Genomic DNA, 53,276 nt, shown 5'->3' with positions numbered 1-53,276 from the left:
GGTGGTGTCGGTCGACACCTTCGTGTCGGCCGGCGCTGCAGGCGCGGTCTTGTCCACCGTATCGACGTACTCATGCCGGACCTCAGGGCTCTTGTTGCCCGAGGCATCCGTGGCCTGAACCTTGATCACCCCCGCAGGTAGATCACGCTCCGAGATCACCGTATAGCCGCCCGCCGCATCGGCGCTGACGGTCTGGCTCGTGCCATCCGGGAAACTCACCCTCACCTCGGCTCCGGGCTCGGCCGTGCCGCTCACCGTCACCCGACCCGAGGCGGAGTCGGTCGTCACCTCGGAGGCCACCGGCGCGACCGGCGGGGTCTTGTCCACCGTGTCGGTGTACTCACGCCGGACCTCGGGGCTCTTGTTGCCCGAGGCATCCGTGGCCTGCACCTTGATCGCACCTGAGGGTACATCGCGCGCCGACGTAACCGTGTAGCCACCTTCCGCATCAGCCTTGACGGTCTGGCTCGTGCCATCCGGGAAACTCACTCTCACCTCGGCCCCGGGCTCGGCCGTGCCGCTCACCGTCACCCGACCCGAGGCGGAGTCGGTCGTCACCGCGGCAGCCACCGGTGCGGCCGGCGCGGTCTTGTCTACCGTATCGACGTAATCATGCCGGACCTCAGGGCTCTTGTTACCCGAGGCATCCGTGACCTGCGTATTGATCGCGCCGGAAGGCATATCGGCATCCGAAGTCACCGTGTAGCGCCCGTCCGCGCCGGCCTGCACCCGCTTGCTCGAACCATCCGGAAAGGTCACCGTCACATGGGCCGCCGGCTCCGTGCTGCCCGTCACGGTCACACGCCCCGAGGTGGTGTCGGTCGATACCTTCGTGTCGGCCGGCGCTTCGGGCGCGGTCTTGTCCACCGTGTCGACGTACTCAAGGCGCGCCTCGGGACCCGAGTTGCCCGCGGCATCCGTGACCCGCGTACTGATCGTGCCCGAAGGCATATCGGCATCCGAAGTCACCGTGTAGCGCCCGTGCGCGTCAGCCTGCACCCGCTTGTTCGAGCCATCCGGAAAGGTCACCGTCACATGGGCCGCCGGCTCGGCGCTGCCCGTCACGGTCACACGCCCCGAGGTGGTGTCGGTCGACACCTTCGTGTCGGCCGGCGCTGCAGGCGCGGTCTTGTCCACCGTGTCGACGTACTCATGCTGCACCTCGGGGCTCCTGTTGCCCGCGGTGTCCGTGGCCTGCACCGTGATCATCCCCGCAGGGACATCACGCTCCGAGGTCACCGTAAAGCTTCCCGTCGCGCCGACCCTGACGGTCCGGGACGAGCCGTCCGGAAAGCCCACCGTCACCTCGGTCCCCGGCTCCGCCGTCCCCGTCAACGTCACCCGGCCGGTATCGGGATGGGTCACGATCTCGTTCGTGGTCGGCGCGATGACCTCCGGCGGCTGATAGGACAAGGCCGCGCGCGCCTCCTTGAGCGTGCGCGGATCGACCGCCTGCACGGTCACCTGCCCTTGTGCCACTTGCCGTTTCGAGCGCGCCCGGAAGTGCCCCTTGCCATCGGCCGTCACGCCCACCGACTCGCCGTTGGGAAAAGACACCCGGACATCGGCCATGGGCTCGGTCACACCCTGCACTTCCAGTGCGCGGTCTGCCGGCTGAGGAAGCAGCGCCACCACCTCCACCTGCAAATCCCCCAGCGGCACATCGTCGAGATAGTGATAAGTCACCTCGCGGCTACTGTCTCCCTCGGCATTGCTGGCGCGCAGCACGATATTGCCCGATGGCTGATCCCTCCTGGACGTGTAGGCATAGCGCCCGCTGGCATCGGCCGTGGCGGAACCGGGCTCGCCATCCGGCATGCGTATCGTCACCGTCGCACGCGGCTGTGTCTGCCCGATCACGGTAAGCCGTCCATCGACCTGATGCGTCGAGACCTGCGTGATGGACAGCGGCAGGATGACATGCTTGCGCCGCGTATTGAGGACAATGCGATTCTCGCGCTCGACCAAGGCGGTGCGCGACGGACTGAAACCGGGAGCCGGCCTATCTCGCCGCCACTGCTTGGACAAGGGCTCCGACAGATTGATGGCCACTCCCAGCTGCACGCGGGTCTGGCGTGCGCCGCCCATCACCTTGTCCTGCTCCAGCCCCAGGCTCAGCAACGGCACGGGCCTGTATTGCACGCCGTACTTGAAACCGGTTGCCCGGTCTTGCGGGCGGCCATTGTCGAAATAGTCAACGCCGGCGCCATTCCAACGAAAATGGCTGGCCTTGAGTTCCAGCCCGGGCAAGAAGGCCGGCCTGAACTTCAGCCCCACATCCATGCCCGAGGCCGGACGCTCCTCGCGCCGCCCGTCGCGCTTGGCGCCTTTCCAGGCCGACAGAGGGAAATAGAGGTTGGCATGCAAAGAGAACTGCGGCGCGAGCGCCTCCCAGCCCAGCGAGCCCCGCCCGTGCTGCTTGCCGAACTCGTAATCGACAAAGGCATTGGCGCCCAGCAACAGGCCATCGAGGACCTCGCGCCGGTAGATCGCGCCCACATTGGCCGTGGGCCGCTCATTCTGGTTATGCGCGCCCAGTTGCAACAGACCCGAATGCGGTCCCTGGCGATATATCTCATCGATCGTCTGCAACTCCAGCGATGTGCGGCCGCGATCGAAGTCATACCGCAAGTCTCCCTGCAAATGACGCAGAAAGGGAAGGTCGCTGTCCCTGGCCGCCTGCACGCCTCCTTGCAGGAATTGGTTGAAATGCGCCTGTCCCTGGCGCCTGAGGTAATCGCCGTCCAAGCCCGGCCCCTTGTCCGCCTCGCGCCGCGCCAGCGCCTGGACCTCGCCGGCCACCTGCCTGAGCACAGAGGTACCGCCCGGTGTCTCGTCTACGCGTTGCCTGGCCAGAACGGGCGCGCCCTGACCCCATGCCGCCAAAGGCAGGCATGCCTGCGCGCCCACTGACAAGCACAGGAACGAGGACAGGACACGCCGGGCACGGCTGCGGCTGATGGCGTGCTCGCCGACGACAAGCCATGCATTACGTGCCTGAGGCCAGATGACATGGTCCATTCCTCGGTTCACGAAACCCCCTACGTTGTATGACATGAATCTGGGCACGGCGCCGCTCTTCATGGCCAGGCCGAACGCCGCCCTGGCCAAGGCGCGCGGCCTGGCCATCAGGAGGAGGAAGAGGGGGAAGATCAGCCGTGAAGGCGCGTATGCAGCGCCGGATATGACCGTCTAATCGCGGCGGACAACCTCAGCTGCCCACCAATTTGTACGAATTTATCGCTGCGAAAGTTTATCGCTACGCAGAAAAGACCCATGCCATCCAATACGCAACAGGAAGCAGGAAATCTCCTGTTCGAAAGCGCTATTCTCGACAACCGTATCGGTATGACGGCCGGCACCTCCAGTCCCAAGGCGGCACATGAATAGCAAAACCGCCGGCAAAGCCCGGCGGTCAAAAAAAAGCCTGGAGAATCGATCTCCAGGCTTTTCCTCAGGCATGGGTCATCCGCGGAGACCCCGAGGGCGCAATGGCTCAGCGGCGATCAGGCATAAGCCTCGATCGGCAGGCAGGCGCACACGAGGTTGCGGTCGCCATAGGCGTTGTCCACCCGCGCCACCGGCGGCCAATACTTGTTTTCGCGCAGCGACGCCACCGGATAGGCGGCCTGCTGGCGAGGATAGGCGTGGGTCCACTCGTCGGCCAGCAGCATCTGAGCCGTGTGCGGGGCATTCTTTAGCACGTTGTCCTCGCGGTCGCGCTCGCCACGTTCGATCTGGGCGATCTCGGCGCGGATGGCGATCATGGCGTCGATGAAACGCTCCAGCTCGGCCAGCCCTTCGGACTCGGTGGGCTCGACCATCAGCGTGCCGGCCACCGGGAAGCTCATGGTCGGGGCATGGAAGCCGTAGTCCATCAGACGCTTGGCGATGTCTTCGGCGCTGATGCCGGTGCTGTCCTTGAGCGGACGCACATCCAGAATGCACTCGTGCGCAACGCGGCCATTGCGTCCGGCATACAGCACGGGATAGTGATCGCGCAGGCGGGTAGCCACATAGTTGGCGCTGAGAATCGCCACCTCGGTGGCGCGGCGCAACCCTTCGGCGCCCATCAGGGTGATGTAGACGAAGGGAATGGCGAAGATGCCCGCCGACCCATAGGGTGCCGCCGACACGGGGCCGACCTTGGCCTGCGCATCCAGCCAGCCCTGTTCGCCCACCACGCCGGGCAGATAGGGAGCCAGGTGCGAACGCACCGCCACCGGGCCCACGCCCGGGCCGCCGCCGCCATGGGGAATGCAGAAAGTCTTGTGCAGGTTCAGGTGCGAGACGTCCGAGCCGAACTTGCCCGGCTTGGCCACGCCGACCATGGCGTTCATGTTGGCGCCGTCCAGGTAGACCTGGCCGCCGGCGGCGTGCACACGTTCGCAGATCTCCGTGACCGCCTCCTCGAACACCCCATGGGTGGAAGGGTAGGTGATCATCAGGGCGGCAAGGCGATCGCCGACCTGCTCGATCTTGGCGATCAGGTCGGGCAGGTCCACGTTGCCCTGGTCATCGGAAGCCACCACCACCACGTCCATGCCGGCCAGCTGGGCCGAGGCCGGGTTGGTGCCGTGCGCCGAGGACGGGATCAGGCAGACGTTGCGCTGATGTTCGCCGCGCGCCTGGTGATAGCCACGGATGGCCAGCAGACCCGCATACTCGCCTTGCGCGCCGGAGTTCGGTTGCAGGCTGATGTCGTCGTAGCCGGTGATCTCGCAAAGCGCTGCCGACAGACGTTCGATCAGCTCGCGGTAGCCGGACGTCTGCGCGGCCGGCGCGAACGGGTGGATCAGCGCAAACTCGGGCCAGGTGATGGGGATCATCTCGGCCGTGGCGTTCAGCTTCATGGTGCACGACCCCAGCGGAATCATGCTGCGGTCCAGCGCCAAGTCCTTGTCGGCCAGCTTGCGCAGATAGCGCAGCATGTCGGTCTCGGATTGCACGCTGGAGAAAATCGGGTGCGACAGGATGGGCGTGGTGCGCACCGTGCCCGCAGGCAGGGCCGCGCCCGGCTCGGCCCCCAGTGCCGCCGCGTCCAGCGTGACGGCAGGCTTGCCCAGGGCGGCGGCAAACACATTGATGAGCGCCGCCAGGTCTTCGGCCGTGACGGTTTCGTCCAGCGAGACGCCCAGTTGCGTGGCGTCGACGCGGCGCAGATTGATCTGTGCGCGCTCGGCGGCCGCGACGATGGCGCCGGTGGCGGCCCCGCCGTCGATCAGCAGCGTATCGAAGTAGCTGCTGTTCCTGACCGTCAGGCCGAGCGCCAGCAGTTGCTCGCGCAGCACGCCGGTGAAGGTGTGCACGCGCGTGGCGATGCGGCGGATCCCCTGCGGGCCGTGCCAGACGGCATACAGGCCGGCCATCACGGCCAGCAGCACCTGCGCGGTGCAGATATTGGAGGTGGCTTTCTCGCGGCGGATGTGCTGCTCGCGGGTCTGCAAGGCCAGACGCAGCGCCGGATTGCCCTGGGCATCCTTGGATACGCCGACCAGGCGGCCAGGCATATTGCGCTTGTAGGCATCGCGGCAAGCCATGAAGCCGGCATGCGGGCCGCCGAAGCCGAAGGGCACGCCAAAACGCTGGGCTGAACCCACCGCGATGTCCGCGCCCCACTCGCCCGGCGGCGTGAGCAGCGCCAGCGCCAGCAGATCGGTCGCGCAGGCCACTACGGCGCCCTGCGCATGAGCCGCCTCGGCCAGTTCGCGGTAATTCACCACGCCGCCCAGGCTGTGCGGGTATTGCACCAGCACGCCGAAGCACTCGGGCAGGCCCTCGGCCTCATCACCCACCACCACGTCGATGTCCAGGCCTTCGGCGCGCGTGCGCACGACCTCGATGGTCTGGGGATGGCAGTGCTGGGACACGAAGAACACCGGGCTCTTGGACTTGGCGCCGCGACGCGCCAGCGTCATGGCTTCGGCCGCCGCCGTGCCCTCGTCCAGCAGCGAGGCGTTGGAGATGTCCAGCCCAGTCAGGTCGGCCACCATGGTCTGGAAGTTCAGCAACGCCTCCAGACGGCCCTGGGAGATTTCGGGCTGGTAAGGCGTGTAGGCCGTATACCAGGCCGGGTTCTCGAGCACATTGCGCAGCACCACATTGGGGGTGTGCGTGCCGTAATAACCCTGGCCGATGTAGTTGCGGAACACCTGATTGCGCGCCGCCACCTGCTTGAGTTCTGCCAGCACGTCGGGCTCGCTGCGCGCGCCCGGCAAGGCCAGGGCGTTGCGGGTCAGAATGCTGGGCGGGACGACTTCCTCGATGAGGGCGTCCAGGCTGGGCGAGCCGATGGTCGCCAGCATCTTGGCCTGCTCGGCCGGCGAGGGCCCGATATGGCGGGGAATGAAATCGGAATGGGTCTCTAGGGCGCGCGACATGGTGTTCTCGTAGTTCGGGGATGGGCGCGGGCCCGCAGGCCCGCGCAGCCGGATCAGCCGTTGGCCACGGCCTCGTAGCCGGCGGCATCCAGCAGCGCGTCGGCGTCGGCGGCGTTGACCGGCTTGATCTTGAAGATCCAGGCGGTGAAGGCCGATTCGTTGATCAGGTTGGGATTGGCCTGCAGCTCTTCGTTGAAGGCCACGATTTCGCCGTCCACGGGCGCGTAGATGTCCGAGGCGGCCTTGACCGACTCGACCACGCCGGCGGTTTCGCCGGCCTTGAGGGTGGCGCCGACATTGACGTCGCCGACGAACACCAGATCGCCCAGCTGATCCTGGGCGTTATCGGTGATGCCGACGACGAACACGCCGTCTTCAGCCTTGACCCACTCGTGGGAGGAAGTGTATTTGCGATCGGTAGGCAGACTCATGCGAGCTCCTGATAGATAGTCTGGAAAGAAAACGAAGGGTGATGCGCGCCTTGCGCGCCGCGCGCGCAAGGCCTCAGTGTACGGGGCTCAAACGGCTTTGCCGTTGCGCACGAAGGGGGGTTTGCAGACCGTGGCCGGGACCCATTTGCCGCGGATCTCGACCTCGACGGCTGCACCCGGCTCGATGCCCAGCGGCAGACGCGCCAGGCCAATCGACACGCCCAGCGTGGGCGACATGGTGCCGCTGGTGAGCTCGCCCAGACCGAGCGGCGTGCGCACCGGCATGTGGGCGCGCATCACGCCACGCTCAGACAGTTTCAGGCCCAAAAAGGCGCAAGGCGTAGCGAACTGTTCCAAGGCCTCGCGGCCGATGAAGCGACGCTCCGCATCCTTGAGCGACACGGTCCAGCTCAGGCCCGCCTGATCGGGCTGGGTCAACTCATCCATGTCCTGGCCGTAGAGGTTCATGCCGGCCTCCAGGCGCAGCGTGTCGCGCGCGCCCAGGCCGCAGGGGCGCACGCCCTGCTCGGCCAGGGCATGCCACAGCAGCACCACGTCGCTGGCCGGCAGCACCACCTCGAAACCGTCCTCGCCGGTATAGCCGGTGCGCGCCACCAGGGTGTCGGCGTCCAGGCTGGCGGCCGAGAACGGCGTCAACGACTCGGTGGCGGCCTGCCAGGCCGGACGGGCGGCCCACAGCTTGGCGCGCGCATTGGGGCCCTGCACGGCCACCATCGCCAGATCGCGGCGCGGCGTGATCCCGACCTCGAAGCCGCCGGCTGCGGCCACGCGCTGCATCCAGGCGATGTCCTTGTCGGCGGTTCCGGCATTGACGACCACGCGCCAGCGCTCGGGGGTAAAGAAATAAATGATCAGATCATCGATCACCCCGCCCTCGGGATTGAGCATGCAGCTGTACAGCGCTTTGCCCGGGGTGCTCAGGCGGGCCACGTCGTTGGCCACCAGGCGGCGCAGGAACGCGGTGGCCTGGGTGCCGGTGATATCCACGTTGAGCATGTGCGAGACATCGAACATGCCGGCGTCCTGACGCACGGCGTGGTGTTCTTCGAGCTGCGAACCATAGGCCAGCGGCATGTCCCAGCCGCCGAAATCGACCATGCGGGCGCCGGCGGCCACATGGGTATCGGCCAGGGGGGTACGTTTCAACGGGACGGACATGACGGGGCGCTCCAGTGGCATAGAAAATGATGCCGGCCCCAAAAGTCGCGGAAAGCGCCCGGTTGCCGGTCGATTCCGCCCCTCTGTCCTTTTGCCTGAGAGTTGCCCCGCCATGTGGCAGCGGGTTTGCACCTTCGGCGCCTGGGCTGCCCGCAAGGCGGTGCCAGGTCTCTCCAGAGTGCTGTTACGGCCTGCCCCTCGGGGCGGCCGTGCGATGCGCGGTATGGGTTACCTGAGCGATTCCGGGCGAATTGCGCCTTCGGCGGCGGGGCAAGCCCCGCTCTCTCCCGCGACATGCGTGACAGCGAGCGAAGCATACAACGAAAATATGCCGGCGCGAAAGCGGCGCAGACGCCTCACAGGGCGCGCGCGCAAGCCACCGCCGAGGCCCACGCCCACTGGAAGTTGTAGCCCCCCAGCCAGCCGGTCACATCCACGGTTTCGCCAATGAAATACAGGCCGGGGACATTGCGTGCCTGCATGGATTTCTGGTCCAGGCCACGTGTGTCGACGCCGCCGCGCATCACTTCGGCTTTTTTGTAACCGGCCGTGCCGGTGGGCGTGAGCGGCCATGCGTGGATGCGCGCGGCGAGCTCGCGCAGCTTGCGATCGGGCACGTCGGCCAGGCGCGCCTGGGCCAGACCGCCACCCTCGCCCTGCGCCAGCCAGGCATCGGCCAGACGACGCGGCCACAGCCCGGCCAGCACCGTCTGCAATTGCTGGCGCGAGCCCGACTTGGCCGCCAGCAGTTCGGCCGCCAGATCGCGCCCGGGCGCCAGATCGATGGCGATGGCCTCGCCCGGCTTCCAGTAGCTGGAAATCTGCAGGATGGCCGGCCCCGACAGGCCACGATGCGTGAACAGCAGGTCTTCGAGAAATTGCCCGCGCGTCTTGCCCTGTCCGGTGGACAGATGCACCTCCAGCGCCACCCCCGACAGCTCGGCGAACGGCTGCCATTGCTGCGCATCGAAGGTCAGCGGCACCAGCGCCGGGCGCGGTTCGATGACCTTGAGGCCGAACTGGCGCGCCGTCTTCAAGCCGAAGTCGCTTGCCCCCAATTGCGGAATCGCCATGCCGCCGGTGGCCACCACCAGGCGCGCGGCGCGCACCGGCGCGCCATCCGTGGCGAGCAGCCAGTGCGCGCCGTCACGGCCGATGTCGCGCACCTGGCAGGGCATGCGCCAGGCCACGTGCGCGCGTTCGCACTCGCGGCGCAGCATGCCGATGATGTCTTCGCTGCTGTCATCGCAGAACAACTGGCCGCGATGCTTCTCGTGCCAGCCGATGCGATGCTCGCGCAACAGCGCGAGAAAATCCTGCGGCGTGTAGCCGGCCAGCGCCGAGCGGCAGAAATGCGGGTTCTCGGACAGGAAATTGGCCGGCCCGGTCCCCAGGTTGGTGAAATTGCAGCGCCCGCCGCCCGAGATGCGGATCTTCTCGGCCAGACGGCTGGCGTGATCGATCAGCACCACCGACAGGCCGCGCTGGCCGGCCACGGCCGCACACATCATGCCGGCCGCGCCCGCGCCGATAATTGCTACGTCAAACATGTTTTCCCGCCAAAAAGATGATGGGCCTTGCGGCCCATCATCACCCTGCCCGGCCGCCCTCAGGCGTCGTTTTCTTTCAGGCAGTCCACGTAATAGCGCTTGGCGCCGTCCGGCCCCACATCCTCGGCCAGGCCATGGATATAGGTTTCAAACCCCGGGAAGCGCTCGTTGAACTCGCGCGCGAACTGGAGATACTGCACGATGGTGCGGTTGAAGCGCTCGCCCGGAATCAGCAGGGGGATCCCCGGCGGATAGGGCGTGAGCAGCACACCGGTCACGCGGCCTTCGAGCTGATCGATCTCCACGCGCTCGACCTCGCGATGCGCCATACGCGCGAAAGCGTCCGACGGCTTGAGCGCCGGCACCATATCGCTCAGGTACATCTCGGTGGTCAGGCGCGCCACATCGCGCTCGCGATAGGCTTCATGGATCATCTGGCACAGGTCGCGCAGCCCCATGCGTTCGTAGATGCGATGCTGGCGGCAGAAGTCCGGCAGGATGCGCCACAGCGGCTGGTTGCGGTCGTAGTCGTCCTTGAACTGCTGCAGCGCAGTCAGCAGCGTGTTCCAGCGGCCCTTGGTGATGCCGATGGTGAACAGGATGAAGAAGGAGTACAGCCCGGTCTTCTCGACCACCACGCCATGCTCGGTCAGGTACTTGGACACCAGCGCAGCCGGAATGCCGGTCTCGCCGAAACTGCCCGACATGTCCAGCCCCGGCGTGACGATGGTCGCCTTGATCGGGTCGAGCATGTTGAAGTCTTCGGCCAGTTCGCCGAAGCCATGCCAGTGATCGTTGGCCTCCAGGATCCACTCGTCGCGGTTGCCGATGCCTTCGGCCACCAGGCGATTCGGGCCCCACACCTTGAACCACCAGTCATTCTTGCCGTACTCGGACTCCACCTTGCGCATGGCGCGGCGGAAGTCCAGGGCTTCGCGGATGCTTTCCTCGACCAGGGCGGTGCCGCCCGGCGGCTCCATCATGGCTGCCGCCACGTCGCAGGACGCGATGATCGCGTACTGCGGCGAGGTGGACGTATGCATCAGATAGGCTTCGTTGAAGATGTTGCGATCCAGTTTGCGCGCTTCCGACTCCTGCACGATGATCTGCGAGGCCTGCGAGATGCCGGCCAGCAGTTTGTGCGTGGAGTGGGTGGCGAACACCATGGCGTCCTTGCTGCGCGGACGGTCCTGGCCAATGGCGTGCATGTCCTGGTAGTACTCGTGGAAAGCCGCATGCGGCAGCCACGCCTCGTCAAAGTGCAGCGTATCGACGTAGTCGCCCAGCTTTTCCTTGATCATCTCGACGTTGTAGATCACGCCGTCGTAGGTGCTCTGGGTCAGCGTCAGGATGCGGGGCTTCTTGTTCACCGCCTCGCGGGCAAAGGGGTTGGCCTCGATCTTCTTGCGGATATTCTCGGGGTCGAACTCTTCCAGCGGGATCGGGCCGATGATGCCCAGGTGGTTGCGCGTCGGGCGCAGGAACACCGGGATCGCGCCCGTCATGGTGATGGCGTGCAGGATGGACTTGTGGCAGTTGCGATCCACCACCACCACGTCGCCGGCGGCCACGTTGGCATGCCAGACCACCTTGTTCGAGGTGGAGGTGCCATTGGTCACGAAGAAACAATGGTCGGCATGGAAGATGCGCGCCGCATTGAGTTCGGATTCGGCCACCGGGCCGGTGTGGTCAAGCAACTGGCCGAGTTCATCGACGGCGTTGCAGACGTCGGCGCGCAGCATGTTCTCGCCGAAGAACTGGTGGAACATCTGCCCCACCGGGCTCTTCAGAAACGCCACGCCGCCGGAATGACCCGGGCAATGCCAGGAATACGAGCCGTCCTGGGCGTACTTCACCAGCTCGCGGAAGAAGGGCGGCGCGAGCGTGTCGACGTAGCTGCGGGCCTCGCGGATGATGTGACGCGCCACGAACTCGGGCGTGTCCTCGAACATATGGATGAAGCCGTGCAGCTCGCGCAGGATGTCGTTCGGAATGTGCTCCGAGGTGCGCGTCTCGCCATACAGATAGATGGGGATGTCGGCGTTGCGAAAGCGCAGTTCGCCGATGAAGCTGCGCAGGTTCTTGATGGCGCTGGCCACGTCTTCGGGCGAATCGGCGTCGAACTCCTCATCGTCGATCGACAGGATGAAGGCGCTCGCGCGGCTTTGCTGCTGGGCAAAGGAGCTGAGATCCCCGTAACTGGTCACACCGATGACCTCGACCCCTTCGGCCTCGATGGCCGAAGCCAGGGCGCGAATCCCCAGACCCGAGGCGTTCTCGGAGCGGTAGTCTTCGTCAATGATGAAAATGGGGAAGCGGAATTTCATGCAGGCGCTCCTGGGGGGGTGAGGCGAAATGGACGCAATGCGGTGAGTCGTCCGATGGAAACGGATAGCTGGGCGCCCTGGCGGCGATTGGGGGAGGATTGTAGGACGCTTTTTCTACCAATCCGATGACAAAAAACCACAATCCGACCACGATTAACGCAAGATTTTCGGCAGCCCTGCCGCGATGGCCGAGTCGAACTCGGCATACAGCCGGGTGGGCATGGGGATCTTGCGCCCGTCGAGCAGGCGCTCGATGCGCCCGATGGCGCCCAGGCAGACTTCAACGCCCGGCTGGCCGCAGACCAGCACGACCGGATCGTCATTGTCGATCACGGCATACTGGCCCCCATGGCGACGCCGCGCCACTTCGTAAAGATAGGTGGCCATGCCGACCCGCTGCATCGGCGTGAGCGCGAGCTCGCCGCGGCGCACGCGTTCGGCCACGGCGTCCAGCCCGGCCAGGCTGGCCGGCGAGAAATCCATCTGGGCGGCGAGTTCCGCCGGCAAGGCGGCCACGAAATCCGCCGCGGCGGCGGTCACACGTTCGACGAACTCGGCCTGCACCTCTTGCGCTACGTCGAGGGGACGGGCCTTCTTTCTGAAGAAACCAAACATCGGCGACTCCCAGGCGTTCGGGTACGATGTCCATTATAGGAAGTCACAGAAAAACGTCGCCCCGACATCCGTCAGAACCATGCCGCCCCATTCCGTACGCCTGCTGAACGCCGACGATGCGCCGGCCTTCCGCGCCTTGCGTCTGCAAGCGCTGCTGGCGGCGCCACACGCGTTCGGGGCCAGCCCCGAAGAAGAGAGCGCCTTGCCGCTGGCTCAGCTGGCGCAACGCCTGACGCCCGGCCCGGGCCAGGCGGTCTTCGGCCATGGCGCGCCCCTGGACAGCTGCATCGGCCTGTTGCGCCAGGCCGCGCTCAAGCAGGCTCACAAGGCCCTGATCTGGGGGATGTATGTGGCGCCCGCGCTGCGCGGCAGCGGGCTGGGTCGCGCCCTGCTGCAGGCGGCCATTGCGCGGGCCGAGGCCATGCCGGGGCTGCAGCAGCTGCACTTGAGCGTGACCCAGGGCAATACGGCGGCGCTGCGCCTCTATCGGAGCCTGGGCTTCGAGGCCTATGGCTGCGAACCGGCAGCCCTGCGGGTGCACGGCCGCGACCTCGACGAGATCCTGATGATCAGGCGCCTGCGCGGCGCCTGATCCGCCTCAGGTGCGCGGCAGGGTGACGCCACGCTGGCCCTGGTACTTGCCGCCCCGATCGCGATACGAGGTTTCGCATACCTCGTCGCTTTCCAGGAACAGCATCTGGGCGCAACCCTCGCCGGCGTAGATCTTGGCCGGCAGCGGCGTGGTGTTGGAGAACTCCAGCGTCACATGGCCTTCCCATTCGGGCTCCAGGGGCGTGACGTTGACGATGATGCCGCAGCGCGCGTAGGTGCTCTTGCCCAGGCAGATCGTGAGGACGCTGCGCGGGATGCGGAAGTACTCGACGGTGCGCGCCAGCGCAAACGAGTTGGGCGGGATGATGCAGACGTCGCCCTTGAAGTCCACGAAGGACTTCTCGTCGAAGCGCTTGGGGTCGACGATGGTGGAGTTGATGTTGGTGAAGATCTTGAACTCGTCGGCGCAGCGCACGTCGTAGCCGTAGCTGCTGGTGCCATAGCTCACGATGCGCTCGCCATTGACGGAGCGCACCTGGCCGGCTTCGAACGGTTCGATCATGCCGCCTTCAGCCGCGCGGCGGATCCAGCGGTCGCTTTTGATGCTCATGAACGGAATTCCTATGCAATTGCCGGCATTTTATCCCTAGTCGTCGACCAACCAGCGGTAAACCAGTTCAATACCGTTGACCGAGCCGCCCTTGATGTCCAGCGACAGCCCCTGGGCGAGACGGTAACTGGCCCGCCCCACGGTCTCGCTGCCGGCCATGGCCTGCTCGACACTGAGCGTGATGCCGTTGGCAAAACGCTTGCTGGCCACCAGGAATTGCGTGGCGAGATCGGAGTCGGCGTCACGGTTGACCGAGCTGGCGACGGTGCGGTCCGGCAGCAGGCTGCCCGAACTGCCGATGGCGCCGCTGCGGATGCTGACATCGTCCAGGCCGAACTGCTTGTAGAGCGGCTGCCCGCCACCCAGCAGGGCCGTGCCGATGGACAGCAGCAGCGCGGTATCGCCGCCGCCGGCATCCGGCCCCCGCCCCAGCACCAGCCACGACAGCTTCTCGACGTCGCTGACGTCCGGATAGGAGATCAGATCGATGCGCGGGCGCTGCGCCGTGCCCGAGACACGCACGCCGGCCTCGACGGCCTCACCGGTGCGCAGGGCCTCGATATCGAGCAGCGGATTGTCCAGCCGCCCCTGGAACGTCAGCGTGCCGCGCCGCAGGCGCAGCTTCTGCCCATAGGCCTCGATGCCGCCGCCGCGCGTGCTCAGGGCCCCCATGCCGGTCAGGCGTCCACCCTGGGTGAGAATCTGCAGGCTGCCCACCAGCCCGGCGTCCAGCCCCATGCCGGTGATGTAGAAGCGCGGCCCCATATCGACCTTGATGTTGAGCTCGACCTGCATGGGCGGGCCGGCCTTCTCCTGGCCCGGGCGCACCACCTGGACGTCGTCGTCCAGCGAGGGGACGCCCTGCAGGATCTCCAGGCTGACCCAGCCGGCATCGACCATGATGTCGCCATTGACGGCAATACGCGGCAGGGCGATGTCGACATCGATCTGCCCGCTGACCATGGCGTAGCGGTCCGAACGCTGGATGGCCGGGAAGCGATACAGTTTCAGGCCCAGCCGGCCGGCCATGTCCATCAGGCCCCACTCCCCTTTGAGCTCGGCGTAGCCGCCCTTGGCCCCGGGGTTGGTGGTGATCCATTCGCGTGTGCGCCACTCGTCGGGCATGACGCGCAGCACCGCCGGGAAACGCAGCGAATCCAGGATCAGCTTGTCGCCGGCCAGACGCGCGCGCAGCGTGCCATCGATCAGGCGCAGGCCATCGTCGATGCGCACCACGCGCAGCTTGTCGCCCTCGATGTTGCCGGTGGCCGTCCAGGCGCCGGCCAGGCTGCCCTGCACCTGAGCCTGGGCTTTGAGCGAGCCGCCCAGCTCCAGCGTGTCGCCCACGAACAGGCTCAGCCACGCCAGATCGGCGATGTCGGCGTTCAGGTCGGCGCGCACCGGTTGGCGCGGATCCAGGCCCAGCCCGTTGATCTGGGTCGTGGCCGTGGCGCTGACGCGCCCCATTTTCTCGGTTTCGAGGTCGAGCGTGGCGTTGACGCGGCTGCGCGCGCCTTCGAGGGCCTTGGCCACCACCTCCAGTTGCAGGCGCTTCAGGCCCAGCGGGATGGGCGGGTCGCCGGGGATGCGCAGATCACCGTCGCGACGCGCCAGCCGCAGGCGGCCGGACAGCGCGCTGGCGAACTTCAGGTCCCAGGCCAGATCCAGTGCGATGCGGCGCTGGCCTTCGGCGGTAAAGGCATTGACGCGACGCGAGTCGCGCGCGGCCCGCTCGGCGCCGGCCGGGTCGAGCCCCGCCATGATCTGGCGCAGCATGCTCGCGCGGATCTCGAAGTTGTCGGCCCGGCCTGCCGTTTCCCAGCGGCCCTGTCCGCCGCGCGATGCCTGGTGTTGCAGCACCAGGCGCTGCTTGTCGGGGAAGATGGCCTGGATTTCGGCGGCCCCGACCTGCCACTGCCAGGCGGGTGCGACGGCCGCCGGCGCCAGCGCCAGCGCCAGCGGGCCGGGAATGGCCACCGTGAAACCGGCGCTTTCGGCCGTCAGGCCGGCCAGCCGGCCGCGCCAGCCGTCCAGCCCGTTCTGCTCGCCCCAGCCGCCGTCGAAGGCCAGCCGGACCTCGGCGGGCGCCTTTCCGAGCACCTTGGGCTGCGGTTTGGGCGGCGTGTAGCGCGCCTGCACCGCGCCTTTGTGATTGGCCACGCTGCCATCGACATCCAGCTTGAGGGAGGCGCCGCCGGGCAGTTCCGGCCAGAAGGCGGCCAGCTCGGGCGCCTGCGCATCCAGCGCGAGCCGCATGCGCTCTTCGGCCTTGCCCTGCAGCTTGACGCGGTTCTTGCCCAGCGTGAGATCCAGATCGAGTTGTGGAATGCGCCAGCCTGCGGGCAGCCCCGGGGCCAGGGCCGCCGCGCCCGCCTGTTCTCGCAGCTGCGCCTGGAGAGACCCCGCCAGCGGCTGCCCGTTCCAGCGCGTGTCGGGCAGGAAGTCGAGGCGGGCATCGAGCGACTGCAGCTGGCTCAGCCCGGCCACCTGCGCATCGACCGACACCTTGGCGCTGAGCACCGCTTGCGGCAGGCCGCCGCCCACCAGGCTGCGCACATCCAGGCGATCGGCCTGCAGGTCGGCTTTCACATGATCCGCCTGACCCGCCTGGGTTGCCGGCGTCCAGTCGACCGAGGCCTTAAGGCCGGTGCCGTCGTCGCGCTTGAGATCCAGTTGGGCATCGCGCAGCGGAAAGGCCGCCAGCGGCAGCAGGCCCGCCCGGGCGGTGAGCGCCAGCCCGGCCCCCGAGGCGTCCAGTGCGACCTTGAGCTCATCCAGCGAGCCCTCGGCGTTGAGCGTGAGCGACACCGGGCAGAGCTGCTGCAGGGACTCCTGCCAGCGCGCGCGCGTCTGTTGCGCCACATTGTCGGCGGGCGCCTGCCCACCCAGGGCATCGGCCGCCTGCGCCTGGGCCTCGGGACGCGTCACCAGATAGGCGCCGACCTCGCCGGCGCGCGCCGCGCCTGCGTCGCGCTGACGTCCGGCCTGCAGCCGTTGTTGTTCGGCGCACAGCAGGGAATCGGCGCTCAATGCTGCGGCCTTGGCATCCAGGCGGACTTTCATCGGCCAGGGCGCGGCCAGCGTTTCCAGGTCCACCAGGCCGTTGAGCCGCAGGCGCGCCTGATCGTGGTCCACGCGCAGGCTTTCCAGCGCCAGGCGCGCAGGGCCCTCGCGCTGCACATGCAGGCCCAGCGCGATATCGCTGAACGCCACCGGCAGCGCCTGCCCGCCCTGGGTCAGGATGAACTCGCCGACGGCCAGACGATCCAGATCGACGGAAACAGGCAAGGACAGCGACTGCGGCAAACCGCCTTCGTCCTGGGCCGCGGGCTCGCTGTCGCCGCCCGGCGGCAGATCCACTTCGAGACGGCTGGCAGTCAGGGCGCGCACGTGGACACGCCGTTTGCCCAGCACCCGCCATTGCACGTCCAGCCAGAGGTCATCGGCCTGCACGCGCGTGTCGGCCACGGTCAGATCGAGCCGCTGCACTTTCAGGCCGGTCAGCACCGCGCCTTCGATGCCCTCGGCCTGACCGCCCATCCATTGGACGGCCGAGCCGACCAGCAGACGAGTGCCGCTCTGCGAGGCGACCAGCCAGAAGACAAACGAGGCCGCCAGCACGGCAAGCATCGCCAGCCCGGGCAACCACCACACCAGAATATGGCGCAACAGCGCGCGCAACCTCTTCAAAACGCGATCCCCAGCGAGAAATGTAGACGCAAGTCGCGCTCACGCTGACCATAGGCCAGGTCCAGGAACAGCGGGCCGGCGGGCGTGCGCACGCGCGCGCCCAGGCCGTAACCCAGGGCGATGTCCATGGAATTGAAAGACTCGGCTGCGTCGCCGGCATCGACGAAAAAGCCGATCCCCCAGCGCTCGTCGAAATAATGGTCGTATTCGATGCTGCCGACCGCCAACGTGGGCGCGCCCACGGTGGCGCCATCCTGCTTCAGGCCGATGCTCTGGTAGCGATAGCCGCGGATCGAGCGCGCCCCGCCGGTGCGAAAGCCGAAGTCATCGGGGACCCGCGTGCGGCTGTTGGACCACACCTTGCCCACCTCGGCGCGCACCGTCAGCACGTCCAGCTTGCCAATGGGCCACCACTTCTGGCCCCGCAGCCGCATGCGCAGATAGGGATCGCCTTTGTCGAGCGTGACGCCCAGGCCGCCGCCCAGGGCAATCAGGTTGCCCTCGCGCGGATCATATTTGTTGTCCACGTCGCGCCGCAGCCAGTCGCCCGTGAGGGTGGCCGTGGGCAGGTCGTAGGTGTCGCCGCGATCGATCTTGACGCGGTCGTGGGCCGCCAAGAGGCCCCAGCGGGTTTCATAGACCACGCGGCTGTCGCCGGCGCCCTGGCGCTCCTGGGAGCGCGTGAAACCCAGCGCGTAGCGGGTGACGTCCAGACCCTCGATATCGGTATGCTGCGCCAGCAGGCCGATGGCGTCGCGCCGGCCTTGCGCATCGGGCGGCAGGTTGATGTCCAGGAAGGCGCGCTGACGCAAGCGGTCGGCCCCGAAGCCGGTCTCCATGATGACCGGCTGGCCGAACACCACATTCTGGCGGTAAAGGGCTTCGAAACGAGCCCCGGCGGTGTCGTCCACGCCGATGGAGACGGCCGCCCGCTTGGGCGGCGCCTCGACCACGCGCACATCGACCGGCAGCGTCACCTCGCCATCGGAATCGAGCACCGAGGGCGCGGCCGGCATTCCTCCCGAGACCCGCGCATCGCCCGACGGTTGCACGGAGGCCAGCCCGCTGGCGCCGGGCGCGCGCGCCTCGCCCCCGGCCACCGGGGCCGGGGTCTGCGGTTTCTGCGGCGTGTTGTCCTGGGCGCCGGAGCGTCGCAACGAAACGAAAGCGCCACGGAAAAAAGCGGTCGACTGCAGCTCCTGCTGCCAGTTGTCGAGCTTGTCCTGGTCATAGGGCGCGCCTTCGCTGTAGCGCACGTAACGCGTGATGAGGCTTTCGGGCACGCGTTGCAGGCCCTGGGTCTGCAATTGGCCCAGGCGCACCAGCGGCCCGCTGTCGATCTCCACCAGCAGATCCACCTGCGCGTTTTCGGCATCGACCTCGGCCTGCGAATGCGTCATGGTGGCGAGCATGAAGTCGCGCGCCGAAACGTCATTGAGCAGGTTGGACTTGGCCGAGCTCCATTCGCTGTTGACGAAGGGGCGTCCAGCCTTCAGGCCCCAGTCTTCGCGCCACTGGGTCAGGCGCGCGGCGTATTCGGGGCGCAGCACCCGGCCAGCAAATTTCAGGGTGACCGAGCGCACCATGGCGCGCGGACCCGGGTCGATGGAGATGTCCCAGGTATCGCCGCCCACGTCGGTGCCGGGCGCCAGCGTGACCACCGGCGAGAAATAACCTTGCGTGGCCAGCGCCGCCACAGTGGCGTCGCGGGCGCGTCGGCGCAGGCGGGTCGTTTCGCCGCCGTCCTGGTCATCGGCCAGGCGGGCGATCGCATCGACCGCATCGGTGATGGCGGTCAGCGACTGCGGATTGACGCCGCCCGGATCAATGATGATTTCAGGGCGTTCGGCACGCGCGGCCGTGGCCGCCCCCAGCATGAGCAAGGTGATGGCCGCGACCCGACCCGCACGTAGGCTGCGCATAGACTCAGGAAGACTGGACCACGACGGAAGGCATGCGCCCGGCCATGTCGCGCGGCAGGGTGGCGACCTGCGCCGCCAGCTTGCGCGCGATGGCGCGGTACAGCCCCGCGGCCTCGCTGCCCGGGTCGCTGACCACCGTCGGCGCGCCGGCATCGGTCTGCTCGCGGATGGCCAGCGTCAGGGGCAGGCTGCCCAGCCAGGGCGCCTCGTACTGTTCAGCCATGCGCTTGCCCCCGCCTTCGCCGAAGATGTGCTCGGCATGGCCGCAATTCGTGCACACATGGATGGCCATGTTCTCGACCACGCCCAGAATGGGCACCTCGACCTTCTGGAACATGCGCAGGCCCTTGCGCGCATCCAGCAGCGCAATGTCCTGGGGCGTGGTCACGATCACCGCCCCCACCACCGGGACCTTCTGCGACAGCGTGAGCGCCACATCGCCGGTGCCCGGAGGCATGTCGATGATGAGGTAATCCAGGTCGCGCCAGTTGGTCTGACGCAACAGTTGTTCCAGGGCCTGGGTCACCATGGGGCCGCGCCAGATGGCCGGCGACTCGGGGTCGATCAGGAAGCCGATGGAGTTTGCCTGCACCCCATGGCCTACCAGGGGCTCCATGGTTTTGTTGTCCAGGCTTTCCGGGCGACCGTCGATGCCCAGCATGGCCGGAATGCTGGGGCCGTAGATGTCGGCGTCCAGCACGCCCACGCTGGCGCCTTCGGCGGCCAGCGCCAGGGCCAGGTTGACCGAAGTGGTGCTCTTGCCCACCCCGCCCTTGCCCGACCCCACGGCGATGATGTTGCGCACATTGGGCAGCGGCTTGAGGCCGCGCTGCACAGCGTGGGCCTGGACCCGCACCCCGACGGCAATCTCGGCCTCGGCCACGCCGGCGGCCGCGAGGGCATCGCGCGCCAGGCCGGCCAGCCGCTGCTGCGCCTCGCGCCCGGGATACCCCTGCTCGATCAGCACATGCACCTTGCCATTTTCGATACGAATGTCACGATCTTTTACCGAGGCGCCCAGCGCCAATCCGGTTTCAGGATCATTCACCCCACGCAAAACACTGCGAATCTGGTCTATCGTTATACTCATGTCACTATGATATTCAGAGGCGTCCCGAGTGCTTCGCCCGCCGTTACCCCCAAGGATAGCGGAACCGGCGGAACCTTTTTGCCCTGTTTTGCATCCTATCTCCATGACCGACGCTCTCATTCGCTTTCTTCGCGCCATTCCCATCATTCTGCTGGGCTTGATCGGCATGTTCATGGCGCTGATCTTCATGGCCTCGACCGCGATCGCACTTGGCATCCTGTACGTGGTTGCCAAGGTGCGCGGCAAGCCCTTCGGCGTGCGCGCCTACTGGAGCCAGCGCCAGGCCGCCCGTCCGGGCCCGTTTCGCGCCGCCGACCCGGCCGCCAGCTTCCCGCAGGCCGGCCGCGGCGACGTGATCGACGTCGAAGCCCGCGAGATCCGCTGATCTCCCTCCTGCCCGACGCCGCCGCGCCGGGCTGCATGCTGTTACCCTGATCGGGCCGGCGCCTGTGCGCCGGCCCGATCAGTGCTGGCAGGGCCCTGAAATGCCCCGCCCCCACCCGGCAGGCGCCGCCTGTCCTCCTTTTCACCCGTCAAATCCGTCATGTCACGCACGCTATTTGTCACCACTGCGCTTCCCTACGCCAACGGCTCCTTTCACATCGGCCACATCATGGAGTACATCCAGGCCGATATCTGGGTGCGGGCGATGCGAATGGCGGGCCACACGGTGCATTTCGTCGGCGCAGACGACGTCCACGGCGCGCCCATCATGCTCAAGGCCGAAAAGGAAGGCATCACGCCCCAGGAACTGGTGGCGCGCTACGCCGCCGAGCGTCCGCACTATCTGAACGGCTTTCACGTCCGTTTCGACCACTGGCACACCACCGATTCGGCCGAAAACATCGCCCTGTCTCATGAGATCTACCATGCGCTCAAGGCGGCCGGCCTGATCGAAACCCGCTCGATCGAACAGTTCTACGATCCGGTCAAGGGCATGTTCCTGGCCGACCGCTATATCAAGGGCGAATGCCCGCGCTGTCACGCCAAGGACCAGTACGGCGACTCCTGCGAGGTCTGCAGCGCCGTCTATGCCCCCACAGAACTGATCCAACCCTACTCGGCCCTGAGCGGCGCCACACCGGTGCTCAAAAGCTCGGACCACTTCTTCTTCAAACTCTCCGACCCGCGCTGCGTCGAATTCCTGCAGCAGTGGACCACCGGCAGCAACCGCCAGGGCGTCAAGCACCTGCAGCCCGAAGTGCAGGCCAAGACGCGTGAATGGCTGGGCGGCGAAGACGGCCAGGCCAAGTTGGGCGACTGGGATATTTCGCGCGATGCCCCCTACTTCGGCATTGAGATCCCGGATGCCCCGGGCAAGTACTTCTATGTGTGGCTGGATGCGCCGGTCGGCTACCTGGCCTCGCTCAAGTCCTACTGCGCCAAGACCGGCATGGACTTCGACGCCCTGCTGGATCCGGCCGGCCCGACCGAACAGGTTCACTTCATCGGCAAGGACATCATTTACTTCCACGCCCTGTTCTGGCCGGCCATGCTGAAATTCGCCGGCCGCAAGACGCCGGATGCGATCAATGTCCACGGCTTCATCACCGTCAGCGGCGAAAAGATGTCCAAAAGCCGCGGCACCGGCATTTCGCCGCTGCGCTACCTGGAAGTCGGCCTGGATGCGGAATGGATGCGCTATTACATGGCGGCCAAGCTGAACGCCCGGGTCGAGGACATGGACTTCAACCCCGAAGACTTCATCGCCCGCATCAACAGCGATCTGATCGGCAAGTACGTCAACATCGCCAGCCGCGCAGCCAACTTCATCACCCGCCACTTCGACGGCCAGCTCGGCTACCTGGGCGACACCCGCGCGCTGGAACAGGCGTTCACGCAGCAGGCCGAATCGGTGCGCCAGGCCCTGGAGACGCGCGAATACAACCGCGCCATCCGCGAGATCATGGGGTATGCCGACAGCATCAACCAGGCTTTCGATGCGGCCCAGCCCTGGGTTCTGGCCAAGGGTTTCGCCGAAGCCGACGAGGCGCGCCGCGCCCAGCTGCAGGACATCTGCTCGCGCGCGCTGGCCGGCTTCAAGGCGCTGACCGTCATGCTGGCGCCGGTGCTGCCGGCCCTGGCAACCCGCGTGGCCCATGAACTTTTCGGCCTGCAACGCGACTTCCTGTGGAGCGATGCGGCCGAACTGCCGACCCGCGTGGCCCCCTTCAAGCACCTGATGCAGCGCGTCGACCCCAAACAGCTCGACGCGCTCTTCGAGGCGCCGGCCCCCGAAGCCGAACCTGCCCCCGCCCCGGGTGGCGAGGCGCTGGCCGAGACCATCACCATCGACGACTTCGCCAAGGTCGACCTGCGCATCGCCAAGATCGTCAATTGCGAAGCGGTCGAAGGCTCGACCAAGCTGCTGCGCCTGACGCTGGACGTGGGCGAAGGCCGTCACCGCAACGTCTTCTCCGGCATCAAGTCGGCCTACCAGCCGGCCGATCTGATCGGCAAGCTGACGGTGCTGGTGGCCAACCTGGCGCCGCGCAAGATGAAGTTCGGCATCTCCGAAGGAATGGTGCTGGCCGCCAGCCACGCCGACGAGAAGACCGATGCCGGCATCTACGTGCTGGAGCCCTGGCCCGGCGCGCAGCCCGGCATGCGAATTCGCTGAGCCCCATGAAAAACGCGCCCTCGGGCGCGTTTTTCATGGGCGGCGCACCGTCTTTCAGGCGGCCACGGGCTTGAGCTGCGGGTCCAGCGCCACCCGCTCGTCGAACACGAAGCACGCGCCGTCGTAGCCGGGCCCGCCGGTTTCCTCGAAGTATTTGAGAATGCCGCCTTCCAGCTGGTAGACATGCTCGATGCCGATGTCTTCCATGTAGATGGCCGCCTTCTCGCAGCGGATGCCGCCGGTGCAGAAGCTGACCACCGTCTTGCCCTCGAGCTCGGCGCGATGAGCCTGCACCGCCTCGGGAAACTGGGTAAAGCGCTCGATGCGCCAATCGATGGCATTGCGGAAGGTGCCGACATCGACCTCGAAGGCATTGCGCGTGTCCAGCATGACCACTTCCCGGCCGGCATCGTCATGGCCCTGGGCCAGCCAGCGCGCGAGGGTGGTGGCCGCCACACTCGGCGCACGCCCGGCCTCCGGCCGGATAGTGGGATGATCCATGCGGATGATCTCGCGCTTGCGGCGCACCCGCATGCGACCGAAAGGCACCGTCTCGGATTGGCTGAACTTCACTTCGAGATCGGCAAAACGCGCATCCTCGCGCAACTGCGCGAGAAAGGCAGCGATGGCCTCGGCCGGGCCAGCCAGAAACAGATTGATGCCCTCGGGCGCCAGCAGAATGGTGCCCTTGAGCGCCAGCGCCTGGGCGCGCGTCAGCAGCGGCTCGCGCAGGTCATCGGCGTCGGGCAGGCCGACGAACTTGTAGGCGGCGATATTGACGATAGACATAAGGCGGAAAAAAGAAGCGTGCGGCACCCTGATGCGCCGCCGCACGCGCAATGCTAACCGAAACTCAGGGGCGGGCCACGGCCTGCTCGACCACGCTGTCCAGGACCCAGCGCACCGGCGCCGCATCGGCCGGCGCGTTCGGATCGCGCACTTCGACCACCTTCAGGCGATAGTCGATGCCGGGCTGAAACTGGAAGCCGACGATGTCGCCCCGCCACACCTGCCAGGGCTGCGACGGCGTTTCGCGCACCATGTAGCACATGCCCCGCACCCCGCCCTCTTCACACATCACGCGGGCGGAATGCACATAGATCAGCTTGGTGGGCCCCGTCTGCCCGCCGACCAGCGGATCCTGGGCGCGCCCGAACTGCATCACCTCGCCATTGCTCAGGGTGAGCGTCAGGCGGCTGGGGTGCATGTCATCGTCCAGACGGCTGGCGGTGATCGCCGTCAGGCCATTGAGGAAAGCCTGCTCACGCGCCATGGGCCCCGGCGGGCAGGCCTTGCGGGTGGTCGCAGGCGGCGCCGTCACCAGCAGCTGGCCATTGACTACGCGATAAGGGGCCGTGTAGTGGTTGCAACCGGAAAAACCGGAGAGCTGGGCCCGTCCCTGCTCCTGGGTAAAGACCAGCGTCAGGGGCTGCTGCCCCGCAACCGTCGCATTCAGGGGCTGTGGCGCGCCGTTGGCGCCCGTCCAGGCGTTCAGTTGCCAACGCGTCTGCGCCAGGATGTCGGATTGCTGGCGAGCCGCCAGGCCGCCTGCCGGCGGCGGCGACGAGCTGGCGCAGGCGCCCAGCGCAAGGACGAGGGCCAGCGGCCCGGCATGTCGAAAGAAGGAAAACATGGAAACTCCTCGGATCCCGGACCGGCTCAGCGCGGCTGCGCCATGCCGGGTGTGGGCGGGTCCTGGCGGCGGGTGAAATCCAGCACCGCGCCCGACTTCAGCGTAAACACCAGATGGCGCGGTGCGCCGCTGGCATCGATGGAAAAGGCCTGCACGTCGGTCAGGGCCTGCAGATAATCACGCTCCAGCGCGGCGCGTTGCGGCGCCGGGCAGGCCATGCGGGTCGTGGCCGGCGGCGCGATCTTGAGCATGCCCTTCTCCAGCACATAGGCGCTGGTATAGCGGTTGCAGCCGGCAAAGCCGGCAACGGTATGCGCCCGGCCCTCGGCCAGGAAAATCAGGGAGATCGGCTCACCATTGTCCCCGTGGGGAATATCGCGCAACTGGCCTTGCGGGTCCGTCCAGCGCGTCAGTTCCCAATGCGTCTGGGCGAGAGAATCGGCGCTGGTGGTCACATTGCGGGCGGCCTCGCCTTGCGCGCGGGCCTGGCCCTCGTGCGTGGCGCAGCCGGCAACGGCCAGCGCCAGCATCAGGCCGGCGGCCGCGCGAACCGGGGAAATGAAAGGCATCGCACTTGCTCCTTTGATCAGGCAACGTAGTTAATGTAACCCGCGCGACGCGTCGATCTAAAGGCTGCGGTTGGCGATATAGGCAGCCAGCAGGGCTTCGAGCTGGCGCTTCTCGGCCAGACTGAGTTTCATGTAGTCGGCAAAGGCGACGCTGTCGAAGGGCCAGTCCTGCTTGCCATCGCTGAACATAGGCCCCGCGCCCGCGCCCAGCCAGGCGGGCAACACCTGCAACGCGTAGGTGAGACGGATCAGGATATCGGCGCTGGGGCAGGCCCGCGAGCCGCTTTCGTAGTTGCCGATGGCGCCCTGCGACAGCCCGCAGGCCTGGGCCAGATCTTTCTGGGTCCAGCGGCGCAACAAACGCGCCTGCCGCAGGCGTTCTGCAAACGTGCTCATGCCACCGGCGCAGCGGTCAACGGGTGGCCGGCGCCGGATGCGGCCACAGCAGACATGGCCAGACTAACTGGCAAGACAGACATGAAATCGCTTTCCTTTCACTGCAACACCGATCCGGGGGAGCCGAATTGTCTCCGGAGCCGGCTGGCGGCCAGGAAATGCACCGCGTCATATACCGAAAATAATGTATCTCCGTTATACCGGGGAAAATAATTAATTTCCTTGCCAAGCCGCATCGAATGCGCGTTCCGCTCCGCCGGGGGAAGGAATGAGAGGCGATATACGAAACCTCTATTCACAAATAAATACGCACGTGTTTAAATCAAAAACGAATGTGAATTCGAGAGGTCTGCCGGAGTTTATTTGCGAACGCCGTCATTTCGCCCACACTCCCCCTGCCACGCCTCCCCGGAAAAACACATGTCGCCCTCGCTGGATGTCATCTTTCTCGCCAAAGGCGACGCTCCGCATGCATCCCGCCTGGAATGTCTGCACCAGCTGGGGTTTTCCGTGCAGCGCTGCCACGATCTCAAAACCCTGTATGCCTGCCAGGCCGCCCGGCCAAGCAAGCTGCTGGTCCTGAGCGCCTCGGGCGCCGATATCCAGCTCGCGTCGTGGCGCATGCGCGCCATAGCGCCCGATATCGGCATCGTGGCCTTGTTGCGTCATGCGAGCAGCGCCGCACGCATCCGGGCGCTGCAAAGCGGCGCGGACATCTGCCTGCCCGCCGACACCGATGGGCTGGAGCTGGCCGCCATCCTGCATGCCTTGCTGCGGCGCATGGAAGCCACCCGCATGCTGCCCCAGCCTGCCGCGCGTGCGGCCACCGGCGTCGCCCCGAAGCGGGACAAGGCGTGCATGCCCGATCTGCCGCAGTGGCGCCTGCATGGCTCGCGCTGAACAATCAGATGCGTCCTAGCTTCATGCACTATTGGCGCAGGAGCACGCCCGCCACGAAGCGATTCAGCCGGATCCGAGCGTACAAGCGGACAAAATAATCCGTCACGTTCCTGCTCGCTCATCATGACAAACCCACTTCCGCACCACCCGGTCACGACCGCAGCCGAACGCCGCGGCCGCCTTGCCCTGCTGGGCCTGGCGCTGGGCCTGGCTCCCATGCCCCTGCTGGCCGCTGACGGCACCATCACCATCACCGGCGAGATCACCTCGCAAACCTGCAAGATCAACGGCGCCGAGCCGCCCGCCAACCTGCTGGTGACGCTGCCCAGAATCTCCACCACGGCGCTCAAGAACACCAATGACGTGGCCGGCGCGACCGCTTTCCAGATCAAGCTGACCGACTGCCCCGCCACCCTGGACAACAAGAACCTCAAGGCGTACTTCGAACCAGGCGGCACGGTGGATCCGGCCACCCATAACCTGATCGCCTACACCACCACCTCGCCGCCCACCACGGCGGCCAGCGCCATCCCCAGCACCGGCGTCGGCGCCTCGGATACGTTTCAATCGGTGCAGATCCAGCTGACCAACCCGGATGGCACGATCATCAAGGCCGGCGCGCCGCTGGCCGAGCAGGCGGTGCAGGAGGTCAAGGCCAGCAAGGCCGCGGGCGCGAGCACGGCCGACGCCACCCTCACCTACCTGGCGCGCTACGTGCGCACCAGCAGCAACGCCATCACGCCCGGCAAGCTGCATGCCTACGTGCAGTACTCCATCGTCTATCCCTGAGCCGGACGGCGGATGAGGGTGGATTTGCCGAACAGGCTTTCCACCAGCTCGGCCGCCGCGATGGCGCTGCGGTTGCGCACGTCCAGGGCCGGATTCAGCTCGACGATGTCCAGCGACGCCAGGCGGCCGGTATCGGCGATCATTTCCATGCACAGCTGGGCTTCACGGTAGCCCGGCCCGCCCGGCACCGTGGTCCCCACACCGGGCGCGACGTCGGGGTCCAGAAAGTCGACGTCGAAACTCACATGCAGGTGCGTATCGGGCGCCATCCCGGCCAGCGCCGCCTGCATGGTGGCACGCATGCCGGCCTCGTCGATGTAACGCATGTCGTAGACCTCCAGGCCCGCCTCATGGACCCGCTGACGCTCCCCTTCATCGACACTGCGGATGCCGACCTGACGCACCTGATCGGGCAGCAAGGCCGGGACAAAGCCCGCCATCCGGGTAAGCGCCTCTGGCCCATCGCCGCACAGGCAGGCCACCGGCATGCCATGCAGGTTGCCGGTCGGCGTCAGCGCATTGGTATTGAAGTCGGCATGGGCATCCAGCCACAGCACGCGCAGCGGCCGCCCGTTGTCGCGGCAGTGGCGCGCCACCGCGCTGATCGAACCGACGGCCAGACAGTGATCGCCCCCCAGCAGCACCGGCAGGCACCCGGCCTGCAGCTCGGCGGACACAGCCTGGTAGATCAAGGCATTCCAGGCCACGACTTCGTCCAGATGCCGATAGCCCTGCCGAGGCGGCAGCCAGGGATTGGGCGGACCGGAAAGGTTGCCCCGATCATGGACCTGCCGGCCACAACCCCGCAGGCGTTCGACCAGGCCGGCCACGCGCAGGGCCTCCGGCCCCATGGAGGCGCCGCGCGCGCTGGCGCCCACGTCGGTGGGCGCGCCGATCAGGCTGACATCGGTATGAGACATGACAACTCCTGGGCTAAGAACCGGCCGTGCGCAGACGGCCCGGGCAGGCAAGCCGAACCGCCTGGACACCAGGCATGGTAGAGAGATTCGCTGCCAGCGGAAAGAGAGAAGAATGCTGCGTATAGCCAGATTACCGATCAGATTGCACCTGAATATGACGATCTGACAGGGCTGCACTATCATCGGCTTTTCCCTGAAACGCCCTGGAACCGTATGCTGCTCGACCCGCTGGACCGCCAGTTGATCGCCTTGCTGCGCCGCGACGCCCGTCTGCCCATCGCCACGCTGGCCAAACAGCTGGGCGTGTCGCGCGGCACGGTGCAGAACCGCATGCAGCGCCTGGAGCGCGAGGGTGTGGTGGCCGGCTACACCCTGCGGCTGGCCGAACATGAAGACAAGGCCGGCGTCCAGGCCATCACGCTGATCGAGGTGCATGGCGCAGCGACCGATCAGGTCATCGCCGCCCTGCGACGCCTGCCCGAAGCCGCCCAGGTGCACTCCACCAACGGCCGCTGGGATCTGGTGGTGCACCTGAACGCGGCCGATCTCAATGCTTTCGACCGAGTCTTGCGCGAATTGCGCAGCATCGCCGGCGTGGCCAACTCCGAGAGCCATCTGCTGCTGGCGGTGCACCGCTGACCAGCCTCGGCGTCTGTGGCGATAATGGTGATCCCCCCGCGCACGACGCCGCCGCCTTCCGGCCGGCCGGGCAGGCGCCTTAACGGAGACCGTCATGAGCAACACCCAGTTTGATTTCCACGGCAAGGTCGCGATTGTGACCGGCGGCGCGCAAGGCATCGGCCGCGCCTGCGTCGAACGTCTGGCGCAGGCCGGCGCCAACGTCAGCATCTGGGATGTGGACGCCGCACAGGGGCAGGCCCTGGCAGATGCGCTCGGCCAGCAGGGCCAGTTCGTGGCGTGCGACGTCAGCCGCCAGGACGCCGTGCAAGCGGCGCTGCAGGCCACGCTGGCGCACTTCGGACGGGTCGATCAACTGGTCAACAACGCCGGCGTGGTGCGCACCGGAGACTTTCTCGACATCAGCGAGGCCGATTGGGACCTGGTCATGAACGTCAACCTCAAGGGCGCCTTCCTGGTGGGCCAGGCGGTGGCGCGCGTGATGGCGGCACAGGGCAGCGGCGCCATCGTGCACATGAGTTCGGTCAACGCGGTGCTGGCGATCCCGTCGATCGCCACCTACAACGTCAGCAAGGGCGGCATTGCGCAACTGACCCGCGCGATGGCGCTGGCCCTCATCGATCACGGCATCCGCGTCAATGCCGTCGGGCCCGGCACCATCGGCACCGAACTGGCGCAACGCGCCGTGATGGCCGATGAGGCGGCCCGCGCGCGCCTCATGAGCCGCACGCCCATGCGCCGCCTGGGCGAACCCGCCGAGGTGGCCGACGCGGTGGCCTATCTGCTGAGCGACGCGGCCAGCTACATCACCGGAGAAACCCTCTATGTCGACGGCGGCCGGCTGGCGCTGAACTACACCGTCTGAAACGGGCCGACGCCGGTTCTGTGCCATGAAAGAGGTACTGCTTTCCGATCTGCTTGCCGGCGCGCTGTCGCGCGAGGCCGAGCTGCCATTGCAACGCCAGATCTACGAGATCGTGCGCCGTGGCGTGCTGGACCATACTCTGGTCGCCGGCCAGCGCCTGCCCTCGTCGCGCGCGCTGGCCGCTGAGCTGGGGGTGTCGCGCATCACCGTGACCCTGGCCTACGAACGCCTGATCGCAGAGAGCTACCTGAGCACACGCGCCGGCAGCGGCACCTTCGTCGAACACACTGCCGCGCGGCCGCTGCAAGCCACCCGGGGCGTGCGCGCCGGGCCGCAGCCCCCCGGGCTGTCGGCGCGCGGCAACAGCCTGAGCACCAGCGCCAGCGGCCTGGCGCAGTACAGCGGCGCCTTCGTGCCGGGCATTGCCGACGCCAGCCTGTTCCCGTTTCATCTCTGGCGCCGACTGGTGGCGCGCCACCTCGGCAAATCCAATCTGGCGCTATCCGGCTACGCCAGCGAAGGCGCCGGGTTTCTGCCGCTGCGCCAGGCCGTGGCCCACTACCTGCGCCTGTCGCGCTCGGTGGTCTGCGAGGCAGAACAGGTCATCATCACTGCCGGCACCCATCAGTCGGTCGATCTGTGCGCACGCATGCTGGCTCAGCCCGGCGACGGTGCGCTGGTCGAAAGCCCCTGCCACTGGGCCTTCCCGCCGGTGCTGGGCGCCGTGGGGGTGCGCAGCCATGCGGCCCGGGTGGACGAGCAGGGCCTGAGCCTGGGCGCGACCAAGGCGCCGCGCCGCACGCGCCTGCTGATCACCAGCCCTTCGCACCAATACCCGACCGGCGTGATCATGCCGCTGACCCGCCGCCTCGAACTGCTGCAGCAGGCGCGGGCTCGCGGACTGTGGATCCTGGAGGACGACTACGACAGCGAGTTCCGCTATGACGGCGCGCCCATCCCCTCGCTGCAGGGCCTGGACGGCGACGGCCGGGTGATCTACATGGGCACCTTCAGCAAGAACATGTTCGCCGGGCTGCGCATGAGCTATATCGTGGTGCCGCCCCATGTCGCCCAGGCGTTCTCGCACGCCAGCGCCAGCATCTACCGCCCCGGACACCTGCATCTGCAGGCCGCGCTGGCGGACTTCATGGCCGAAGGCCATTTCTCGCACCACATCAAGCGCATGCGCATCGAATATGGCGCGCGCCAGGCCTTGCTGCGCGAGGCGCTGGCGCGCCACACCGGCCAGGCGCTGCAGCTGTCACAGGCCAGGGCCGGCCTGCATGTCTACGCCGGACTGGCGTCGGGCATCGACCCCGGCGCGCTCGCCGCGGCCGCGGCCGCCGAAGGGTTGGTGCTCGGCCAGCCGCGCTATCTGCCCGACCACGCCGGCCCGCGTCCGCACGCCCTGGTGCTGGGCTATGGCGGCGTGCCTGCCGGGCAGATCGAAGACGGCGTGCGCGGTCTGGCCCGCGCCCTGGAGCAGGCCGTCCAGACGCGCGGCGTCGCGGCACGCCGCGCGCGGCGCTGACGCCGGCCGGAGGGTCAGCCGCCCAACTGCGCGAGCACCTGATCGGCGGCCGACAGCAGCAGGTCGGCATGCTCCTGCCCGAAGGGCAGTTGCGGACGCAGCTTGAGCACATTGCCGTGCAATCCGGTAGCGCTCAGCAAGACGCCCTTGTCGCGCATCAGGTTCACGAAGCGGTGGGTCTGGCTCTTGGCCGGCGTCCGGGCGTCACGGTCGGTGACGAACTCCACCCCGATGAACAGGCCATCGCCACGCACATCGCCGATCAAGGCATGGCGGGCGGCCAGCTCACGGAAGCCATCGCGCAGATAACGGCCGCTGCGCGCGGCGTTGTCCTGCAGCCCCTCGTCTTCGATGACCGACAAGGTCGCCATGGCCGCCGCGCAGGAAACCGGATTGCCCCCGAAGGTATTGAAGTAACGCGCCTCGCTGCCAAAGCGCGCCAGGATTTCGGGGCGCGCCACCATGGCGGCGATGGGATGGCCGTTGCCCATGGGCTTGCCCATGGTGACGAGGTCGGGCTCCAGCCCGTGACGCTGGAACCCCCACATGCAGCTGCCCGTGCGCGCAAAACCGGCCTGCACCTCATCGGCGATGAACAGCCCCCCGGCCTCACGGATGGCCGCCACCGCCGGCGCCAGAAAGCCGGCCGGGTCGGTGTAGACGCCATCGCTGGAAAACACCGTATCGACCAGCAGCGCCGCCGGCTTGATGCCATGGCGCTGCATGTCGGCGATGGCAGCCTGCACCTGATCCGCGAACCACTGGCCCAAAGTGCCCGGGTCCAGGCGATAGCTGTCCGGCGCGGCCACCGTGCGCGTGTCCAGCCCCAGCGGCACGGCCTGTCCCAATGACGGGGACACGGCCGATACCGACGCCGTGACGCCGTGGTAGGCCAGCTGAGTCACGATCACCCCGGTACCGCCCGTGTAGGCCCGCGCCACGCGCAACGCCAGATCATTGGCCTCGCTGCCGGTGCAGGTGAAGATGACCTGCGACAACGGGTCGGGAAAGGTCGCCAGCAGGCGCTCGGCGTAGTCCAGCACGCCATCGTGCAGATAGCGGGTATGGGTGTTGAGCAGGGCCGCCTGACTGGCAATGGCCTGGACCACGCGCGGATGACTGTGCCCGACCGAGGCCACGTTGTTATAGGCATCCAGGTAGCGCCGGCCGTCGGCCGCATACAGCCAGACGCCCTCGCCGCGCACGATGTGCAGGGGCTGGTCGTAGAACAGGCGGTAGGCCGGGCCCAGCACACGCTGGCGACGGGCGATCAGTTCGCGCTCGGCCGGTGGCAGCGTCCCCGCGGCCGAGGGGTCGAAGGCGTTGAGCATGGCTTTGTCGCGGCTCATGGGGAGTTCTCCGTAAAGGGCTGGCAGGCATCGAGCACGATGGCTTGCGCCTGCGTTCGGGACAGGGCATCCAGGCGCTCCAGGCCGTTCCAGGCCAGGCCATTGTTGCGCAGGATGTATTGACGGTTTTCCGGATGCTGACGCGCCCGCCAGCCGGTGATGAGCACCGTGATCAACAGGCGCGCGACGATCAGGTCCGGCAGGAGCAGCAATTCGCTCTCGGTCAGCGGCAGTTCGCGGTGGTAGCTGGCCAGGCAATCGCGCGCGGCGTTCGACAGCGGGTCGGCGGCGTCATCGAGCTGATAGGCGCAGGCCACCGCAATATCCTGCACCAGCGGCGCGCGCACCATGTCGCCGAAGTCCAGCAACGCGCTGATCTGCGCAGGATCGACGTCATCGACCATGACGTTGTAGGCGTTCAGGTCGTTGTGGATGACCTGGCGCCGCAAGCCGGCCAGCCGCGGACGCACCGCGTCGGCGAAATGTTGAAGATGGCGCTCGGCCAGGCGCCGCCGGCCGGGGTCGTCGACCTGCGGCAGCAGGTCGGCCAGGCGGTCTGCATGCTGCAGATCCCATAGCAGTTCATGATCGGCCATGGGATGGGAAAAGCCCGCCAGCGCCTGGTCAAAGCGCGCCAGAGCCAGACCCAGATGGCGTCGCTGCGCCGCGCTGCGCGGCACGCTGTGCAAGGGGCGCCCCGCCACAAAGGTGATCAGGCGGATGGCGCGCCGCATGCCGGCATCGTCTTCGTGCCAGTGGACATAATCGCCATGGCGGCCGGCCAGCAAGCGGGGAATCGGCACGGCGCCGCCGGCGCGCATCAGCCACAGCTGCGCCTGAGTATGGAAATCGGTCACTGCCGGATCTTCGGCCGGATGGGTGACCTTCAGGACGAAGCGGCGGCCGTCGTCCAGCGTCAGGCGGAAATTCTGGTCGCGCTCGCTGCTCAGCACATCGGCGCGGGCCTGCAGTCCGTAATGCTGCGCCGCGAGTCCGGCGGCATCCTGCGGGGTGAGCCTGGGCGGCCCGGCCGCAAACAAGGCCTGTCCCGTGCTGGTGGAATCCGTCGGGCTCATGCGTGACGCGCCCGGAATGCGGTCGGTGTCATCCGGACGGGAAATCCGGCGCCCGCGGCGGCAAGGGTGCGCGCCTTCGGAACAGGGGTCAGTGCTGGCATGTTGTCTCCTCGGCTCGTGGGCCTGCGATGGACAACGATGATAGGTTCGGGTGGCGCTAAAGCCGATAGCCACTATGGACTATCTGATATAGCCACTTTTGCGTCCATCGCGACCTGGAGCCGCCAGCCGGGCGCGCGTTCGAAGGAAAGGCTCCAGCCCTGCTGCTGACAGATGCGCTGCACCAGCGACAGGCCCAGACCCAGATTGCCGCTCTCAGGCGCCGCGCCGCTGACACAGGGCGCGCACAGTGCCTGGGGATCCAGGCCGGCGCCGGGCACGACGGGCTCAAGCCCGGCGACACCCGCTTGCTGGCCAAGACGCCCATGCTGGGCGGGCAGGAAACCGCCACCGTGACCTTCCCCCTGGCCGCATTGACCGCCGGCCAGCCCTACACCTGCTTCTGCGCCTTCCCGGCGCATGCCGCGCAGATGCGCGGCACGCTGGTGGTGGGCGGCGAGCTGGGCCACCCCCATGTGCATATCGACGGCCTGATAAAGCCCGCTTAGCGCGACAGGGCGGCAAGCATGGCCGCCCCCAGCGCAGGGTTGTCGCCCTCGCCGGCCAGGGCCGTCGCCGCCGCCTCGATGTCGCGCCGCGCCTTGTTCTGGCTGAGCTTGAACTTGCCTTCAAGCGCCGTGATCTCGATGCTCAGGCCCACGATGGCGCTCAGCATGCGGTCGATATACGCCGGCGCGCTATCGGTCATTTTCCAGGGCAGCGCCTTGCCGGCCTCATGACGGCGCGTCAGACGGGCCACCAGGCCGCGCACATAGCGTTCGTCGTCATGGATGCGCACCCGCCCGCGCGCGTGCACGACGCGGTAGTTCCAGCTCGGCACCTGCTCGTGCGTCTCGTGCTTGCTCGGGAACCAGCCCGGCGAGATATAGCCCGCCTCGGCGCGAAACACCACCAACACCTCGTCGCCATCGGCCAGCTCCTGCCAGACCGGGTTGGCGCGCGCCACGTGACCATGCAGCACCCCGAGCGTGGCGGTGCTCTCCAGTTCGAAAGGCAGATGATTGGCGTCCAGCGCGCCCCCGGCCTGCGTGACCAGCACGCCCAGCGGGTGGGCGCGCATCAAGGCATGCAATTCGGCCGTGTCGGTGACCTGGAAATGAGAAGGAAGATACATGGCGGCCATCCACAGCGAAGAATGGCCTATTGTCGCGCCGGCCCCGGCTGCCAGACAGAGCCAGGCCGGCGCGATCTCAAGGTGCCACTGGCGTGCTCAGCCGTAGCGACGCAGCACGCTGGCACCCTCGCGGACCAGTTGCTGCAACAGCGGCGCGGGCGCCAGCGAGGCATCGCCCGAGGCCTGCGCCATGTGCGCCAGCCGCTCGCTGATGCGCGCCAGGCCGGTCTGGTCGGCGTAGCGCATGGGCCCCACACTGGCGGCCGGCCAGCCATAGCCATGCCGCCAGACCACGTCGATGTCGCTGGCGCGCGCCACGATGCCCTCCTCCAGGATACGCATGCCTTCATTGATCATCGGATAGATCAACTGTTCGTGCATTTCCTGAGGCGAGATCGTCCGGCGCGACACGCCGGCGGCGGCCGAGGCGGCCTCGATGATGGCCTGCACCTGCGGATCGGGCAGGGGCTGGCGGCTGCCTGCCTCGTAGCGGTAATAGCCTTTGCCGGTTTTCTGGCCATGGCGACCCGCCTCGTAGATCGCATCGGCAATCGCCAGCGGCATGCCGCGCGCCTTGCGGGTGCGCCAGTTCACGTCCACCCCCGCCATGTCGGTCATGGCGAAAGCGCCCATGGGAAAGCCGAAAGCGGTCAGCACGGCATCGACATCCTGCGGCAAGGCGCCTGCCAGCAGCAGCCGCTCGGCCTGCTGGGTGCGCGGCGACAGCATGCGATTGCCGACAAAGCCCGGGCAGGCCAGCATGGCCACCGGCTGCTTGCCCAGCGAACGGATGAGCGCCATCGCCTGCCCCATGGACTCGGGTGTGGACGCCCGCGCCTTGACCACCTCGACCAGCGGCATCAGGTGCGCCGGACTGAAGAAGTGCAACCCGACCAGGCGACCCGGGCGCGCCAGCGCCTGCGCGATCTGGTCGATGTCCAGAAAAGAGGTGTTGGTCGCCACCAGGCAGCCCGGAGCCAGCTGCGGCTCCAGGTCACGCAGCAATTGCTGCTTGAGCGGCAGATCCTCGAAGACGGCCTCGATCACCAGATCGCAGCCTGCGGCCTCGGGCAGGCTATCGGCAAGCGCGATGCGGGCACGCGCCGCCCCGGCCTGATCCCCCGTCATGCGCCCCCGACGCAGCAAGGCGGCATAGGCCTGATCCAGGCTGTCGGCTGCCTGCCCGCGCGCGGCCGGCAGGCTCTCCACCAGCGACACATCCAGGCCGCCATTGGCCAGGCACATGGCGATGCCCCGGCCCATGGTGCCGGCCCCCAGCACCGCGGCGCGCCGCCAGGGGCGCTCGCTGTCCGGCCATTGGGCCGCACTTGCGGCCTGCGCCTGCGCCCGTTCGAGATAGGCGGCCGCATCCAGGGCCTGCAGGTCCGGCCCGGTTTGTGTTGAATCCATGCGTCGTCTCCTACAGCGTATCGGCGCGGCCCAGCAGCGCCGTCACCTGGCTGGACAGCTGCCCGCCATTGCCATGCACCAAAGCCACCCTGGCATCCGCGACCTGGCGCGCGCCGGTCTGCCCGCGCAGCTGGCGCACCCCTTCGGCCAGCGCGAAGATGCCGTACATGCCAGGATGGCAGCAGGACAGCCCGCCCCCGTTGGTATTGACCGGCAAGGCGCCGCCCGGCGCGATCCGCCCGTCTGCCACGAAGGCCCCCCCTTCCCCCTTGGCGCAAAAGCCGAGATCCTCCAGGAACAGAATGGGATTGATGGTGAAGGCATCGTAGAGCTGCAGCACGTCCACGTCGGCCGGCGTCAGGCCAGCCATCTCGAAGGCGCGCCGGCCGGAATCGCGCGCTGCCGTGGTGGTCAGGTCCGGCATGCTGGAGATCTGGCGATGCGTGGTGGCCATGCCCACGCCCAGCACGGCAACGGGCTGCTCGCAGACCGCGCGGGCCCGGTCGGCCCGCATCAGGATGAGCGCGCCACCGCCGTCCGTGACCAGGCAGCAATCGCGCAGGGTGAGGGGATCCGACACCATGCGCGCCTGCAGGACATCCTCGACCGAGAGCGGCGTGCGCACGTGGGCCTGCGGATTGAGCTGCGCCCAGGCGCGCGCGGCCACCGCCACCTGCGCCAGCTGCTCGCGCGTGGTGCCGTATTCATGCATGTGCCGCGCCGTCGCCAGCGCATAGCCGGAGATCGGATTGCGCGGCTGGAAGTCGGCCTCCCAGGTCATGCGCTCCGACAGCGACTTGAGCTTGCCGCCTTGCGACTGCTGATCCGAGCCGTAGCACACGCAGGCCACCGTGCAGACCCCCGCCTCCAGCGCCATCAGGGCCGGCAGCAGATGCCCCACGAACGATGAACCGCCGATATTGGTGCCATCCAGATAGCGGGGCTGCAGCCCCAGGTACTCGGCCACCGATAGCGCCGGCATGAACTCCGACAGGGTGGCGGCGAACAGACCATCGATATCGCTGACCGCGATGCCGGCGTCGGCGCAGGCCGCCGATACGCTGCAGGCCAGCTGATCCAGCGAGGTCATGCCGGGCTCGGCCCAGCGGTCGGACGTGCCCACGCCCACGATCGCGGCTCGCCCGCGCAATGCTGCCGTCATACTGCCTCCTGCACATCGAACACCACATTGAGACGCTCGCCAACCATGGCGATGCGGGCACGCACCGGCATGCCGATGCGCACCGCATCCGGCGCCAGCCCCTCGACCCGGCTCATCATGCGCGGCCCTTCCTCGAGCGCGATCAGGGCGACGTTGTAGTCGCCGCCCGATTCGGGCCGGCGCCGCACCACGGTGCTGGAATACACCACCCCACGGCCGCTGACCGGCTCCCAGGCGAGCGTCTCGCGCCCGCTCCAGGGCGAGACGCGGCGCGGATAAAAAAGAAACTGCCCGCTGACCGTGCAGCGCTGCAGGCAAAAACGCCCTTCGGCCAGAAAACGGCGGTACTGCGCTTCGGGCGTGAGCCCGGCGGGCGCGCCGGCCCCGGGTGCAGACGAAGACATCGACATAGGTCCGCTCCTCAACGCAGGGTAGCGACGTCGTCGTCTTCGTTGACCGGTTGACCGACTGTCACCAGCACGGCGTCGATCACGCCGGCCTCTTCGGCCTCCACGGGAATCTCCATCTTCATGGATTCCACGGTGATGATGACATCGCCCACGGCGACCGCATCGCCCGGCTGGACATGTATGTTGGCGACGGCGCCGGACACAATGGATTTGATAGCGTTCATAAAAGATACCTTCAGGAATGGAGGGTTGCCACGGCCCGGGCGGGGTCGGCCAGCACACGGGCGGCCAGCCCGATGTCCAGACGCCCCTCGATGTAATCGGGGCTGTCCAGCACCTGCAGCAGGAAAGGAATGTTGGTCTTGACTCCCTCGACGGCGAAAGCCTGCAGCGCCTCGCGCAGGCGTTGCAGCGCCTGCGCACGGGTCTCGCCGCTGGCGATCAGCTTGGCCAGCAAGGGGTCGTAGAATCGCGGTACCTGGCAACCTTCGGCATAACCGGTTTCCAGGCGGATGCCCGGGCCGGCCGGCGGTTCGAACCGCGTCAGGCGACCCGGCGACGGGAAAAAGCGCCGGGGATCCTCGGCGTAGATCCGCGCCTCGATGGCATGCCCGCGCGAAACCGGCGTCTCCGGCAAGACCGCCTCCAGCCGCTCGCCGGCCGCCAGCCGTATCTGCGCAGCCACGATGTCGATGCCGGTGGTCTGTTCGGTCACGGCATGTTCGACCTGCAGGCGGGTGTTGACCTCCAGAAAGCTGAAGCCATCCTGCGGCGTGTAGAGCATCTCCACGGTACCGATCACGTCGTAGCCGATGCCGCCCAGGATCTGCTCCAGCTGAGCGGCCATGGCGTCCAGCTCGGCTGCCTCGATGCCGGGAGCGCGCGACTCCTCCAGCACCTTCTGGTGGCGCCGCTGCACGCTGCAGTCGCGCTCGAACAGCGCACGCACCTGGCCATGACGATCGGCCAGAAACTGGAACTCGATATGGCGCGGCCGTTCGATCAGCTTTTCCAGATAAAGCGACGCCTGCCCGAAGCTGCGCTGCGCGATGGCGCTGGCCGAGGCCCAGGCATCGGCCAGCGCTTCGGGCGAGGCTACCGGAATCATCCCGATGCCACCGCCGCCGGTTGCCGGCTTGATCAGCACCGGATAGCCAATCGCCCGGGCGGCAGCGGCGACCTGCGCCAGATCGTCGGGCAGGATCTCGGAACTGGGCGACTGCGGCATGCCCCGCTCGTGCATGAAGCGACGCGCGCGGGTTTTCTCGCCCAGCTCGGCGATCCAGCGCGAGCTGGGGCCGATGTAGCACAGCCCGGCCTGCTCCACGCGGCGCGCGAAGTCTGCGTTCTCCGACAGAAAGCCATAGCCCGGATGAATCGCCTGCACCTGCGCGCGGCGCGCGATATCCAGGATGGCATCCTGGTTAAGGTAGGTGGCGGCGGGCTCGTCGCCGGGCAGCAGATAGGCCTCGGTGGCCTCCTTCACGTAGGGCAGACCGGCATCGATGTCGGAGTGCACCACGACCGACTCCAGCCCCAGTTGATGCAGCGCACGCAGCACGCGCGCGGCCACGGCGCCCCGATTGGCGATCAGCACGCGCCGCAAGGGCGCACTGGCCGGGGCGGTCTTGTTGGATTGCGTCATCATTGCTCCTGCGCCGGGATCACCACGGCATCCACCAGCACGGGCGCAGCACCGCGCGTCACCAGCACCGGGTTGGCATCCACCGACACGATCCGTCCGGCCTGCCCGGCGAACCAGTCACCCAATTGCACCAGCATGGCCGCCAGCGCATCGATATCCACGGCCTGCAGCCCGCGCGTGGCGGCAAAGCCGCGCGCCACCTGCAGACGCCCGATGGCCTGACGCGCCTGCGCCGCCGTGAACGGCGCCACCAGGAACTGCATGTCCTGATAGGCCTCCACGAGCACGCCCCCGCGCCCGACCATCACCACCGGCCCGAACGCCGCATCCCAGTGCGCGCCAATGGCCAGTTCGAAGTCCGCGCGCGATTGCTCGGCGACCAGCAATCCACCGAAATCCGCGCCCAGCCCGGCAAGCGTGGCGGCATAGTCATCCCAGGCGGCCTGCCCCTGGGCAGGATCGCTGACATGCAGGCGCACCAGCCCGTGATCCGACTTGTGCGTGACCGCGGCCGATACGCCCTTGAGCACCAGGGGCGCGGCCAGTTCGGCAAAGACGGCTTCGATATCCGCGCGCTGACGGCAGACGCGATGGCGCATGACCGGCAAGCCCGCCCGCGCCAGCGCCGCCAGGCTGTCCGGCTCGTTCCAGGCGGCAGCCGCCTGCGGCACGCCGCCACGCTGACTGCACGACACCGGCACGGCGCCGCGCCGCTGGGCGTAATCGCTCAACAAAGCCAGCCCGCGCACGGCGTCGAACTCGCTGCGAAACACCGGCACGCCGCGCTGCCGGAACTCGGTGGCGACCCAATCCTGCACTGCGCAAACAGCCACCGGCACCCCGGCCGCCGCGGCGAACTGCGCCGTCTGCCCGGCGAAGTAACCCATGTCGTAGCCCTCGCCGCCGATCGGAAAGCCCACAAAGATGCTGTCGGCCGCACGGCTCTGGGCCACGGTATCCAGCACCGCGCCGTAGATGGCCGGCTGCCCCAGCAGAGCCGTGGTCATGTCGATGGGGTTGCGCGCGGCGACATAGGGCGGCAGCACGGCGCGCAGCGCCTGGGCCTGGCCCGGTTCGAAGGCCGCCAGCGCCAGCCCGTTCTGCTCGACCGCGTCGGCCGCCAGCACGCAGGTCGCGCCCGAGTTGCTGATGGCAGCCACCTTGCGCCCAGCGGGACGCTCGCGGCGCTCGAACAACTGCGCGTAGGAGACCAGCTCATCGAAATCACGCAGGCGCACGATGTTGTGCTGGCGCAGAAAGGCATCGCTGAGCGCATCCTCGCTGGCCATGGCGCCCGTGTGCGAACTGGCGGTCTGCTGCCCGGCCTGCGTGCGGCCGGCCTTGACGGCCAGGATGGGCACATCGCGTCGGGCCGACAGCGCCGCCGCTTCGGCCAGCACATCGGCATCATGCAGCGACTCGGCGTACATCAGCACCAGCCGGAGCTCCTCATCGGCCATCAGACCGCGCACGGTCTGGGCCACGGTGATGTCGGCCTCATTTCCGGTGGCGACCAGATAGCGCACGCCCAGTCCCTGGCGGCGCAGGCCGCCATACACAATGGCCGCCCCCGCCCCGCTCTGGCTGACGATGGCGATCGGCCCGTCCTGCGGCGGGCACTCATTGATCATGGTCGAGAAGTTGAGAATCGCCCCCTGCTGGAAGTTCGCCACCCCCTGGGTGTTGGGGCCGAACAGATGCAGGCCGGCAGCCCGCGCCTGCGTCACCAGCGCCTGCTGGGCGCGCAGGCCCTCCTCACCCAGCTCGGCAAACCCCGAGGAATAGATCACCGCGCCCCGGGCGCCGACCTCGATACACTGCGCCACGGCCTGCTCGACCTCGCTGCCGGCCAGGCTGATCACCACCACCTCGGGTGCCTGGGGCAGATCGGCCAGGCTGGCGTAACTGGCGATGCCCTGGACCTGCGCGCGCGCCGGATTGACCGGATAGATCTCGCCGCCGAAACCGTGGCGGCGCATGTAGGCGATGGGGCGCCCGCCCGCCTTGATGGGGTTGTCGGAGGCGCCCAGCACCGCCACGCGGCGCGGACTCAGCAATGCCAGCATGTCGGGCTGGCTGGTCGACTTACTCAATTTTCACTCCTGCGCGATCCACCACGTTCTTCCACTTGGCCATTTCGGCTTTGACAAACTCGTCGTACTGCTGCAGGTCCATATCGCCCGGCTCGGTGCCGTTCTCCTTGAACCAGGGGCGCGCCGCTTCGGCGTTGACGCTGGCGCGCGCCACCGCGTTGAGCTTCTGGGCAATCTGCGGCGGCAGGCCCGCCGGAGCGTAGAAGCCGATCCAGGTGATGGCCTCGTAGCCCGGCACACCCTGCTCGGCGATGGTGGGCACATCCGGCAAGGCCGGACTGCGCTGCGCCGAGGTCACGCCCAGCGCCCTGACGCTGCCGTCGCGCACGTAGGGCGCCATGGTCATCACGTCATGGAACAGCGCTGGAATCTGCCCGCCGAGCAGGTCGGTCAAGGCCGGGGATGCGCCCTTGTAGGGCACGTGCGTCATGGGAATGCCGGCTTCCAGCTTGAGCATTTCGCCCGACAGATGGGTCGCCCCGCCAATGCTGGAGGAGCCGAACATCAGGCCGCCCGGCTGCTCGCGCGCATAGGCCGAGAACGAGGCGATGTCCTTGACCGGCACCTCCTTGTTGACCACCAGCAGATTGGGCGTGGTGGCAAGCAGCGCCAGCGGCTGGAAGGCGGTGTGGGCGTCATAGGGCAGCTTGGCACGCACGGCCGGATTGATGACGTGATGGGTGGCCGAGACGAGCAGCGTGTAGCCATCGGGCGCGGCGCGCGACACGTAGTCCGTGCCGATCTGGCCGCTGGCGCCGGCGCGGTTTTCCACCACCACCGGCTGCTTGAGTTCATCGCTCATGTCCTTGGCCAGGCGCCGGGCCAGCACATCGGTCATACCCCCGGCCGGAAACGGCACCACCACGGTAATGGGCTTCTGCGGCCAGTCGCTCCCGGCAGCCACGGTGGCGCTGGCCAGCATGCCCCAGCCGCACACCAGCGCGGCGCTCAGCTGCGCCAGGCATTTTCTGCGTTGCATCATGTTTGTCTCCTCGTGCCGGCGGCCCTGCCGCCAGCGGGTTATGGGAACAGTCCGGCCGCTCAGGGCCGGATGCCGAACGTCCGCTGGCCCGGCTCGCGCAGCCGCGCGGCCAGATTGGCGAACTCCACCAGCCGCGCGCGGGTATCGCGCGGGTCGATGATGTCTTCGATGACGAAGGCCTCGGCGCTGCGGAACGGCGAGGTCAGGCTGCGTACCCGCTGCTCGATCTCGGCGCGCTTGCGCTGCGGATCGTCGGCGCCTTCGATTTCGGCCTTGTAGGCGACCTCCAGCCCACCCTCGATGGGCAGCGAACCCCAGTTGGCCGACGGCCAGGCATAGCGAAAGTTGTGCCGGCCCATGTGCTGGTGCGCGGCGGCGGCCACGCCATAGGCGCGCCGCAGAATCACCGAGCACCATGGCACCGTGGCCTGATAGACCGCCGCCAGCGCGCGCACGCCGGCACGCATGACGCCGGACTTCTCGGCTTCGACGCCGATCTGAAAGCCCGCAATGTCCACCAGGTTGACCACCGGCAGATGGAAAGCCTGCGCCAGATCCACGAAGCGGATCAGCTTCTCGGCCGTGGCGCGATCCCAGCCGCCCCCGTAGTGATAGGGGTCGCTGGCCAGCACCGCCACCGGCCAGCCGTCGATCCGGGCCAGCCCGGTCACCAGGGCGCGGCCCCACTTGCTGCCGATTTCCATGAAGGAATCGCCGTCCACCAGGGTCTGGACGATAGGGCGGATCTTGTAGACCGAACGCGAGTCGCGCGGGATGGCCGACAACAGCCAGGACTGGTCGCCGGCCTGCACCGGCTCCGGGCTGCGCGGCGGTAGCTCGAAGACCGAGCTGGGCAGGTAGGACAAAAAGCGGCGCGCCCGGGCAAAGGCCTCGGCCTCGCTGTCGACCTCGTCGTCGACCACGCCATTGCGGGTGTGGATCTGGCTGCCGCCCAATTCGTTCTTGGTGACCACCTGGCCGATGCGCTCGACCACCGGCGGGCCGGCATTGAACAGCTGCGAGCTGCCCTTGACCATCACGGAGTAGTGGCTGGCCGCCACGCGGGCCGCCCCCATGCCCGCCACCGAGCCCAGCGCCAGCGACACCACCGGCACCAGCGTCATGTTTTCCACCACATGCTGCCACACCTTCATGGTGGGGATCAGCGTATGGCCCTTGGTTTCGATATTGCGCACCGAGCCGCCGCCGCCCGTGCCGTCGACCAGGCGGATCACCGGCAGGCGCAGGTCGCCCGCCATGCGTTCGGCGTAGATCAGTTTGTCGCCCACGGCGCCGTCATTGGCGCCGCCGCGCACGGTGAAGTCGTCGCCCATGAGCACCACCGGACGGCCCTCGACCTGGGCACGGCCGATCACCAGATTGGACGGCACCACCGACTGCAGCTTGCCGGCCGCGTCATACTGCCCGCTGCCGGCCAGCGCGCCGATCTCTTGAAACGAAGCCGGATCGGCGATCGCCTCGACGCGCTCGCGCACGGTCAATTTGCCGGCCGCTTTGTGCCGCTGCACTTTCTCCGCCCCGCCCATCTGCTGGGCCAATCGCATGCGCAAGGCGAGTTCGTCGACTTCGGGTTGCCAGGACATCTGCTGCTCCTCATTGGAATGTCTTCAATACAGACATCTCATAAGCAAATGCCGTGCCAACTTGCCCTTCCCCCTCGGCCGCCCCCAAGTTGGCGACAAAGCTGTACCCTACGAAGACACAACAACGACACCGGAGACACAGTGTCCGCAGAAAAGACACAAGCAAGGCCCCCGGAACTCGGCGTGATCGTGCTGGATGCCGGCGGCGAACCTTGCTGGACCCACGGGCTGGGAGCCGAACTGCCGATCTGCCAGGCGGCCTGTCAGGCCTGGCGACAGCAATGCGCCCGCCACGGCGCGCAGGCCGAGGCCTTGCTCAGCATCGACGTGCCGCAGCGGCCCGCGCCGCTGCTGGCGCTGGCCCTGCCCGGCGCCGACAGCACCCTGCTGCTGCTGCGCGCCGGCGAAACCGGCAGCCCGCTGTTCGGGTTCATCGGCGCGGTGCCCTTCGCCACCGAGATCTTCAGCTACATGATCAGCAACCCCTACCAGGCCATGACGGTGGCCGACGCGCAGGGCAAGATGCGCTACATCAGCGAGGTGCATGAGCGCTTTCTCGGCCTGGCGCCCGGCGCGGCCATCGGCCGCGACGCCGGCGAAGTCATCCCGAACTCACGCCTGGGCGAGGTCGCGCGCAGCGGCAAGGCCGAAATCGCAGAGCTGCAAGCCATGCGCGGCGTGACTCGGGTGGTCAACCGGCTGCCCATCCGCCGCGACGGCGAGGTGGTGGGCGCCATCGGCCAGGTGCTTTTCAAGGACCCCGCCTCCATCTTCCGCATGCATCGCAGCGTGGCCCTGAAGCAGGTCGAACAGGAAGATCCCGCCGAGGCCGGCGGCCCTTCGCCGCTGATCGGACGCAGCGCCCCGATGCAGCGCCTGCGCCGCGAAATCCAGACCGTCGCGCACCTGGACATCCCCGTGCTCATCCTGGGCGAAAGCGGCACCGGCAAGGAGCTCGTGGCCCAGGCCATCCACAGCGCTGCCCGCCGCGACGAGCCCGCCCCGCTGGTCAGCCTGAACCTGGCCGCCCTGCCCTCCACGCTGCTCGAGGCCGAACTGTTCGGCTACCAGCCCGGCACGTTCACCGGCGGCAACCGCCAGGGCCAGCAAGGCCGCATCGAGCAGGCCGAAGGCGGCACCCTGTTTCTTGACGAGGTGGGCGACATTCCGATGGAAACCCAGGTCAAGCTGTTGCGCGTGGTCGAGGACCGGCGCGTGCAGCGCCTGGGCGGCGGCGAAAGCCGGCAGGTCAATTTCCGCCTCATCACCGCCACCAACCGGCACATGCAGGGCCTGATCGATGCCGAGCGCTTCCGGCTCGACCTTTACTACCGCCTGAGCGGCGTGGTGCTGCACGTGCCGGCCCTGCGCCACCGGCGCGAAGACATTCCGGAACTGCTGCAGCACTTCGTGCGCGCCTTCTGCCTGCGCAACAACATGCCGGTGCCGGAGATCTCATCCGGCGTGATTCCCTACCTGGCCGCGCAGGAGTGGCCCGGCAACGTGCGCCAGCTGCGCCAGCGCATCGAAGAAGCGCTGGTCTTCTGCGACACCGTGGAACTGCGCGTGAGCGACTTCGATCGCTACCGCCATGCCGAGCCGCCGCCCACCCCGGCGCCAGCCGCCATCGCGCCCGCGGGCGCCAGCCTGAAAGACGTCGAACGCGAACTGATCCACCGCACCATCGCCGAACTCGGCGGCAACAAAAAACGCGCCGCCGAGCGCCTGGGCATCTCGCGCTCGCACCTGTACAAGGTGCTCGCGCGCGAAGACTAGGGCAGCGGCGGCGCGGGGCTCAGCGGCGATAACGCCCGGACCAGGGCGCCAACTGCTCCAGCTGGGCGGACAACTGCAACAGCAGGTCTTCGCGGCCGAAGGACGCCGCGATCTGCACGCCGACCGGCAAGCCTGCCTCGGTCCAGTAGAGTGGCAGGCTGGCCGCCGGCTGCCCCGAGGCGTTGAAGGCGGCGGCAAACGTGCCATAGCGCCCTACCTGCCGGCGCAAGTCCATGAAGCTCACCCCGCGGGTGGACAACACCCCCAGCTTCAACGGCAGTTGCGTCAGGGACGGCGACAACACGATGTCGTAGTCCTGCAAGTAAGCCGCGAGCACCCGCCCGACGGCATGGAAGCGGTTGACGCAGGCAGCATAGGTAGCCGCGCTCAAGCGCCGGCCCTCCTCGTAGCCATCACGGTAGGCCGGCTCCAGATCGTCTGCCTGCAGCGCCCTGCCTGTCTGCGCCAGCTTCGCATCGACCGACAGCACGATATTGGCGGCCAGCACCTGCGCGTGCGCGGTGACAAACTCGTCGTAGCCGATATCGGGCGGCTGGCTGTCCACCACGGTATGCCCGGCGCGCGCCAGCAGCGCAGCCGCGTGCTCGACCGCCGCCACGCACTCGGGGGCCACGTCCACCCCGGCGAAAGCGCTGCGCCAGACCGCCACGCGCAAGGGGCGCGGCGGGCGGGACAGCAGTGCCAGATAGGAGTCCGGCGCGGGCGGCGCGCTGTAAGGCGCGCCGACTTCCATGCCGGCAATCGCATCCAGCGCCGCTGCCGTGTCGCGCACGGTGCGCGAGAGCACGCCATCGGTCGCCAGGCTGCCCCAGCCCTCGCCCTTGAACGGCCCGATCGGCACTCGTCCACGCGAGGTCTTCAGGCCATACACGCCACAACAGGCAGCCGGGATGCGTATCGATCCGCCGCCATCGCTGCCATGCGCCAGCGGCACGATCCCGGCGGCGACGGCCACGGCCGCCCCGCCCGAAGAGCCGCCACTGGAGCGCGCGGGATCCCAGGGGTTGCGCGTGGGCCCGCCGTTGCGCAGCGCCTCGGTGGTCGGCGCCATGCAGAACTCCGGCACGGTCGTGCGCGCAAAGGGAATCAGGCCGGCCTGCTCGAAGCGATCTGCCAGCGTTGCATTGCGGGCATAGGTCGTATCATCGAGCAGGCGCGAACCGATGCTGGAGGGAAAGCGGATGTGCGCCAGCCCCGAGTCCTTGAGCAGGAACGGGATGCCGCCGAAAGGCCCACGCAAGGTCCATTCGCGCGCGACCGCCAGCGACTCCTCGTAGCGCTCGTAACACAGGGCGTTCAAGGCGGGATTGACGCTATTCGCCACATCGATGGCGCATTCCATCAATTGCGCGGGCGTGGTCTCGCCGCGTTGCAAAGCCTCGGCCAGGCCCAATCCATCCAGGGCCTGGTACTGTCCCCTATCCATGCTGCATCTCCTCGTTGTGATGTCGATTCAAGCCGCCAGATCCGGCTTCTCCCAGGACTGTCCCGGAACGGATGCGATCAGGCGGCGGGTGTATTCATGCCCGGGCTCATAGAAGATGCGCAAGGCCCGGTCGAGCTCGACGATCTCGCCTTGCCGCATCACGGCGATGCGGTCGCATATCTGGGCCGCCACGCGCAGATCGTGCGTGATGAACAGCACCGAGAGATCGAACTGGCCCGAAACGGTCTTGAGCAGATCCAGCACCTGCGCCTGGATGGAGACATCTAGCGCCGAGACCGCCTCGTCGGCGATCAGCATGCGCGGCTTGAGCGCCAGTGCCCGGGCAATGCCGATGCGCTGGCGCTGGCCACCCGAGAACTGGTGCGGATAACGGTCGGCCGCATCGCCGCCCAGACCAACCAGTTCGAGCAGCTCGCGCGCCTGGCGCAGGGCATTGCTGCGGGTTTCGCCAAAGGCGATCGGCCCCTGGGAAATGGCGTCGGCGATCCGGTGGCGCGGATTGAGCGAAGCGTAGGGGTCCTGGAAAACCATCTGGATCTGACGCCGGTAAGGACGGAACTCCCTGGCGTTCAGGCCCAGCAGTTCGCGTCCCTCCATCTTGACGCTACCGCGATCCGGGGGGATGAGGCCGATCAGGCTGCGCCCCAGCGTTGACTTGCCCGAGCCGGATTCGCCCACCAGCCCCAGGGTCTCGCCCTGGTGGATGTCCAGCTCGATATCGCGCAGTGCGGTGACCCGGCGCCCGCCTGTCACAAAGGTCTTGTTCAGCCCGCGCACCTGCATCAGGGGCGCGCGCTCGGGCTGCGCCGCCTTGCCCTGCGGTTTGTGCGGCACGGCGGCGATCAGCTGGCGGGTATAGGGATGTTCGGGCTGATTCAGGATCTGCTCCGCCGGCCCGCTTTCCACCACCTCGCCCTTGCGCATCACCACAATGCGGTCGGCGATATCGGCCACCACGCCAAAGTCGTGGGTAATGAAGATCACGCCGATGCCCATGCGACGCTGGATATCCTTGATCAGCGACAGGATCTGGGCCTGGGTGGTGACATCCAGCGCCGTGGTCGGCTCATCGGCGATCAAAACGTCCGGCTCCAGCGCCAGCGCCATGGCGATCACCACGCGCTGGCGCTGACCGCCGGAAAGCTGGAAGGGATAGGCGTCATAGATCGCCGCCGGCTCGGGCAGCAGGACCTGGGCAAACAAGTCCAGCACCCGGTTGCGTCGGGCTGCCGAATCCAGGTCAGTATGACGCTGCAGAACCTCGTCGACCTGGCGGCCGATGCGCATGATCGGGTTGAGCGCAGTCATGGGTTCCTGAAAGACCATGCCGAAGCACTTGCCACGCAGCGTGTACCACTCGCTGTTGGGCAGCCCCACCAGGTTGCGCCCCTGGTACAGGATCTCGCCGGCGGACACGTTCAGCTGATCGGGCGACAACAGGCCCATCACGGCATGCGCCGTGACGGACTTGCCCGAACCGGACTCGCCGACCACGCACAGGATCTCATTGCGATTGACGGTGTACGACACCGCCTGGACGACGTCCGGCCCGCCCTGGGCGACCGTGACCGTCAGGCCACGGATGTCGAGCAAAGGCTGTGTCATGTCGTCCTCTTGCGAGCCAGTTTGGGGTTGAGCGCATCGTTGAGGGCCTCGCCGATCAGATTCAGCGACAGCACGGTCAACAGGATCGCCACGCCCGGGAACACGCTCATCCACCAGGCGTCGCGCAGCACGCTGCGCGACGCACCGATGATGTAGCCCCAGGTCATGGCGTTCGGATCGCCCAGGCCGAGAAAGCTCAGGGCAGACTCCAGCAGAATCGCGCTGGCGACCATCAGCGAGCCGGAGACGATCACCGGCGACAGGCTGTTGGGCAGGATCTGCGTCAGGATGATGCGCGCATTGGACTGCCCCGCCAGCATCGCGGCCTGCACGAACTCCCGGTTCTTCAGGCTCATGAACTCGGCGCGCACCAGGCGGGCCAGCGGTGGCCAGGACACCACCGCGATGGCGAAGATCACGGTGGTCATGCTGGGCGTCAGGATTGCCACCAGCACCACGACCAGAAAGAAGCTGGGAATGGTCTGGAACAGCTCGATGAAGCCCACCACCGCCTGGTCCACGCGCCCGCCATAGAAGCCGGAGATGGCACCCACCGACACGCCGAACAGGATGGACACCGCCGTGGATACGGCCGCCAGCAGCAGGGTCAGCCGGGCGCCATAGGCAATGCCGGCGCCGATGTCGCGTCCCAGCGTGTCGGTGCCCAGCAAGGTATCGTCCGTCATTGGCGGCATGAAGGGCGCATTGACGATTTCCCAGGGGTCATGGGGAAAGATCCAGTTCGCCGCGAGCGCCAGGCCGGCGACCGCGATGATCACGATCACTCCCGCGACACCGCCTTTGTGGCGGCAGAAGGCATGCAGGAAGTCTTTCATTTCAACTCGATTCGGGGATCGACCACGGTGTAGAGGATGTCGGTGATGAGGTTGACGATCACCACGATCAGCGACGCGATGAAGAACACCCCCAGCAAGACGCTGTAGTCACGCTGCAGCAGGGCGTCAAAGGCCAGCCGGCCGATGCCGGGCCAGGCGAAGACAGTCTCTACCAGCAAGGAGCCTCCGATCAGCCCGCCCGCCTGGATGCCGGCGTAGGTGATCACCGGCAACAGGGCGTTGCGCAGAACGTGGCGCGTGATGACAGTGCGCTCGCTCAGGCCCTTGGCGCGGGCAGTCTTGACGAAATCCAGCTGACTGACCTCCAGGATGGAAGCGCGGGTCAGGCGCGCATAGACCGCCATGTAGAACATGCCCAGGGTGAGCGCCGGCAGCAACAGATGGCGCGCGACGTCCATCACATGCGCCAGCCCCGTGAATTGCGCCCCCACTGTCTGGTAACCGAAGGCCGGCAGCCACTCCAGCTTGACCGAAAACAGCAGCACCAGCATCAAGCCCACCCAGAACAATGGGGTGGCATACGCCAGCATGGAGAAAGTCGTGATGATCGTATCGCCCCACTTGCCGACCCGCAGCGCGGCCTGCGTGCCCAGGCTGACCCCGGCAGCCACCGCGAAGATGAAGGCGGTGATCGTCAGCAGCAGCGTGGCCGGCAGGTGTTCGGCGATCAGGCTGGTGACCGGCGCCTGCTGCCGATAGGAGTAGCCCAGGTCGAAGGTCGCCACGTTCTTGAGGTATTGCCCCAGCTGCACGATCATGGGCCGGTCCAGGCCGAACTCCGTGCGCAGCTTGGCAATGAACTCGGCATCCACCGCGCCCGACTGGCCGGCCAGGATCTCGGCCGGATCCCCCGGCGCGGCGCGTACCAGAAAGAAGTTGAAGAGCGCGATCATCAGCAGAACCAGCACGCTCTTGAAAAGCCGGCTCGCGAGGAATTTGCCTATCTTCTTCATTCTTTGGACAGCCAGGCGTCGCTCTGGGTATCGACCACGCCCAGGCCGGTCGTCACGACATTGTGCAGACGCTTGTTATGGAACACCGAATAGTTGGTGTCGGCGATCCACAGCAGCGGGACATCCTCCACCAGAATCTGCTGCACCTCGGTATAGAGCTTCTGACGCTCCTCCTCGGTGGGCGCCTGCGCGGCGGCGTTGAACAACTCGTCGACCTTGGGGTTGTTGTAACGCGAGGTGTTGCTGAACATCATGCCCTGCTTGATGTTGCTGCCCAGATAGGTGCGCGCCACGCCAATGGCGGGATCGCCATACTGGAACACCCCGTTGCCGGCCATGTCATAGTCCCAGTTGCCCACGCGCGAGGTCCAGCCGCCCACGTCGGCGTTCTCGATCGTGACCTGCACGCCGATCTTGCCCAGGTTCTGCTTGATGTATTCCGCCGTGCGACGCGACATCTCGCCATAAGGCAACGGAATCAGCCCGACCCGCGCACGCACGCCGTCCTTGTCCGGCTTGAGACCCATTTCATCGAGCAGGGCGATGGCTTTCTCGGGGTCGTAGGGATAGCGCTTGACATTGGCGTCATAGAAGCGCGTGTTGTGATGGATCGGGCCGGTGGCGACCGTACCCGTGCCGTACATGATCTTCTCGGCGATGAAATCGCGATTCAGCCCGTACATCAACGCCTGGCGGAAGCGCTTGTCGGAAAAGGGTTCGCGCCCGCCATTGAGCTCGATCCACGACATGGTGGACCAGTACTCATAGCCCTTTTTGGTTTCCCCGATATGCGGCAGCTTGGCCAGGCGCTGCTGATCGATCGGCTCGATATCCTGCAGCCAGGCCTGCTGCACCGTGCCCTGTTCCAGGGCGAGGCGCCGCGAGGCGGCATCCGGAATCACGCGATAGGTGATGCCGTCCAGGTAGGGGCGGCCCTCCTTCCAGTAGGCGGGATTCTTCACCAGTTCGATATACGAGCCGCGCTCCCAGTGCTTGAACTTGAAGGGGCCCGTGCCGACGGGCGCATTGTTATGGGGGTTCTGCGTGATTGGCGTATCGACGTCGTAGAGATGCTTGGGCAGGATCGCCCCACCGCCGATGTCAAAGGCGTGCAGAAAGGCCGAATACGGCTGCTTGAGTCTGAACACCACGGTCTGGGGATCGGGCGCCGTGACCGATTCCACGTTGGCCATCAGGGTGCGGGTACGCGGCGTGTTGGCCAGGACCTTGGTGTAGGTGAACACCACATCGTCGGCCGAGAACGGCTTGCCGTCGTGCCAGCTCACGTTGGGCTGCAGATGGAAGGTGTAGGTCAGCTGGTCGGGCGAGACTTCCCAGGATTTCGCCAGGCTGGGCTGCGGCTTGAGATCGAACGAGTACGTCAGCAGGCTTTCGTAGACTTTGCCGGCGACCAGCTGCGTCACGGCCACCTGCTGCAGGGCAACGTTCAGGTTGGGGGGCTCGGGATTCAGAATGGCGCTCAACACGCCGCCGTACTGTGGCGTCGGGGCTTCAGCGAGGGCGACGCCCCCGGCAGACAGCGCGCCCAGGGACAGGGTGATTGCGGCAACACGGGACAGAATTCGTTTCATGGCTTTCCTTGTCGATGCCCTTGTCAGGCCTGGGAGGACGGCTCCAGGCCGCACCATTGCTGCATGAAAAGTGCCAGCGTGGTGGCCACGTTGATCATGCTGTCGACCGACACGCACTCATCGAAGCCATGCACGTTGCGTGCCTTGGGGCCATAGCAGGTCACCGGCACATCCATCATCAGACGGAAATGGCGCGCATCGGTGGTGGCGGTGGCGGCGTTGTGACCGGGCAGCTCTCCCGTGGCGGCCAGGTGCGCCTGCGCCAGCGCGCGCATGGCGGGCACTTCCAGGTCGTACTCGCAGCCCGGCGCATGAAACCCCTCGTAGCGCACGGTCACCTGCACATCGCTGTCGGCCAGCCCATCGGCCACTGCGCGCACGCGACTTTCCACAACCTCTTTGGCCTGCTCGATACTCATGTCGGGATAGCAGGCGATGCGCATGCCCAGTGTGCACACGCTGGGCACCGAGGAGTTCCAGTCGCCGGCGTGGATCTGCCCGAGGTTGAAGTTGATGGGGTGGTCATGCTCCCGATAGGCCGGATGACGGTTCTCGGGCAGGTTCCACTCTGCCTCCAGGGCCTTGAGGGCATCCACGATGCGCAAACCGGTTTCCACCGGATTGACGCCCGTCGTCATGTAGGCGGCATGCGCGGGACGCCCCACCACGTCGACGAACATCCAGAACACCCCCAGTTGCGAGCGCATCATCCGCTCATGGGTCGGCTCGGGAATCACCACCGCGTCGAAGGCCGACAACTTGGCCGCCGAGATCGCGCTTTGCAGGGCGGACACTGTCGCCAGCGTGCCATTGCCCGTGTTTTCTTCTTCGAGCACCCCATTGAACCCCACG

Annotated in this window: 43 protein-coding genes and 2 riboswitches (1 of these 45 running past the window's edge); of the genes, 10 read left to right on the top strand and 33 right to left on the bottom strand. The window is 67.2% G+C overall.

The window, feature by feature from the left end:
- From A7V84_RS21330 to A7V84_RS09440, 7 genes are all read right to left on the bottom strand, one after another.
- A partial coding sequence (locus A7V84_RS21330; protein WP_204246496.1) for an Ig-like domain-containing protein occupies positions 1 to 3,021 on the bottom strand: 3,021 nt, incomplete at its 3' end.
- A gap of 485 nt (positions 3,022 to 3,506) precedes the next feature.
- Positions 3,507 to 6,380 carry an aminomethyl-transferring glycine dehydrogenase gene (gene gcvP, locus A7V84_RS09465; RefSeq protein ID WP_025513110.1) on the bottom strand — a complete coding sequence of 958 codons (2,874 nt, stop codon included), beginning with the start codon at positions 6,378 to 6,380 and terminating at the stop codon, positions 3,507 to 3,509.
- Between the two features lie 53 nt (positions 6,381 to 6,433).
- Positions 6,434 to 6,811 (bottom strand): glycine cleavage system protein GcvH, encoded by a 378-nt coding sequence (gcvH, locus tag A7V84_RS09460; RefSeq protein WP_025513111.1) that lies wholly within the window; start codon positions 6,809 to 6,811, stop codon positions 6,434 to 6,436.
- An 87-nt stretch (positions 6,812 to 6,898) separates the two neighbouring features.
- Positions 6,899 to 7,990, bottom strand: a complete 1,092-nt coding sequence (gcvT, locus tag A7V84_RS09455) for a glycine cleavage system aminomethyltransferase GcvT (RefSeq protein ID WP_025513112.1) — start codon at positions 7,988 to 7,990, stop codon at positions 6,899 to 6,901.
- 73 nt (positions 7,991 to 8,063) lie between these two features.
- Positions 8,064 to 8,177: riboswitch (glycine riboswitch) on the bottom strand.
- 22 nt (positions 8,178 to 8,199) lie between these two features.
- Positions 8,200 to 8,290, bottom strand: a riboswitch (glycine riboswitch).
- A gap of 56 nt (positions 8,291 to 8,346) precedes the next feature.
- Positions 8,347 to 9,540 (bottom strand): BaiN/RdsA family NAD(P)/FAD-dependent oxidoreductase, encoded by a 1,194-nt coding sequence (locus A7V84_RS09450; RefSeq protein WP_025513113.1) that lies wholly within the window; start codon positions 9,538 to 9,540, stop codon positions 8,347 to 8,349.
- Positions 9,541 to 9,599: 59 nt separating this feature from the next.
- On the bottom strand, positions 9,600 to 11,867 hold the full coding sequence (locus tag A7V84_RS09445) for an arginine/lysine/ornithine decarboxylase (RefSeq protein WP_025513114.1): 2,268 nt from the start codon (positions 11,865 to 11,867) through the stop codon (positions 9,600 to 9,602).
- Between the two features lie 153 nt (positions 11,868 to 12,020).
- Positions 12,021 to 12,482 (bottom strand): hypothetical protein, encoded by a 462-nt coding sequence (locus tag A7V84_RS09440; RefSeq protein WP_063491816.1) that lies wholly within the window; start codon positions 12,480 to 12,482, stop codon positions 12,021 to 12,023.
- Positions 12,483 to 12,561: 79 nt separating this feature from the next.
- Between A7V84_RS09440 and A7V84_RS09435 the strand changes: the two genes are divergently transcribed.
- On the top strand, positions 12,562 to 13,074 hold the full coding sequence (locus A7V84_RS09435) for a GNAT family N-acetyltransferase (protein ID WP_025513116.1): 513 nt from the start codon (positions 12,562 to 12,564) through the stop codon (positions 13,072 to 13,074).
- Positions 13,075 to 13,080: 6 nt separating this feature from the next.
- Here the strand turns inward: A7V84_RS09435 and dcd are convergent, their stop codons facing one another.
- Genes dcd through apbC form a run of 4 tightly spaced genes read right to left on the bottom strand, consistent with a single transcriptional unit; the run spans position 13,081 to position 20,346 of the window.
- Complete coding sequence (dcd, locus tag A7V84_RS09430) at positions 13,081 to 13,644, bottom strand: dCTP deaminase (protein ID WP_025513117.1); 564 nt, start codon at positions 13,642 to 13,644, stop codon at positions 13,081 to 13,083.
- A gap of 36 nt (positions 13,645 to 13,680) precedes the next feature.
- Positions 13,681 to 17,334: a translocation/assembly module TamB domain-containing protein gene (locus A7V84_RS09425; protein WP_063491815.1), complete on the bottom strand. Its 3,654-nt coding sequence runs from the start codon at positions 17,332 to 17,334 to the stop codon at positions 13,681 to 13,683.
- Positions 17,331 to 19,256 (bottom strand): autotransporter assembly complex protein TamA, encoded by a 1,926-nt coding sequence (locus A7V84_RS09420; protein WP_025513119.1) that lies wholly within the window; start codon positions 19,254 to 19,256, stop codon positions 17,331 to 17,333. Before A7V84_RS09420 ends, A7V84_RS09425 begins: the two co-directional genes overlap by 4 nt.
- Positions 19,257 to 19,260: 4 nt before the next feature.
- Entirely contained in the window at positions 19,261 to 20,346 is a 1,086-nt protein-coding gene (apbC, locus tag A7V84_RS09415) for an iron-sulfur cluster carrier protein ApbC (protein WP_025513120.1), read from the bottom strand.
- A 103-nt stretch (positions 20,347 to 20,449) separates the two neighbouring features.
- Here apbC and A7V84_RS09410 point away from each other — a divergent pair, with 103 nt between their 5' ends.
- Complete coding sequence (locus tag A7V84_RS09410; protein ID WP_025513121.1) at positions 20,450 to 20,731, top strand: hypothetical protein; 282 nt, start codon at positions 20,450 to 20,452, stop codon at positions 20,729 to 20,731.
- 159 nt (positions 20,732 to 20,890) lie between these two features.
- Positions 20,891 to 22,966, top strand: coding sequence for a methionine--tRNA ligase (metG, locus tag A7V84_RS09405; protein WP_025513122.1), 2,076 nt, complete (start codon positions 20,891 to 20,893; stop codon positions 22,964 to 22,966).
- 54 nt (positions 22,967 to 23,020) lie between these two features.
- Here the strand turns inward: metG and A7V84_RS09400 are convergent, their stop codons facing one another.
- The 4 genes from A7V84_RS09400 to A7V84_RS09385 form a co-directional block, all read right to left on the bottom strand.
- The gene (locus tag A7V84_RS09400; protein WP_063491814.1) at positions 23,021 to 23,755 is read right to left on the bottom strand and encodes a sulfurtransferase; all 735 of its coding nucleotides are present in this window, start codon (positions 23,753 to 23,755) and stop codon (positions 23,021 to 23,023) included.
- 64 nt (positions 23,756 to 23,819) lie between these two features.
- Positions 23,820 to 24,599, bottom strand: coding sequence for an META and DUF4377 domain-containing protein (locus tag A7V84_RS09395; RefSeq protein WP_025513124.1), 780 nt, complete (start codon positions 24,597 to 24,599; stop codon positions 23,820 to 23,822).
- Positions 24,600 to 24,625: 26 nt separating this feature from the next.
- A complete protein-coding gene (locus A7V84_RS09390) occupies positions 24,626 to 25,168 on the bottom strand; it encodes an META domain-containing protein (RefSeq protein ID WP_025513125.1) in 543 nt (180 codons plus the stop codon).
- A 57-nt stretch (positions 25,169 to 25,225) separates the two neighbouring features.
- Positions 25,226 to 25,564, bottom strand: coding sequence for a helix-turn-helix domain-containing protein (locus A7V84_RS09385; protein WP_081694986.1), 339 nt, complete (start codon positions 25,562 to 25,564; stop codon positions 25,226 to 25,228).
- A gap of 420 nt (positions 25,565 to 25,984) precedes the next feature.
- Here A7V84_RS09385 and A7V84_RS09380 point away from each other — a divergent pair, with 420 nt between their 5' ends.
- Both A7V84_RS09380 and A7V84_RS09375 read left to right on the top strand, forming a co-directional pair.
- On the top strand, positions 25,985 to 26,464 hold the full coding sequence (locus tag A7V84_RS09380) for a response regulator transcription factor (protein WP_052125855.1): 480 nt from the start codon (positions 25,985 to 25,987) through the stop codon (positions 26,462 to 26,464).
- A 123-nt stretch (positions 26,465 to 26,587) separates the two neighbouring features.
- Positions 26,588 to 27,253, top strand: coding sequence for a fimbrial protein (locus A7V84_RS09375; RefSeq protein WP_127070763.1), 666 nt, complete (start codon positions 26,588 to 26,590; stop codon positions 27,251 to 27,253).
- Here the strand turns inward: A7V84_RS09375 and rocF are convergent.
- Positions 27,244 to 28,173 carry an arginase gene (gene rocF / locus A7V84_RS09370; RefSeq protein WP_063491813.1) on the bottom strand — a complete coding sequence of 310 codons (930 nt, stop codon included), beginning with the start codon at positions 28,171 to 28,173 and terminating at the stop codon, positions 27,244 to 27,246. The genes A7V84_RS09375 and rocF overlap by 10 nt on opposite strands.
- 213 nt (positions 28,174 to 28,386) lie before the next feature.
- On the opposite strand from rocF, the gene A7V84_RS09365 reads away from it, so the two are divergent.
- The 3 genes from A7V84_RS09365 to pdxR all read left to right on the top strand — a co-directional run bounded on the left by A7V84_RS09365 (position 28,387) and on the right by pdxR (position 31,208).
- On the top strand, positions 28,387 to 28,812 hold the full coding sequence (locus A7V84_RS09365; protein ID WP_025513130.1) for an Lrp/AsnC family transcriptional regulator: 426 nt from the start codon (positions 28,387 to 28,389) through the stop codon (positions 28,810 to 28,812).
- Between the two features lie 94 nt (positions 28,813 to 28,906).
- Positions 28,907 to 29,677 (top strand): SDR family NAD(P)-dependent oxidoreductase, encoded by a 771-nt coding sequence (locus A7V84_RS09360; RefSeq protein ID WP_025513131.1) that lies wholly within the window; start codon positions 28,907 to 28,909, stop codon positions 29,675 to 29,677.
- A 25-nt stretch (positions 29,678 to 29,702) separates the two neighbouring features.
- Positions 29,703 to 31,208 (top strand): MocR-like pyridoxine biosynthesis transcription factor PdxR, encoded by a 1,506-nt coding sequence (gene pdxR / locus A7V84_RS09355; RefSeq protein WP_025513132.1) that lies wholly within the window; start codon positions 29,703 to 29,705, stop codon positions 31,206 to 31,208.
- Between the two features lie 14 nt (positions 31,209 to 31,222).
- On the opposite strand, the gene A7V84_RS09350 is transcribed toward pdxR, so the two are convergent.
- Positions 31,223 to 32,557 carry an aspartate aminotransferase family protein gene (locus A7V84_RS09350; RefSeq protein ID WP_025513133.1) on the bottom strand — a complete coding sequence of 445 codons (1,335 nt, stop codon included), beginning with the start codon at positions 32,555 to 32,557 and terminating at the stop codon, positions 31,223 to 31,225.
- A complete protein-coding gene (locus tag A7V84_RS09345) occupies positions 32,554 to 33,633 on the bottom strand; it encodes a phosphotransferase (RefSeq protein WP_025513134.1) in 1,080 nt (359 codons plus the stop codon). Before A7V84_RS09345 ends, A7V84_RS09350 begins: the two co-directional genes overlap by 4 nt.
- Positions 33,634 to 33,848: 215 nt before the next feature.
- Between A7V84_RS09345 and A7V84_RS21765 the strand changes: the two genes are divergently transcribed.
- The gene (locus tag A7V84_RS21765; RefSeq protein WP_082832961.1) at positions 33,849 to 34,241 is read left to right on the top strand and encodes a plastocyanin/azurin family copper-binding protein; all 393 of its coding nucleotides are present in this window, start codon (positions 33,849 to 33,851) and stop codon (positions 34,239 to 34,241) included.
- Here A7V84_RS21765 and A7V84_RS09330 read toward each other — a convergent pair.
- From A7V84_RS09330 to A7V84_RS09290, 9 genes are all read right to left on the bottom strand, one after another.
- Positions 34,238 to 34,867 carry an FMN-binding negative transcriptional regulator gene (locus tag A7V84_RS09330; protein WP_033535510.1) on the bottom strand — a complete coding sequence of 210 codons (630 nt, stop codon included), beginning with the start codon at positions 34,865 to 34,867 and terminating at the stop codon, positions 34,238 to 34,240. The genes A7V84_RS21765 and A7V84_RS09330 overlap by 4 nt on opposite strands.
- 96 nt (positions 34,868 to 34,963) lie before the next feature.
- The gene (locus A7V84_RS09325) at positions 34,964 to 36,277 is read right to left on the bottom strand and encodes a 3-hydroxyacyl-CoA dehydrogenase (protein ID WP_063939991.1); all 1,314 of its coding nucleotides are present in this window, start codon (positions 36,275 to 36,277) and stop codon (positions 34,964 to 34,966) included.
- Between the two features lie 10 nt (positions 36,278 to 36,287).
- Positions 36,288 to 37,439 carry a thiolase gene (locus A7V84_RS09320; protein ID WP_063939990.1) on the bottom strand — a complete coding sequence of 384 codons (1,152 nt, stop codon included), beginning with the start codon at positions 37,437 to 37,439 and terminating at the stop codon, positions 36,288 to 36,290.
- The gene (locus A7V84_RS09315; RefSeq protein ID WP_033535512.1) at positions 37,436 to 37,849 is read right to left on the bottom strand and encodes a Zn-ribbon domain-containing OB-fold protein; all 414 of its coding nucleotides are present in this window, start codon (positions 37,847 to 37,849) and stop codon (positions 37,436 to 37,438) included. The genes A7V84_RS09320 and A7V84_RS09315 overlap by 4 nt, the downstream gene beginning before the upstream one ends.
- Before the next feature lie 11 nt (positions 37,850 to 37,860).
- A complete protein-coding gene (locus A7V84_RS09310; RefSeq protein WP_025513140.1) occupies positions 37,861 to 38,073 on the bottom strand; it encodes an acyl-CoA carboxylase biotin carboxyl carrier protein subunit in 213 nt (70 codons plus the stop codon).
- Between the two features lie 11 nt (positions 38,074 to 38,084).
- The gene (locus A7V84_RS09305) at positions 38,085 to 39,497 is read right to left on the bottom strand and encodes an acetyl-CoA carboxylase biotin carboxylase subunit (protein ID WP_231940174.1); all 1,413 of its coding nucleotides are present in this window, start codon (positions 39,495 to 39,497) and stop codon (positions 38,085 to 38,087) included.
- A complete protein-coding gene (locus A7V84_RS09300) occupies positions 39,494 to 41,560 on the bottom strand; it encodes an acetate--CoA ligase family protein (RefSeq protein ID WP_063491809.1) in 2,067 nt (688 codons plus the stop codon). Before A7V84_RS09300 ends, A7V84_RS09305 begins: the two co-directional genes overlap by 4 nt.
- A 19-nt stretch (positions 41,561 to 41,579) precedes the next feature.
- Positions 41,580 to 42,569, bottom strand: coding sequence for a Bug family tripartite tricarboxylate transporter substrate binding protein (locus A7V84_RS09295; RefSeq protein WP_063491808.1), 990 nt, complete (start codon positions 42,567 to 42,569; stop codon positions 41,580 to 41,582).
- 59 nt (positions 42,570 to 42,628) lie between these two features.
- Entirely contained in the window at positions 42,629 to 44,173 is a 1,545-nt protein-coding gene (locus tag A7V84_RS09290; RefSeq protein ID WP_063491807.1) for an acyl-CoA carboxylase subunit beta, read from the bottom strand.
- Positions 44,174 to 44,314: 141 nt separating this feature from the next.
- Between A7V84_RS09290 and A7V84_RS09285 the strand changes: the two genes are divergently transcribed.
- Positions 44,315 to 45,949, top strand: a complete 1,635-nt coding sequence (locus A7V84_RS09285) for a sigma-54 interaction domain-containing protein (protein ID WP_038854472.1) — start codon at positions 44,315 to 44,317, stop codon at positions 45,947 to 45,949.
- 19 nt (positions 45,950 to 45,968) lie between these two features.
- Here A7V84_RS09285 and A7V84_RS09280 read toward each other — a convergent pair whose 3' ends face one another.
- The 6 genes in view from A7V84_RS09280 to A7V84_RS09255 are tightly spaced (at most 27 nt apart) and all read right to left on the bottom strand, a layout consistent with a single transcriptional unit that may run on beyond the window.
- Complete coding sequence (locus A7V84_RS09280) at positions 45,969 to 47,396, bottom strand: amidase (protein WP_063491806.1); 1,428 nt, start codon at positions 47,394 to 47,396, stop codon at positions 45,969 to 45,971.
- A gap of 27 nt (positions 47,397 to 47,423) precedes the next feature.
- Positions 47,424 to 49,022 carry an ABC transporter ATP-binding protein gene (locus A7V84_RS09275; protein WP_063491805.1) on the bottom strand — a complete coding sequence of 533 codons (1,599 nt, stop codon included), beginning with the start codon at positions 49,020 to 49,022 and terminating at the stop codon, positions 47,424 to 47,426.
- On the bottom strand, positions 49,019 to 49,858 hold the full coding sequence (locus A7V84_RS09270) for an ABC transporter permease (protein ID WP_063491804.1): 840 nt from the start codon (positions 49,856 to 49,858) through the stop codon (positions 49,019 to 49,021). The genes A7V84_RS09275 and A7V84_RS09270 overlap by 4 nt, the downstream gene beginning before the upstream one ends.
- Positions 49,855 to 50,832, bottom strand: coding sequence for an ABC transporter permease (locus A7V84_RS09265; protein WP_063491803.1), 978 nt, complete (start codon positions 50,830 to 50,832; stop codon positions 49,855 to 49,857). The genes A7V84_RS09270 and A7V84_RS09265 overlap by 4 nt, the downstream gene beginning before the upstream one ends.
- Positions 50,829 to 52,424 (bottom strand): ABC transporter substrate-binding protein, encoded by a 1,596-nt coding sequence (locus A7V84_RS09260; RefSeq protein ID WP_063491802.1) that lies wholly within the window; start codon positions 52,422 to 52,424, stop codon positions 50,829 to 50,831. The genes A7V84_RS09265 and A7V84_RS09260 overlap by 4 nt, the downstream gene beginning before the upstream one ends.
- A 23-nt stretch (positions 52,425 to 52,447) precedes the next feature.
- Positions 52,448 to 53,276: the 3' portion of an ArgE/DapE family deacylase gene (locus A7V84_RS09255; protein WP_063491801.1), read on the bottom strand. It continues 497 nt past the right edge of the window; 829 of the gene's 1,326 nt are visible here — the last part of the coding sequence; its start codon lies beyond the right edge, outside the window; its stop codon occupies positions 52,448 to 52,450.

Origin of the sequence: Bordetella trematum (assembly GCF_900078335.1) — a bacterium.
GTDB lineage: Bacteria > Pseudomonadota > Gammaproteobacteria > Burkholderiales > Burkholderiaceae_B > Bordetella > Bordetella trematum.
This window is presented reverse-complemented; position numbering and strand designations above follow the sequence as displayed.

Coding starts and splice junctions, on each gene's coding strand:
- gcvP (WP_025513110.1), bottom strand. CDS start 6,380: ATGTCGCGCGCCCTAGAGACCCATTCCGATTTCATTCCCCGCCATATC.
- A7V84_RS09320 (WP_063939990.1), bottom strand. CDS start 37,439: ATGACGGCAGCATTGCGCGGGCGAGCCGCGATCGTGGGCGTGGGCACG.
- A7V84_RS09420 (WP_025513119.1), bottom strand. CDS start 19,256: ATGCGCAGCCTACGTGCGGGTCGGGTCGCGGCCATCACCTTGCTCATG.
- gcvT (WP_025513112.1), bottom strand. CDS start 7,990: ATGTCCGTCCCGTTGAAACGTACCCCCCTGGCCGATACCCATGTGGCC.
- A7V84_RS09310 (WP_025513140.1), bottom strand. CDS start 38,073: ATGAACGCTATCAAATCCATTGTGTCCGGCGCCGTCGCCAACATACAT.
- pdxR (WP_025513132.1), top strand. CDS start 29,703: ATGAAAGAGGTACTGCTTTCCGATCTGCTTGCCGGCGCGCTGTCGCGC.
- A7V84_RS09360 (WP_025513131.1), top strand. CDS start 28,907: ATGAGCAACACCCAGTTTGATTTCCACGGCAAGGTCGCGATTGTGACC.
- dcd (WP_025513117.1), bottom strand. CDS start 13,644: ATGAGCATCAAAAGCGACCGCTGGATCCGCCGCGCGGCTGAAGGCGGC.
- A7V84_RS09325 (WP_063939991.1), bottom strand. CDS start 36,277: ATGGATTCAACACAAACCGGGCCGGACCTGCAGGCCCTGGATGCGGCC.
- A7V84_RS09305 (WP_231940174.1), bottom strand. CDS start 39,497: ATGATGACGCAATCCAACAAGACCGCCCCGGCCAGTGCGCCCTTGCGG.
- A7V84_RS09290 (WP_063491807.1), bottom strand. CDS start 44,173: ATGTCCTGGCAACCCGAAGTCGACGAACTCGCCTTGCGCATGCGATTG.
- A7V84_RS09375 (WP_127070763.1), top strand. CDS start 26,588: ATGACAAACCCACTTCCGCACCACCCGGTCACGACCGCAGCCGAACGC.
- A7V84_RS09280 (WP_063491806.1), bottom strand. CDS start 47,396: ATGGATAGGGGACAGTACCAGGCCCTGGATGGATTGGGCCTGGCCGAG.
- A7V84_RS09400 (WP_063491814.1), bottom strand. CDS start 23,755: ATGTCTATCGTCAATATCGCCGCCTACAAGTTCGTCGGCCTGCCCGAC.
- A7V84_RS09435 (WP_025513116.1), top strand. CDS start 12,562: ATGCCGCCCCATTCCGTACGCCTGCTGAACGCCGACGATGCGCCGGCC.
- A7V84_RS09300 (WP_063491809.1), bottom strand. CDS start 41,560: ATGCTGGCATTGCTGAGTCCGCGCCGCGTGGCGGTGCTGGGCGCCTCC.
- rocF (WP_063491813.1), bottom strand. CDS start 28,173: ATGTCTCATACCGATGTCAGCCTGATCGGCGCGCCCACCGACGTGGGC.
- A7V84_RS09440 (WP_063491816.1), bottom strand. CDS start 12,482: ATGTTTGGTTTCTTCAGAAAGAAGGCCCGTCCCCTCGACGTAGCGCAA.
- apbC (WP_025513120.1), bottom strand. CDS start 20,346: ATGAGTATAACGATAGACCAGATTCGCAGTGTTTTGCGTGGGGTGAAT.
- A7V84_RS09385 (WP_081694986.1), bottom strand. CDS start 25,564: ATGAGCACGTTTGCAGAACGCCTGCGGCAGGCGCGTTTGTTGCGCCGC.
- A7V84_RS09350 (WP_025513133.1), bottom strand. CDS start 32,557: ATGAGCCGCGACAAAGCCATGCTCAACGCCTTCGACCCCTCGGCCGCG.
- A7V84_RS09265 (WP_063491803.1), bottom strand. CDS start 50,832: ATGAAGAAGATAGGCAAATTCCTCGCGAGCCGGCTTTTCAAGAGCGTG.
- metG (WP_025513122.1), top strand. CDS start 20,891: ATGTCACGCACGCTATTTGTCACCACTGCGCTTCCCTACGCCAACGGC.
- A7V84_RS09295 (WP_063491808.1), bottom strand. CDS start 42,569: ATGATGCAACGCAGAAAATGCCTGGCGCAGCTGAGCGCCGCGCTGGTG.
- A7V84_RS09260 (WP_063491802.1), bottom strand. CDS start 52,424: ATGAAACGAATTCTGTCCCGTGTTGCCGCAATCACCCTGTCCCTGGGC.
- A7V84_RS09410 (WP_025513121.1), top strand. CDS start 20,450: ATGACCGACGCTCTCATTCGCTTTCTTCGCGCCATTCCCATCATTCTG.
- A7V84_RS09365 (WP_025513130.1), top strand. CDS start 28,387: ATGCTGCTCGACCCGCTGGACCGCCAGTTGATCGCCTTGCTGCGCCGC.
- A7V84_RS09390 (WP_025513125.1), bottom strand. CDS start 25,168: ATGCCTTTCATTTCCCCGGTTCGCGCGGCCGCCGGCCTGATGCTGGCG.
- A7V84_RS09275 (WP_063491805.1), bottom strand. CDS start 49,022: ATGACACAGCCTTTGCTCGACATCCGTGGCCTGACGGTCACGGTCGCC.
- A7V84_RS09450 (WP_025513113.1), bottom strand. CDS start 9,540: ATGTTTGACGTAGCAATTATCGGCGCGGGCGCGGCCGGCATGATGTGT.
- A7V84_RS09380 (WP_052125855.1), top strand. CDS start 25,985: ATGTCGCCCTCGCTGGATGTCATCTTTCTCGCCAAAGGCGACGCTCCG.
- gcvH (WP_025513111.1), bottom strand. CDS start 6,811: ATGAGTCTGCCTACCGATCGCAAATACACTTCCTCCCACGAGTGGGTC.
- A7V84_RS09395 (WP_025513124.1), bottom strand. CDS start 24,599: ATGTTTTCCTTCTTTCGACATGCCGGGCCGCTGGCCCTCGTCCTTGCG.
- A7V84_RS09345 (WP_025513134.1), bottom strand. CDS start 33,633: ATGAGCCCGACGGATTCCACCAGCACGGGACAGGCCTTGTTTGCGGCC.
- A7V84_RS09330 (WP_033535510.1), bottom strand. CDS start 34,867: ATGTATCTTCCTTCTCATTTCCAGGTCACCGACACGGCCGAATTGCAT.
- A7V84_RS09270 (WP_063491804.1), bottom strand. CDS start 49,858: ATGAAAGACTTCCTGCATGCCTTCTGCCGCCACAAAGGCGGTGTCGCG.
- A7V84_RS09445 (WP_025513114.1), bottom strand. CDS start 11,867: ATGAAATTCCGCTTCCCCATTTTCATCATTGACGAAGACTACCGCTCC.
- A7V84_RS09315 (WP_033535512.1), bottom strand. CDS start 37,849: ATGTCGATGTCTTCGTCTGCACCCGGGGCCGGCGCGCCCGCCGGGCTC.